The organism is Streptomyces sp. CB02923 (assembly GCF_001905005.1).
Classification (GTDB): Bacteria; Actinomycetota; Actinomycetes; order Streptomycetales; family Streptomycetaceae; genus Streptomyces.
Genome location: NZ_LWKZ01000016.1, coordinates 1 through 45,681, shown reverse-complemented (window position 1 = coordinate 45,681; position 45,681 = coordinate 1). Strand labels below are relative to the sequence as shown.

39 protein-coding genes are annotated in these 45,681 nt (G+C 72.4%); 21 read left to right on the top strand and 18 right to left on the bottom strand.

Going from position 1 to position 45,681, the window contains the following annotated elements; translation table 11 throughout:
* Window positions 1-551 (bottom strand): DeoR family transcriptional regulator (locus tag A6A06_RS18270; protein ID WP_199930968.1); only part of this gene is annotated, 551 nt, incomplete at its 3' end.
* A 222-nt stretch (window positions 552-773) separates the two neighbouring features.
* On the opposite strand from A6A06_RS18270, the gene A6A06_RS18265 reads away from it, so the two are divergent.
* Window positions 774-2,744, top strand: coding sequence for a DUF2264 domain-containing protein (locus A6A06_RS18265; protein ID WP_079194107.1), 1,971 nt, complete (start codon window positions 774-776; stop codon window positions 2,742-2,744).
* A gap of 94 nt (window positions 2,745-2,838) precedes the next feature.
* A complete protein-coding gene (locus tag A6A06_RS18260; protein ID WP_199930966.1) occupies window positions 2,839-4,353 on the top strand; it encodes a right-handed parallel beta-helix repeat-containing protein in 1,515 nt (504 codons plus the stop codon).
* An 82-nt stretch (window positions 4,354-4,435) separates the two neighbouring features.
* Here the strand turns inward: A6A06_RS18260 and A6A06_RS18255 are convergent, their stop codons facing one another.
* Both A6A06_RS18255 and A6A06_RS18250 read right to left on the bottom strand, forming a co-directional pair.
* The gene (locus A6A06_RS18255) at window positions 4,436-5,209 is read right to left on the bottom strand and encodes an SDR family NAD(P)-dependent oxidoreductase (RefSeq protein ID WP_073762364.1); all 774 of its coding nucleotides are present in this window, start codon (window positions 5,207-5,209) and stop codon (window positions 4,436-4,438) included.
* 85 nt (window positions 5,210-5,294) lie between these two features.
* Complete coding sequence (locus tag A6A06_RS18250; RefSeq protein ID WP_073762363.1) at window positions 5,295-5,960, bottom strand: MOSC domain-containing protein; 666 nt, start codon at window positions 5,958-5,960, stop codon at window positions 5,295-5,297.
* An 80-nt stretch (window positions 5,961-6,040) separates the two neighbouring features.
* Between A6A06_RS18250 and A6A06_RS18245 the strand changes: the two genes are divergently transcribed.
* Window positions 6,041-6,952 carry a LysR family transcriptional regulator gene (locus A6A06_RS18245; protein ID WP_073762362.1) on the top strand — a complete coding sequence of 304 codons (912 nt, stop codon included), beginning with the start codon at window positions 6,041-6,043 and terminating at the stop codon, window positions 6,950-6,952.
* Between the two features lie 79 nt (window positions 6,953-7,031).
* On the opposite strand, the gene A6A06_RS18240 is transcribed toward A6A06_RS18245, so the two are convergent.
* Window positions 7,032-7,364 (bottom strand): WhiB family transcriptional regulator, encoded by a 333-nt coding sequence (locus tag A6A06_RS18240; protein ID WP_073762361.1) that lies wholly within the window; start codon window positions 7,362-7,364, stop codon window positions 7,032-7,034.
* A 379-nt stretch (window positions 7,365-7,743) separates the two neighbouring features.
* Here A6A06_RS18240 and A6A06_RS18235 point away from each other — a divergent pair, with 379 nt between their 5' ends.
* From A6A06_RS18235 to A6A06_RS18220, 4 genes are all read left to right on the top strand, one after another.
* A complete protein-coding gene (locus A6A06_RS18235; RefSeq protein WP_003948568.1) occupies window positions 7,744-8,355 on the top strand; it encodes a response regulator transcription factor in 612 nt (203 codons plus the stop codon).
* 281 nt (window positions 8,356-8,636) lie between these two features.
* Window positions 8,637-9,212, top strand: a complete 576-nt coding sequence (locus A6A06_RS18230; RefSeq protein ID WP_003984493.1) for a sigma-70 family RNA polymerase sigma factor — start codon at window positions 8,637-8,639, stop codon at window positions 9,210-9,212.
* A gap of 243 nt (window positions 9,213-9,455) precedes the next feature.
* Window positions 9,456-10,958, top strand: coding sequence for an IMP dehydrogenase (gene guaB / locus A6A06_RS18225; protein WP_073762359.1), 1,503 nt, complete (start codon window positions 9,456-9,458; stop codon window positions 10,956-10,958).
* Between the two features lie 169 nt (window positions 10,959-11,127).
* Entirely contained in the window at window positions 11,128-12,255 is a 1,128-nt protein-coding gene (locus tag A6A06_RS18220; protein WP_030675082.1) for a GuaB3 family IMP dehydrogenase-related protein, read from the top strand.
* A gap of 99 nt (window positions 12,256-12,354) precedes the next feature.
* On the opposite strand, the gene A6A06_RS18215 is transcribed toward A6A06_RS18220, so the two are convergent.
* On the bottom strand, window positions 12,355-12,942 hold the full coding sequence (locus A6A06_RS18215; protein WP_073762358.1) for a hypothetical protein: 588 nt from the start codon (window positions 12,940-12,942) through the stop codon (window positions 12,355-12,357).
* 131 nt (window positions 12,943-13,073) lie between these two features.
* Entirely contained in the window at window positions 13,074-14,384 is a 1,311-nt protein-coding gene (locus tag A6A06_RS18210; protein WP_073762357.1) for a nucleotide sugar dehydrogenase, read from the bottom strand.
* A gap of 209 nt (window positions 14,385-14,593) precedes the next feature.
* Between A6A06_RS18210 and A6A06_RS18205 the strand changes: the two genes are divergently transcribed.
* Entirely contained in the window at window positions 14,594-16,300 is a 1,707-nt protein-coding gene (locus A6A06_RS18205; protein ID WP_073762356.1) for a glycerol-3-phosphate dehydrogenase/oxidase, read from the top strand.
* On the opposite strand, the gene A6A06_RS18200 is transcribed toward A6A06_RS18205, so the two are convergent.
* Window positions 16,198-16,596: a hypothetical protein gene (locus tag A6A06_RS18200; RefSeq protein ID WP_073762355.1), complete on the bottom strand. Its 399-nt coding sequence runs from the start codon at window positions 16,594-16,596 to the stop codon at window positions 16,198-16,200. The genes A6A06_RS18205 and A6A06_RS18200 overlap by 103 nt on opposite strands.
* A gap of 162 nt (window positions 16,597-16,758) precedes the next feature.
* Between A6A06_RS18200 and A6A06_RS18195 the strand changes: the two genes are divergently transcribed.
* Both A6A06_RS18195 and A6A06_RS18190 read left to right on the top strand, forming a co-directional pair.
* The gene (locus A6A06_RS18195; RefSeq protein WP_199930965.1) at window positions 16,759-18,954 is read left to right on the top strand and encodes a serine/threonine-protein kinase; all 2,196 of its coding nucleotides are present in this window, start codon (window positions 16,759-16,761) and stop codon (window positions 18,952-18,954) included.
* A 268-nt stretch (window positions 18,955-19,222) separates the two neighbouring features.
* Window positions 19,223-22,246, top strand: coding sequence for a protein kinase (locus A6A06_RS18190; RefSeq protein ID WP_079194109.1), 3,024 nt, complete (start codon window positions 19,223-19,225; stop codon window positions 22,244-22,246).
* 219 nt (window positions 22,247-22,465) lie between these two features.
* On the opposite strand, the gene A6A06_RS18185 is transcribed toward A6A06_RS18190, so the two are convergent.
* Window positions 22,466-22,840 (bottom strand): hypothetical protein, encoded by a 375-nt coding sequence (locus tag A6A06_RS18185; RefSeq protein WP_242440804.1) that lies wholly within the window; start codon window positions 22,838-22,840, stop codon window positions 22,466-22,468.
* Between the two features lie 148 nt (window positions 22,841-22,988).
* On the opposite strand from A6A06_RS18185, the gene A6A06_RS18180 reads away from it, so the two are divergent.
* The 4 genes from A6A06_RS18180 to A6A06_RS18165 all read left to right on the top strand — a co-directional run bounded on the left by A6A06_RS18180 (window position 22,989) and on the right by A6A06_RS18165 (window position 27,340).
* The gene (locus tag A6A06_RS18180; RefSeq protein WP_073762353.1) at window positions 22,989-24,176 is read left to right on the top strand and encodes an amidohydrolase family protein; all 1,188 of its coding nucleotides are present in this window, start codon (window positions 22,989-22,991) and stop codon (window positions 24,174-24,176) included.
* Window positions 24,177-24,235: 59 nt separating this feature from the next.
* Window positions 24,236-25,372: an acyl-CoA dehydrogenase family protein gene (locus A6A06_RS18175; protein ID WP_073762352.1), complete on the top strand. Its 1,137-nt coding sequence runs from the start codon at window positions 24,236-24,238 to the stop codon at window positions 25,370-25,372.
* Window positions 25,373-25,381: 9 nt separating this feature from the next.
* The gene (locus A6A06_RS18170) at window positions 25,382-26,452 is read left to right on the top strand and encodes an acyl-CoA dehydrogenase family protein (RefSeq protein WP_073762351.1); all 1,071 of its coding nucleotides are present in this window, start codon (window positions 25,382-25,384) and stop codon (window positions 26,450-26,452) included.
* A gap of 414 nt (window positions 26,453-26,866) precedes the next feature.
* Entirely contained in the window at window positions 26,867-27,340 is a 474-nt protein-coding gene (locus tag A6A06_RS18165; RefSeq protein WP_073762350.1) for an ATP-binding protein, read from the top strand.
* Window positions 27,341-27,628: 288 nt separating this feature from the next.
* Here A6A06_RS18165 and A6A06_RS18160 read toward each other — a convergent pair whose 3' ends face one another.
* Window positions 27,629-28,570 (bottom strand): cyclase family protein, encoded by a 942-nt coding sequence (locus tag A6A06_RS18160; protein ID WP_073762349.1) that lies wholly within the window; start codon window positions 28,568-28,570, stop codon window positions 27,629-27,631.
* Between the two features lie 92 nt (window positions 28,571-28,662).
* Here A6A06_RS18160 and A6A06_RS18155 point away from each other — a divergent pair, with 92 nt between their 5' ends.
* The 3 genes from A6A06_RS18155 (at window position 28,663) to A6A06_RS18145 (ending at window position 32,141) form a co-directional block, all read left to right on the top strand.
* The gene (locus tag A6A06_RS18155) at window positions 28,663-29,574 is read left to right on the top strand and encodes an SDR family oxidoreductase (protein ID WP_073762348.1); all 912 of its coding nucleotides are present in this window, start codon (window positions 28,663-28,665) and stop codon (window positions 29,572-29,574) included.
* A gap of 248 nt (window positions 29,575-29,822) precedes the next feature.
* Window positions 29,823-30,998 carry an acyl-CoA dehydrogenase family protein gene (locus A6A06_RS18150; RefSeq protein ID WP_073762372.1) on the top strand — a complete coding sequence of 392 codons (1,176 nt, stop codon included), beginning with the start codon at window positions 29,823-29,825 and terminating at the stop codon, window positions 30,996-30,998.
* 75 nt (window positions 30,999-31,073) lie between these two features.
* Window positions 31,074-32,141: an alcohol dehydrogenase catalytic domain-containing protein gene (locus A6A06_RS18145; protein WP_073762347.1), complete on the top strand. Its 1,068-nt coding sequence runs from the start codon at window positions 31,074-31,076 to the stop codon at window positions 32,139-32,141.
* 13 nt (window positions 32,142-32,154) lie between these two features.
* Here the strand turns inward: A6A06_RS18145 and A6A06_RS18140 are convergent, their stop codons facing one another.
* The 4 genes from A6A06_RS18140 to A6A06_RS18125 all read right to left on the bottom strand — a co-directional run bounded on the left by A6A06_RS18140 (window position 32,155) and on the right by A6A06_RS18125 (window position 37,886).
* Window positions 32,155-32,811, bottom strand: coding sequence for a flavin reductase family protein (locus A6A06_RS18140; protein WP_073762371.1), 657 nt, complete (start codon window positions 32,809-32,811; stop codon window positions 32,155-32,157).
* A 118-nt stretch (window positions 32,812-32,929) separates the two neighbouring features.
* The gene (locus tag A6A06_RS18135) at window positions 32,930-33,886 is read right to left on the bottom strand and encodes an enoyl-CoA hydratase/isomerase family protein (protein WP_073762370.1); all 957 of its coding nucleotides are present in this window, start codon (window positions 33,884-33,886) and stop codon (window positions 32,930-32,932) included.
* Between the two features lie 217 nt (window positions 33,887-34,103).
* Window positions 34,104-36,545, bottom strand: a complete 2,442-nt coding sequence (locus A6A06_RS18130; RefSeq protein WP_443333757.1) for an acetate--CoA ligase family protein — start codon at window positions 36,543-36,545, stop codon at window positions 34,104-34,106.
* Window positions 36,546-36,638: 93 nt separating this feature from the next.
* Entirely contained in the window at window positions 36,639-37,886 is a 1,248-nt protein-coding gene (locus A6A06_RS18125) for a flavin-containing monooxygenase (RefSeq protein ID WP_073762369.1), read from the bottom strand.
* Window positions 37,887-38,192: 306 nt separating this feature from the next.
* Between A6A06_RS18125 and A6A06_RS18120 the strand changes: the two genes are divergently transcribed.
* On the top strand, window positions 38,193-38,654 hold the full coding sequence (locus A6A06_RS18120) for a Zn-ribbon domain-containing OB-fold protein (RefSeq protein WP_079194105.1): 462 nt from the start codon (window positions 38,193-38,195) through the stop codon (window positions 38,652-38,654).
* 53 nt (window positions 38,655-38,707) lie between these two features.
* Here A6A06_RS18120 and A6A06_RS18115 read toward each other — a convergent pair whose 3' ends face one another.
* The gene (locus A6A06_RS18115; protein WP_073762345.1) at window positions 38,708-40,051 is read right to left on the bottom strand and encodes a cation:proton antiporter; all 1,344 of its coding nucleotides are present in this window, start codon (window positions 40,049-40,051) and stop codon (window positions 38,708-38,710) included.
* A 372-nt stretch (window positions 40,052-40,423) separates the two neighbouring features.
* Here A6A06_RS18115 and A6A06_RS18105 point away from each other — a divergent pair, with 372 nt between their 5' ends.
* Window positions 40,424-40,924: a GNAT family N-acetyltransferase gene (locus tag A6A06_RS18105; protein WP_073762344.1), complete on the top strand. Its 501-nt coding sequence runs from the start codon at window positions 40,424-40,426 to the stop codon at window positions 40,922-40,924.
* Between the two features lie 33 nt (window positions 40,925-40,957).
* Here A6A06_RS18105 and A6A06_RS18100 read toward each other — a convergent pair whose 3' ends face one another.
* Window positions 40,958-41,929 (bottom strand): SMP-30/gluconolactonase/LRE family protein, encoded by a 972-nt coding sequence (locus A6A06_RS18100; protein WP_199930964.1) that lies wholly within the window; start codon window positions 41,927-41,929, stop codon window positions 40,958-40,960.
* Window positions 41,930-42,064: 135 nt separating this feature from the next.
* On the opposite strand from A6A06_RS18100, the gene A6A06_RS18095 reads away from it, so the two are divergent.
* Window positions 42,065-42,577, top strand: coding sequence for a PH domain-containing protein (locus A6A06_RS18095; protein ID WP_073762343.1), 513 nt, complete (start codon window positions 42,065-42,067; stop codon window positions 42,575-42,577).
* 14 nt (window positions 42,578-42,591) lie between these two features.
* Here the strand turns inward: A6A06_RS18095 and A6A06_RS18090 are convergent, their stop codons facing one another.
* A complete protein-coding gene (locus A6A06_RS18090) occupies window positions 42,592-43,290 on the bottom strand; it encodes a pyridoxine/pyridoxamine 5'-phosphate oxidase (protein WP_073762342.1) in 699 nt (232 codons plus the stop codon).
* A 133-nt stretch (window positions 43,291-43,423) separates the two neighbouring features.
* On the opposite strand from A6A06_RS18090, the gene A6A06_RS40910 reads away from it, so the two are divergent.
* Window positions 43,424-44,361 (top strand): IS5 family transposase gene (locus A6A06_RS40910; protein WP_242440805.1). Its coding sequence is split into 2 segments (ribosomal slippage): window positions 43,424-43,846 and window positions 43,849-44,361, totalling 936 coding nucleotides; the frame shifts between segments, so codons are not numbered across the junction.
* On the opposite strand, the gene A6A06_RS18075 is transcribed toward A6A06_RS40910, so the two are convergent.
* Together A6A06_RS18075 and A6A06_RS18070 are read right to left on the bottom strand one after the other, a co-directional pair.
* Window positions 44,358-45,089: a S1 family peptidase gene (locus A6A06_RS18075; protein WP_073762340.1), complete on the bottom strand. Its 732-nt coding sequence runs from the start codon at window positions 45,087-45,089 to the stop codon at window positions 44,358-44,360. The two genes, A6A06_RS40910 and A6A06_RS18075, sit on opposite strands and share 4 nt — an antisense overlap.
* 71 nt (window positions 45,090-45,160) lie before the next feature.
* On the bottom strand, window positions 45,161-45,681 hold a 521-nt coding region (locus A6A06_RS18070), incomplete at its 5' end, for an FAD-dependent monooxygenase (protein WP_199930963.1).

Genomic DNA, 45,681 nt, shown 5'->3' with positions numbered 1-45,681 from the left:
TCCGAGCACACCCGGTCCAGCCCCGCCAGCGGGCTGCCCGGCGGCACGCTGCGTTCCAACAGCACGACGGGTACGGGGAGTTCGGCGACCCAGCCGCCGTATTCGGCCGGGTCGCCGGGGCCGCGCCAGCCCGGCGCGACGAGCAGCCCTTCGGCTCCGGCGGTCAGCAGGCCGTGGGCGCGCGCCGGGTCCTCGGCGGGGCGGTAGTCGGATATCCGCAGTACCAGCCGGGCGCCGGCCCGTGCCGCGGCCTCGTGGGCGCCGCGGATCACGTCGGCGAAGTAGTACGTGGCCGAGGGTGCCAGCAGGCCGAGCACCAGTCCGTCGGCGGCGGGCGCGCGGCCGTCGGCGTTCCGGTCGTGCCGCCGGGGCCAGGACACCGCGCCGTGCACCCGGTCGAGCAGGCCCTTGCCGGCCAGCGTTTCGACGTCGCGCCGTACGGTGACGGGCGAGACGCCGAGCTGGCCGGCCAGGTCGGTGACGCGGGCCGAGCCGCGTTGCCGTACCAGGGACAGCAGGCGGTCATGACGTTGCACAGCACGTTCGCGCACGGCGGCAGCCCCCTCGCGGTGTGGCGGACCGGTGGCGGCCGGGACGGCGGCCGGTCCCGGGCCCGCCTCCTGGGCGGACGGGCCCGTCTCCATGGTGAAGACGCACCCTAGTGCAGCGTGATCGAACGGCTCGGTAAACCGGTCAATCGATCAGATCCTCTTGACGTTCGATCGCGCTGAGTTGAGGATTTCTGAGGTCGTCGACCGTAAGGGATTACGCCCATGACCGTGCCTCCGCCCCCGCAGTCCGCCGGCCGGGAGGCCGGATCCCTGCCGCCCGAGGACCGCGAGCGCAGCCCGTACACCGGCTGGACCCGCGCGCACTGGGAAGCCACCGCCGACAGCCTCCTCCAGGCGGTCGTCCCGTACGCCTCACCCCGCAACGGGCTCATCAACCTTCCCGGCGCCCGCCCCAGTTGGTCGGGCCCGCGCTCGGACGGCCTGGAAGGCTACGCCCGTACCTTCCTGGCGGCCGCCTTCCGGGTGGCCGGCAGCGGCGGCCAGGACCCGCACGGCTACCTGGCCCGGTACGGCGAAGGGCTCGCCGCGGGCACCGCACACCCCGTCAGCGAACCGGAGCTCGGCGGCAAGCACCCCGACGCCTGGCCGCTGATGCCCGGCACCCGGCAGGCCATCGTCGAATCCGCCTCCGTCGCCCTCGGCCTGCGCCTGACCCGCCCCTGGCTGTGGGACACCCTGGACGAGGACGTCCGCACGCGCGCCGTCGACTGGCTGCTGCCCGCCCTCGACCCGCCGCCCATCGACAACAACTGGTGGCTGTTCGGCCTCACCGTCGGCGGATTCCTCCTCGACGCGGGCATCGAGACGGACCGCGCGCAGGCGTCCGTCGACCGCGCGCTGGAGCGCATCGACGGCTGGTACCGGGGCGAGGGGTGGTACAGCGACGGCGACAACCAGGCGTTCGACCACTACAACGGCTGGGCGCTGCACTTCTATCCCGTTCTGCACGCCCATCTCTCCGGCGACCGCGCGCTGCTCGACACGTACGGCGAGCGGCTGAGCGCCCACCTCGACGGCTACCGCCGCATGTTCGACGCCAACGGCGCGCCGGTGCCGTTCGGCCGCTCGCTCACCTACCGCTTCGCCACGCTCGCCGCCCCCTGGCTCGGCGCGCTCACCGGCCACACCCCGCTCAGCCCCGGCGCCACCCGCCGCCTGGCCTCCGGCACCCTGCGGCACTTCCTCGACCACGGTGCCGTCACGGACGAGGGCCTCCTGCCGCTCGGCTGGTACGGCCCGTACGCGCCGATGCTCCAGGGCTACTCGGGGCCCGCCTCCCCGTACTGGGCGTCCAAGGGCCTGCTCGGCCTGCTGCTGCCGGACGGCCACCCCGCCTGGACCGAACGCGAGGAACCGCTGCCCGCCGAGACCGCGGACGCCGTCACCACGCTGCGCGCGCCCGGCCTGCTCGTGCAGTCCACGGCGGCCGACGGGCTGGTCAGGCTGCACAACCACGGCAGCTCCTCGGTGTTCGGCCCGGCCGACCCGAACTACGCGCGCTTCGCCTACTCGACGCGTACGGGCCCGTCGGCCGCCGAGGGCGCCGCGACCGCCGGAGCCGTCGTGGACACGTCTGCCAACCCCGGCTCCGACACCACCCCCGTCGCCACGCCCGACAACCACTTCGCCCTGCTCGTGGACGGCACCCCCACCGGCCGCGGTCCCGCCGAGCAGCGCGGCGGCGGCCCCGGCTGGGCCGCCTCGGCGCACACCCCGCTGCGTGCCGACGGCTCCGCACTCGACGGTGTACGGGTCCTGTCCGCGACCCTGGCGCACGGCCGCGTCGAGGTGCGCGCCCACCTCGTCACCGGGGCCGCGCCCGGCACGCCCGTACGGCAGACCGGCTATGCCGTCCCGGACGACGGGCCGACCGCCCAGCTCCACGCCGTACACGGCTTCGCCGAGGGCGCCGGGCAGCCGACGACCGTACCGACCGGCAGTACGCCCTTCGGGGACCACACCCGCACCGCCTGCCTCGACGGCACCGTGCCCGACACCCCGGGCGGCGCCCTCTTCGTCTCGCTCGCCTCGCTGACCGCGGAGCCCGCCCCGGCGCCCCTGCACAAGCTGGCCGAGGTCCGGGTCACCGGCCGCCACACGCTCCAGGTGACCTGGGAGGACGCCACCATCAGCACCCTCTCTCTGGACAAGGACACCGTCACCGCCCCTTAACGGAGGCCCACGGACCATGAGACCAGGACCAGGACCAGGACCAGGACCCGGACGAGGACCGCGCCCGCGCACCGCCGCCCGTGCGACACCCATCGTGCTCGCTCTGTCCGCCGCGCTCACGCTCGTCACGGCCCCCGGCGCGCACGCCGCCGACCGCCCCTCTGCTTCTCCGGGCCGCGCCTTCCACGTCGACTGCGCCGCGCCCGCCGGGGGCGACGGTTCCCGTGCCCGCCCCTGGTCCTCCCTGGCCCAGGCCAACGCCCATCCGTACGGCCCCGGCGACCGCCTGCTGTTCCATCGGGGCAGTACCTGCACCGGCACCCTCGCCCCTAAGGGCGAGGGTGCCGCCGACGCCCCCTTCACCATCGCCGACTACGGAAGCGCCGCAGCCCGTGCCCGTCTGGACGGCGCCGGCGCCCACGACACCGTGCTGCTCGCCGACACGCAGTACGTACGCCTCAGCGCTCTGGAGATCGTCAACGCCGCGCGCCCCGGCAGCGAACGCAACGGCGTACGGCTGCGTCTGACCGACTACGGCACGGCCCGCGGCATCGCGGTCACCGGGCTGTACGTGCACGACGTACGCGGCGGCGACGCCAAGACGCTGACCGGGTCCAGCGGCATCCACGTCGCCGTTGAGGGCACGGCGCGGTCCAGCCGCTACGACGGGCTGGAAATCGCCGGGAACCGTATCGAGGACGTCGACCGGGAGGGCGTGTACTTCAAGTCGACCTGGTCCAGGCGTGCCCTCGTCGGCAACCAGCAGGACCCGCACACCTACCCCGGCGCCTGGACACCGAGCACCCGGGTCCGCGTCCACCACAACACCCTCAGGTCACTGGCGGGCGACGGCATAAAGCTGGACACCACGGCCGGCGCCGTCGTCGAGCACAACCGTGTGGACGGCTTCCAGCTCCGCTCGCCCTCGGCCAACGCGGGAGTGTGGACGTTCAACACCGACGACACCCTCGTCCAGTACAACGAGGTCTCCGGCGGCGGCAACACACACGACGGCATGTCCTTCGACGCGGACGGCGCCTCCCGGAACACGGTGTTCCAGTACAACAACAGCCACGACAACAAGGGCGGCTTCCTGCTGCTGTGCCCGTACAGCGGCGCTAAGACGGTCGGCACCACCGTCCGCTACAACATCAGCCGCAACGACGGCGCCCGGCTGATCCAGAACTGCGCGGGCCCCGTCCTCGACACCCGCATCTACAACAACAGCTTCCTCAACACGGACCGCATCCCCGCCTACCTGGTCCAGGACGACACCGCGTCCCCCACCACCACCGACCACCGGCTGACCGTCCGCAACAACATCTTCGTCAGCCGCGGACAGGGCGGCTACGCACTCAAGAACCCCACACCCGGCCTGCGCTTCGACCACAACGTCTTCCACGGGCTGCCACCGGCCCACCTGCCCGCCAACCCCGGCGGCAGCACGGCGGACCCCGGACTGCGCGACGACTTCCGCCTCACCGCCGGATCACCGGCCCACGCCGCCGGGCGGCACGTGGCGGACAACGGCGGCCGCGACTACTTCGGCACACCGCTGCCCGCCGGAGCCCCCACGATCGGCGCGTACGAGGGCCCCGGCACCGGCTGACGACCTTCCCGGCGGTACGGGCCGCGCGTGGCCTCACCCACGGCCCGTACCGCACCGCTCGAACCGCACCGCCCGTACCGTCCTACTGCGGGCCGTACTTGCGCCCCGTCTTCGACGTGATCCCGCCGAGGAGGTTGCGCGGCGCCAGCTTCGCCACGCCCATCAGCGCCTTGTACCGCGGGTCCGGGACGGACAGCGACTTGCCGCGCGCCAGGTCCTTCATCGCCGCGTCCACCAGCTTGTCGGCGTCCAGCCACATCCAGTCGGGGATGCCGTCCGTGCCCATCCCGGCCCGCTCGTGGAACTCGGTGCGGACAAAACCCGGGCACAGCGCCATCAGCCGTACGTTGCTGCCCGCCAGGTCGCGGGCCGCGCCCTGGGTGAACTGCACGACCCACGCCTTGCTCGCCCCGTACGTGCCGCGCGGGACGAAAGCGGCCACCGAGGCGACGTTGACGACGCCGCCGCGGCGCCGCTCGCGCATCCCCCTGACCGCTTCCGACGTCAGCCGCAGCACCGCCTCGCAGTGCACCTTGAGCATCTTCAGCTCGTCGGCCATCGGCACGTCCAGGAACTCGCCCTTGTTGCCGAAGCCCGCGTTGTTGACCAGCAGGTCCACCGGGTGGGTGCGGTCGCCGAGCCGTTCCTCGACGGCGGCGATGCCGTCCTCCGTCGCCAGGTCGGCGGTCAGGACGGACACCTCGACGCCGTGCCGGTCGTGCAGCTCGGTGGCCTGCTCACGCAGCCGCTTCTCGTTGCGCGCCACGAGCACCAGGTTGTGGCCGTCGCCCGCCAGCCGGCGGGCGAACGCGGCGCCGATGCCCGCCGTCGCTCCCGTAATCAATGCAGTCGTCATACGGGCACGCTATCCGCACGCAGGCACGCCGCTCCCCCCGGCCGGCGGGCACCGGCCGGGGGCCGGGCGTCCCGTTCATCCGGGTTCAAGCCTCTTGTGTACGGATGTACTTGAGCGCCCATTCGCGCAGCTCGGGATGGAGTGCCTCGCCCGCTTCGAGGAGCCGCGGCAGCATCTCGCGCCGCGTGGTCATGCCGCGGAAGGCGAGAGCGATCGTCACGTCGTGGTCCGGGCGGTGCTCGACGGTGATCGGGTCCCCGGCGCGTATCTCGCCCGGCTCGACGACCCGCAGGTACGCGCCGGGCACGCCCGCCTGTGTGAAGCGCTTGATCCAGCCGGGCTCGCCGAGCCGGCCTTGGAAGGTCATGCAGGGGATGCGCGCCGAGGTCACCTCCAGCAGCAGCCGGGAGCCGACGCGCCAGCGTTCGCCGATGCGCGCGTGGGTCACGTCCACGCCCCGGGTGGTGAGGTTCTCCCCGAACATCCCGGCGGGCAGTTCGCGGCCCAGTTCCTTCTCCCAGACGTCCAGGTCCTCGCGCGCGTAGGCGTACACCGCCTGGTCGTCGCCGCCGTGGTGCTGGAGGTTGACCACCGCGTCACCGGCCAGGCCGCTGCCGGCGACGCCCTTGGGACCCGGGGGCGACACCGCCACCGGTCCGTCGACGGGCTGCTTTCCGATGCCCGTACTGCCCGTGGCGCCGCGGTACTCCATGGGCCGCGGCCGCCCCACATTCACAGACAGAAGCTCCATGGCGGCACGCTACTGACATCCAGCCAAAGTCGCGACCCATTATTTCCCGTCCGCCCCAAGGCTCGCTTATGATCAGAGGCATGATCGAGGCCCGTCATCTCCGTGTGCTGCGCGCCGTCTCCCGGACCGGCTCCTTCTCCGCCGCGGCCCGTGAGCTGGGCTGCACCCAGCCCGCCGTCAGCCAGCAGATGAAGGCACTGGAGCAGTCCGCCGGCACCCCGCTGCTGATCCGTACGGGCCGCGAGACCCGGCTGACGCAGGCCGGCGAGGCGCTGGTGCGGCACGCCGTCGGCATCCTGGCCGGGCTCACCGCCGCCGAGGAGGAGGTCGCCGCCATCGCGGGCCTGCGCGCCGGGCGGGTACGGCTGGTGTCCTTCCCCTCCGGCAGCTCGACGCTGGTGCCCACCGCGCTGGCCGCCATGCGCGCCGACCACCCCGGCACCCGGGTCTCCCTGGTCGAGGCCGAGCCGCCGCGCTCGGTCGAGATGCTGCGCAACGGCGACTGCGAGATCACGCTGGCCTTCCGGTACCCGGAGGTGCGCGGCGCGGACCCCGCCGCCGAGGCGGAGTGGGACGACCTGGTCGTGCGGCCGGTCCTGGTCGACCGGCTGGTGGGCCTGGTCCCGGAGTCGCACCGGCTGGCCGGTGCCGGCACCGCGGGCTACGCCGAGCTGGCCGGCGAGCCGTGGATCGCGGGCTGCCCGCGCTGCCGGCGGCACCTCGTGGAGGTCTGCGAGGGCGCGGGCTTCACTCCGCGCATCGACTTCGCGACGGACGACTACCCGGCGGTGATCGGCCTGGTGGGCGCGGGCCTCGGGGTCGCCGTACTGCCGGAGCTGGCGCTGGAGTCGGTACGGCACAAGGGGGTCCGTACGGTCACGATGGAGCCGTGCGTGCAGCGCGAGGTCGTGGCGCTCACCCTGCCGGATCTCGCGCAGGTCCCGGCGGTCGAGGCGATGCTCGGGCGGCTCGCGGGCGCGGTACGCCGCTGAAGGCGCCGGGCGGCGGGGTCCGGCCCCGCTGCGCCGTCCGGGGGGAATTCCCGAAGAAACGTTTCTTCAGTCCGTGCGCTCACGCGCCGCCGAGGCCCGGGTGCCCCGCCGCGGCCGCCGCCGGCACCAGCCGGTGCCGCGCCCGGCCCATCAGCTCTTCCCGCTCGTCCTCCGTCAGTCCGCCCCACACCCCGTAGGGCTCCCGGACCGCGAGGGCGTGCGCCGCGCACTGGGCGCGCACCGGGCAGCGCATGCACACCTCTTTCGCCGACGTCTCCCGCGCGCTGCGGGCGGCGCCGCGCTCGCCTTCCGGATGGAAGAAGAGGGAACTGTCCACGCCACGGCACGCGGCGAGCAGCTGCCAGTCCCAGAGGTCTGCGTTCGGGCCCGGAAGGCGCGAGAAATCTGCCATTGCTGGTCCTCTCGAAGCGGTACCGGTTCGGGCTCGGTGCTCACGACCGTACATCTACTGTCTAAGTAGATGTAAATATGACTCATTGCGAATCTAGCCACAGACACCATGAAAAAGGAGGAAAAGCCACCAAATAGGGCATAGAGCCACGAAGGGGGGCGGGGCTCGGCCATGCATCTTCTGCGTGTCCGGGCCCTCACGTAGAGTGCCGAAGGCGGCTGCCCAACCCGTAACTCTTTCGAGTGACCGTCGTTGAGAGGGCGGAAGCGGTTGACGGAGGTAGTCCTCGGGCAGGTGTCCGAGGCGGTCGATCGCTCAGGTGACGATACGTACCAGCCTGGAGGCTCAAGGTGACGCGCATCAGCTGCGGAGGGCGGTCATGACATCCGTCCTCGTCTGTGACGACTCCCCGCTTGCCCGAGAGGCGCTCCGCCGCGCGGTCGCGACCGTGCCCGGTGTAGAGCGTGTGACGACGGCGGCCAACGGCGAGGAAGTCCTCCGCCGCTGGGGTGCCGATCGCTCGGACCTGATTCTGATGGACGTGCGGATGCCCGGACTGGGAGGGGTCGAGACCGTGCGCCGGCTGCTCTCCGCCGACCCCGGCGCCCGCATCATCATGCTCACGGTCGCCGAGGATCTGGACGGGGTCGCCTTGGCGGTCGCCGCCGGCGCCCGCGGCTATCTGCACAAGGACGCCTCACGCGCCGAGCTGCGCGCGACGGTCACCCAGGCGCTCGCCGATCCCACCTGGCGGCTCGCGCCGCGCAGGCTGCGGTCCGCCGAGATGGGTGCCGCGCCGACGCTCACCGCGCGCGAGATCCAGGTGCTGGAGGGCATGAGCCACGGCCGCTCCAACGCGGAGATCGGACGTGAGCTGTTCCTCTCCGAGGACACGGTCAAGACCCACGCCCGGCGGCTGTTCAAGAAGCTCGGCGCCTCCGACCGGGCCCATGCGGTCGCGCTCGGATTCCGCTGGGGTCTGGTCCGCTAGGACGGCTGTGACGTGCAGCGATGCGGGGGTGTGAGGGGCCCCGCCCGCCGGTCGGCGGGCGGGGTGGCAGGTGGTCCCGCAGGCGCCGGTCCGGGAGCGGCATCCCGGTTCGGCGCGCGGTGCCGCATCCTTGAGGTATGGAGTTCCTCGGGGACGGGCCGATCCGGTGCGAGGGGAGGGCGCGGGAGATGACTGCCGGCGCACCTGCCGCTCATAACGCTTCGGTGCACAAGTACGGACCTGATGCCGCGGATCGCGCCGCGCCAAGGCACCATGGACCGATGCGCGATGACGGGATTCAGGAGATCGGCGATCTCGTCGCACGCGCCGTGGAAGGGGATCGCCGGGCCACCCATGACCTGCTGGCCCATGTGCATCCCCTCGCGCTGCGCTACTGCCGCACCCGGCTGTCCCGGCTGCCGGGTGACGCGCGCCACTTCGTCGAGGATCTGGCGCAGGAGGTCTGCGTCGCGGTGCTCTGTGCGCTGCCGCGCTACCGGGACACCGGAAAGCCCTTCGAGGCGTTCGTCTTCGCCATCGCCGCCCACAAGGTCGCCGACCTCCAGCGGGCCGCGATGCGCGGCCCCGGCAGCACGGCCGTGCCGTCCAACGAGATGCCCGAACAGCCGGACGACTCGCTGGGCCCCGAGGAGCGGGCGCTGCTCAGCAGCGACGCCGAGTGGGCCAAGAAACTGCTGGCCAACCTGCCGGAGAACCAGCGTGAGCTGGTGCTGCTGCGGGTCGCGGTCGGGCTGACGGCCGAGGAGACCGGGCAGATGCTGGGGATGTCGCCGGGTGCGGTGCGCGTGGCGCAGCACCGGGCGCTGAGCCGGCTGCGGGCGCTGGCCGAGCAGTAGCCGTACCGGTTTCCCGGCGTCGGGGAGCGCGGCGTACGGCGCTCTCCGGAGGCCCGGGGGCACGGGCGCCGCGGGGGGCCGTAGAGTCGGAACATCGTGCGGCCGTAGGAACATACGCCCGTGGCGGCGCGATTTCATAGGAACGCACAAGTGATGCGCTCCTCACCCGTTGTGGAATGAGACGCCTGTGGTGGCCGTTAGCATGGGTGTCCGCGCTGAGGCAAGACCATTTGGGAAGGTGTCATGACTGACAACGTCGACGGAATGCCCGCCAAATTCGCGATGCTCGGTCTGACATATGACGACGTGCTGCTGATGCCCGGCGCCTCCGAGGTGCTGCCGAACGCCGTGTCCACGGCGTCCCGGGTCTCGCGCAACGTGTCGGTCAACATTCCGCTGCTCTCCGCCGCCATGGACAAGGTCACCGAGGCGCGGATGGCGATTGCCATGGCGCGCCAGGGCGGCGCGGGCGTACTGCACCGCAACCTGTCCATCGAGGACCAGGCCAACCAGGTCGACCTGGTCAAGCGCTCCGAGTCCGGCATGGTCACCGACCCGATCACGGTCCGCCCGGACGCGACCCTCGTCGAGGCGGACGCGCTCTGCGCGAAGTTCCGCATCAGCGGCGTGCCGGTGACCGACGCGGCGGGCAAGCTGCTCGGCATCGTCACCAACCGCGACATGGCCTTCGAGCTGGACCGCAGCCGTCAGGTGCGCGAGGTCATGACCCCGATGCCGCTGGTCACCGGCAAGGTCGGCATCTCCGGCGACGACGCCATCGAGCTGCTGCGCCGCCACAAGATCGAGAAGCTGCCGCTGGTCGACGACGCGGGCATCCTCAAGGGCCTGATCACGGTCAAGGACTTCGTGAAGGCCGAGAAGTACCCGAACGCGGCCAAGGACGCCGAGGGCCGCCTGGTCGTCGGTGCCGCGGTGGGCGTCGGCGGCGAGGCGTACGACCGGGCCCTGGCGCTCGTCGAGGCCGGCGCCGACTTCCTGGTCGTGGACAGCGCGCACGGCCACAGCCGCGGCATCCTCGACATGATCGCCAAGGTGAAGTCCAACATCCGTGTCGACGTGGTCGGCGGCAACGTCGCCACCCGTGACGGCGCCCAGGCGCTGATCGACGCCGGTGCGGACGGCATTAAGATCGGCGTGGGCCCCGGCTCGATCTGTACCACCCGCGTCGTCGCCGGTGTGGGCGTGCCGCAGGTCACCGCGATCTACGAGGCCGCGCAGGCCGCGAACGCGGCGGGCGTGCCGCTGATCGGTGACGGCGGCCTGCAGTTCTCCGGCGACATCGCCAAGGCCATCGCGGCGGGCGCCGACACGGTCATGCTGGGCTCGCTGCTGGCCGGCTGCGAGGAGTCGCCGGGCGAGATGGTCTTCATCAACGGCAAGCAGTTCAAGTCGTACCGCGGCATGGGCTCGCTCGGCGCGATGCAGTCCCGCGGCCAGGGGCGCTCCTACTCCAAGGACCGCTACTTCCAGGACAACGTCCTCTCCGAGGACAAGCTGGTCCCCGAGGGCATCGAGGGCCAGGTCCCCTACCGCGGCCCGCTCGGCTCGGTGGCCCACCAGCTCATCGGCGGCCTGCGCGCCTCCATGGGCTACGTCGGCTCCGCGAACATCGAGGAGCTGAAGGAGAAGGGCCGCTTCGTCCGCATCACGGCGGCGGGCCTCAAGGAGAGCCACCCGCACGACGTCCAGATGGTGACCGAGGCGCCGAACTACGCGGGGCGGTGAAGCCGGTAGGCCGGGGACGAGCGGATCGTCCCCGTGGCCTCGGCCCCAGCCCTGACCTTGGACACCTCCCAGGTCCTCCTCGAAATCGCGGACTGATCAAGCCCTGATACGTCCCCGGCGTCCCCGGTCGGGGATACTGGGGACGTAATCGTATGGAAGGGCCACACACGTGACTGAGATCGAGATCGGGCGCGGCAAGCGCGGCCGCCGGGCGTACGCCTTCGACGACATCGCCGTCGTACCGAGTCGGCGCACCCGCGACCCGAAGGAGGTCTCGATCGCCTGGCAGATCGATGCCTACCGCTTCGAGCTGCCGTTCCTGGCTGCTCCGATGGACTCGGTCGTCTCCCCGCAGACCGCGATCCGCATCGGTGAGCTGGGCGGCCTGGGCGTACTGAACCTGGAAGGGCTCTGGACGCGCTACGAGGACCCGGAGCCGCTGCTCGCGGAGATCGCGGAGCTGGACGGCGAGGCCGCCACCAAGCGGCTCCAGGAGATCTACGCCGCGCCGATCAAGGAAGAGCTGATCGGGCAGCGCATCAAGGAGGTGCGCGACTCCGGTGTGGTCACCGCCGCCGCGCTCTCGCCGCAGCGTACGGCCGAGTTCTCCAAGGCCGTCGTGGACGCGGGTGTGGACATCTTCGTGATCCGCGGCACCACCGTCTCCGCCGAGCACGTCTCCTCGGCCGCCGAGCCGCTGAACCTGAAGCAGTTCATCTACGAGCTGGACGTCCCGGTGATCGTCGGCGGCTGCGCCACGTACACCGCGGCCCTGCACCTGATGCGCACCGGCGCGGCGGGCGTCCTCGTCGGCTTCGGCGGCGGCGCCGCGCACACCACCCGTAACGTGCTCGGCATCCAGGTGCCGATGGCGACCGCGGTGGCCGACGTCGCCGCGGCCCGCCGTGACTACATGGACGAGTCCGGCGGCCGCTACGTGCACGTGATCGCCGACGGCGGCGTGGGCTGGTCCGGCGACCTGCCCAAGGCCATCGCCTGCGGCGCCGACGCCGTCATGATGGGCTCGCCGCTGGCGCGCGCCACGGACGCGCCGGGCCGCGGCCACCACTGGGGCATGGAGGCCGTCCACCCGGACGTGCCGCGCGGCAAGCGCATGGACCTGGGCGCGGTCGGCACCACCGAGGAGATCCTGTGCGGTCCCTCGAACACGCCGGACGGTTCGATGAACTTCTTCGGCGCGCTGCGCCGGGCGATGGCGACCACCGGCTACTCGGAGCTCAAGGAGTTCCAGCGGGTCGAGGTGACGGTCGCGCCGTCGCAGCACGACAAGCGCTGACCGGCCGCCGGACGGGTTCCGTCCGGCCCGCCGACGCCGAAGGGCCCGGACCGCACGCCTCGTGCGGTCCGGGCCCTTCGCGTCGTACGGCGCGGGGTGTCAGGCGCCCAGCTTCTTGGCGACCTGGAAGCCGCCGGCCGCCGCCAGCAGGTAGAAGGCCACGTCGATCAAGCCGAGGTAGTTCTTCCACACGGTGTGGACGACGTCGAAGTGGTCGAGGACGGTCTCGGCGAGCGGGACGTGCAGGACATCGGACGTCATGAGGGCCATGCCGAAGACCTGGCCGAGGTAGAGCCCGAGCAGGCCGAGCACCGCGCCGACGACGGGCAGCGCGGCGTTGCGGCCGCCCACCTTGCCCAGGACGGCGCCGATCAGCGCGCCGACAGCGAGCGCGGCGTAGCCGATCGAGGCACCGTCGACGGCGTTGAGGACCGCGCCGTAGACACCGGCCGCGACCAGCATGACGACGACGCCGAGCGCGACGGCCAGACCGGCGTTGCCCTGGCGGGCGGGCGACGGGGCCATCGGCGCGGGGTAGCCGCCGGGTGCGGGGGCGGCGGGTGCGGGCACGCCGGGTGCGGGGAAGCCGCCCGGGGCGGGGGCGCCGTACGGAGCCTGCGGCGGCTGGTGGGTACCTTGCTGCGGCTGCTGCGGCTGCTGAGGCGCGGGCGGCCAGGGCTGGCTCATGGAATTCCCCCGGGATGGTGACCGTCGCGGCGCTGGGCGCGGGACCGGTCGGTGTGGACGCGCACATGTTCGATACGCGGACACAAGGTAACAGACCGGTCTGACATGTCCGCTACGGATTTCCCCTGTGCTCAGAGCCGGTGCGCGGCACCCGTCGGCGTGGCGCCGCGCGTGTCCAGCAGCAGCTGGGCCTTCACCGACAGGCCCTGGAGGTCGTACGTGCGGTGGTGCTGGAGCAGCAGCGTGAGGTCGGCCCCGGCCGCCGCGTCGTAGAGGGCGTCGGCGCGCGGGACCGGCCGGTCCCGTACCTGCCACTGGTGGACGTACGGATCGTGGTACGTGATGTGCGCGCCCAACTCCATGAGCCGGGAGGCGACTTCGCGGGCCGGGGAGCCTTCCTCGTCGCCGATGTCCGGCTTGTACGTGACGCCGAGAAGCAGGACGCGTGCGCCGCGTGCGGACTTGCCGTGCTCGTTGAGCAGGGTCGCGCAGCGCTGTACGACGTACCGCGGCATCCGGGTGTTGACCTCCTGTGCCAGTTCGACCATGCGCAGCGGATAGCCCAGTGAACGCCCCTTGTAGGAGTAGTAGTTGGGGTCGATGGGGGCGGTGTGGCCGCCGACTCCGGGGCCGGGGCGGAACGCCTGGAAGCCGAACGGCTTGGTCTCGGCGCAGCGGATGACGTCCCAGAGGTCGACGCCGATGTCGTGGCACAGCACCGCCATCTCGTTCATGAGCGCGATGTTCAGGTGCCGGTAGTTCGTCTCCAGCAGCTTGGTCGTCTCCGCCTCGCGCGGGCCGCGGGCGCGGACGACCTTGTCGGTGAGCCGGGCGTAGAACGCCGCGGCGGCCTCCGTGCAGGCGGGGGTCAGGCCGCCGATGACCTTCGGGACGGTGCGGTAGCGGTGTGCGCGGTTGCCGGGGTCGTGGCGGGCGGGGGAGCAGGCGAGGTGGAAGTCGCGTCCCGCGGTCAGCCCGGAGCCCTCTTCCAGGAGGGGGCGCAGGAATTCCTCGGTGGTGCCCGGGTAGACGGTGGATTCCAGGACGACCGTGGTGTGCGGGCGCAGGTGCGCCGCCAGTACGCGGGCGGCGTCGGCGACCGCGGTCAGGTCGAGGGCGCCGTCCGCGCCGAGTGGGGTGGGGGCGCAGATGACAGCCGTACGGACCCGGCCGAGCGCGGTGGGGTCATCGGTGGTGCGGAAGCCCGCCGACAGCAGCCGCCGGGCCTCGGGCGGGGTGAGTGGACTGTGCGGGGTGTGCGGTGTGGCGGGGGCGGCGGCCGGGCGGCCTTGCGGGGGCGTGGCCGCGGGGGTGTCCGGTGCGGCCGTCGCCGACGGCGGTCCGGGGTCGTAGCCGATGGTGCGGACGCCGGCGAGGGTGGCGGCCTGGGCGAGGGGGAGACCGATATGGCCTAGTCCGATGACGGCGAGGTCTGCGGGCATGGCTGTCTGCCGTCCTTCCCGAGCGGTTCCGGATGAGGCGGTGAAGCATAAGAGCATAAATAGACTAAGCGGACATTTGGCCCAGAATGGGGATTGGTGGATCGGGGCGGCGGGGTGTTGCCGCGTCCGCCGGAGGGTGGATACGGGCCGGTGGCGCGGCCAAAATCGACGGACGGGGAGTGTGACCCCGACCACAGCGGGAGGCAGCGGTGAGGACAGCGACACTCGGACCGGCCCAGCGTGCGGAAGCGCTCGCACGGATGGCGGAACGGGAGCTGGACATTTTGGTGGTCGGCGGCGGAGTCGTCGGCGCCGGCACGGCACTGGACGCGGCGACCCGCGGTCTGGACACCGGACTGGTCGAGGCCCGCGACTGGGCCTCGGGCACGTCGAGCCGGTCGAGCAAGCTCATCCACGGCGGACTGCGATACCTGGAGATGCTGGACTTCGCGCTCGTACGGGAAGCCCTGAAGGAGCGCGGACTGCTGCTCGAACGGCTCGCGCCGCACCTGGTCAAACCGGTTCCGTTCCTCTACCCGCTCACCCACAAGGGCTGGGAGCGCTGGTACGCGGGCTCCGGTGTCGCCCTCTACGACGGCATGTCGATCTCCTCGGGCCACGGCCGCGGCCTGCCCGTGCACCGGCACCTCTCGCACAAGCGCGCCCTGCGGGTCGCACCCTGCCTGAAGAAGGACGCCCTGGTCGGCGCGTTGCAGTACTACGACGCCCAGATGGACGACGCCCGCTTCGTGATGAACCTCGTCCGGACCGCCGCCGCGTACGGGGCGGACGCCGCCAACCGGGCCCGGGTGGTCGGCTTCCTGCGCGAGGGCGAACGCGTTGTCGGTGCCCGGGTGCAGGATGTGGAGGCAGGGGGTGAGTACGAGGTACGGGCCCGCCAGGTGGTGAACGCGACCGGCGTCTGGACCGACGACACCCAGGCCCTGATCGGGGAGCGCGGCCAGTTCCACGTACGGGCCTCGAAGGGCATCCACCTGGTCGTGCCCAAGGACCGCATCCACTCGACGACCGGGCTCATCCTGCGCACGGAGAAGAGCGTGCTCTTCGTGATCCCGTGGGGACGGCACTGGATCGTCGGCACGACCGACACGGACTGGGACCTGGACAAGGCGCACCCGGCGGCGTCCAGCGCCGACATCGACTACCTGCTGGAGCACGTGAACTCGGTGCTCGCCACCCCGCTGACGCGCGACGACGTCGAGGGCGTCTACGCGGGCCTGCGCCCCCTGCTGGCCGGCGAGTCGGACGCGACCAGCAAGCTCTCGCGCGAGCACACGGTCGCGCACCCGGTGCCGGGGGTCGTCGTGGTCGCGGGCGGCAAGTACACGACGTACCGGGTGATGGCCAAGGACGCGGTGGACGAGGCGGTGCACGGGCTCGACCAGAGGGTCGCCGAGTGCGTCACCGAGGACACGCCGCTCGTCGGCGCCGAGGGCTACCGGGCGAGGTGGAACGCGCGGGCCCACACGGCGGCCCGCACCGGTCTGCACGTCGTGCGCGTCGAGCATCTGCTGAACCGTTACGGCTCCCTGGCCGACGAGGTCTTCGAGCTCGTCGTGGCCGATCCGGCCCTCGGCGAGCCGCTCGCCGCCGCCGACGACTACCTGCGCGCCGAAGTCGTCTACGCCTGCACCCACGAGGGCGCGCGGCACCTCGACGACGTCCTCACCCGCCGTACCCGCATCTCCATCGAGACCTTCGACCGCGGCACCCGCAGCGCCCGCGAGTGCGCGGAACTGATGGCGCCGGTGCTGGGCTGGGACGCGGACCAGATCGACCGCGAGGTGCAGCACTACGAGAAGCGGGTGGAGGCCGAGCGCGAGTCGCAGCGGCAGCCGGACGACCTGACGGCCGACGCGGCGCGGCTGGGGGCGCCGGACATCGTGCCGCTGTAGGGGGGCGCGGGAGACGGCGGGGCGGCGGGAGGCGGCGGGCGACGGCGGGAGGGGGCGGGCGGGGGGCGCATCGTGGTTCCGTCCTCGTCCCGGCCGTCGCCCTTGCCGTCGTCCCGGCCGTCGGTCTTGGCGTCGTCCCGGCTGCCGTTCTTGGCGTCGTCCCTGTCGTCCTTCTTGTCGCCGTTCCCGTCGTCGTTCCTGCCGTCGTTCCTGCCGTCGTTTTCCGTCCCGGGGCCCGTCGGCAGCGCGCCGACGATCCCCTCGTCAGCGGGAGCGCCGCCCTCCCGGGCCATCATGGCGGGTGCACAAGAGGCGCGGAGTCGTGGACCCTGGCCTTCCCCACAGGCGCGGATGAGAGAGAATGAAGGCTCCGCCAGGGTGGGTTGTCCGAGTTGGGCCAGTTTGGTGATCGACAAGTGTTCGAGATGCCAACTCGGCTGGATTGCAGAGGGGATTCAGTGGGCGACGAGGTCGAGATGGACGGCAAGGAGGGCAGGCTGCTCGCCGGCCGGTACCGGCTCGCCGAAGTCCTCGGCCGGGGCGGAATGGGTACGGTCTGGCGCGCACGGGACGAAGTGCTCGGCCGTACGGTCGCGGTCAAGGAGCTGCGCTTCCCTGGCGGGGTCGAGGAGGACGAGAAGCGCCGCCTGATCACCCGCACGCTGCGGGAGGCCAAGGCGATTGCCCGAATCCGCAACAACGGCGCGGTCACGGTCTACGACGTGGTCGACGAGGACGACCGCCCGTGGATCGTCATGGAGCTGGTCGAGGGCCGTTCGCTCGCCGAGGTGGTGCGCGACGACGGCCCGCTGACGCCGCGCCGGGCGGCGGAGGTCGGCCTCGCCGTCCTCGACGTGCTGAACGCCGCCCACCGCGAGGGCATCCTGCACCGCGACGTGAAGCCCTCCAACGTCCTGATGTCCGACGACGGCCGGGTCGTGCTCACCGACTTCGGTATCGCCCAGGTCGAGGGCGACCCCTCGGTGACCTCCACCGGAATGCTCGTCGGCGCGCCCTCGTACATATCGCCCGAGCGGGCACGCGGCCAGAAGCCGGGCCCCCCGGCGGACCTGTGGTCGCTGGGCGGCCTGCTGTACGCCTGCGTCGAGGGCGTGCCCCCGTACGACAAGGGGTCGGCCATCGCCACCCTGACGGCGGTGATGACCGAGCCGCTGGAGCCGCCGAAGAGCGCCGGCATGCTGGAAGAGGTCATCTACGGGCTGCTGGTGAAGGACCCGGCGGGGCGGCTCGACGACCGGGCGGCGCGCGCGCTGCTGCTGGACGCGGCCAACGCGCCGGAGGACACCGGACCGGAACCGCCCGCCCCGGACGCGACCCGGGCGATGGCGCTGCCGGTCGTCCCCGAGGAGCTCCCGGCGCAGCCGAAGGAGCGCGGCCGGGACAAGGACCGGGAGCAGGCGCGGGCGAAGCCGTCGGTGCCGCGCCCGCAGTGGAAGCCCAAGCCGCGCACCAAGGAAGCCAGGGAAGCCGGGAGACGCGCACCGGAAACGGGCCGCGGCGCTTCGCGTCCGGGGCCGTCGGCTCCGTCCGCGGGTTCGCGTGCGGCGTCGGCCGCCGGTCCGCTCACGGACACGGGATCGCGTACGGATTCGGGTCCGCGTACAGGCACGGGCGTGGGTGCGGGTGCGGGCGCGGGTACGGGCTCCGGAGGCAAGGCGGCGACCGCCTCGACGACGCGGAACACCACCGGCCAGTCGACACAGACCGGCTCGACGAACGGGCCGAGGAACTGGCCGACGGCGGTCGGCTCGGCCGGGCGGACGGGCTTCGAGTCGGAGGGCGCCAAGGAGAAGGTGCGCACGGCGCTCCAGGCGGTGCGCAAGGCGGCGGCTGCCGCTGCCGCTGCCGCCCGGCCGGAGACGAAGCCGGACGACGGCGCGCGCCGGTCCGGCCCGCCGCGGGCGTCCGTCACCGATGTCGTACCCCGCCGTACGCTCGTCATCGCCGCCGTGGTCGTGGTGCTCGCCGTGATCGGCACGGTGCTGGCCTTCGCGCTCAGCGGGGGCGACGAGGAGAGCGGCGGCCGGGCGGCGGGCGCCGACAAGGCCGCCACCGGCGCGGCGGGCTCTGCCCCGGCCACCGCCGAGGACACCTCCAGCCGGCCGACGGACGCCAAGCCGGACGGTCGGAGCGGCCAGAGCGGCAAGCCGGGCGGTGACGGCAAGGACAAGGCGGTGCCGCAGGGCTACGAGACGGCGGCGCACACCGGGTTCCACTTCGCCGTGGCGCTGCCGTCCGGCTGGAAGCAGACGGGCACGTCCGGGCGGAACTCCGGCGCGATCTACAGCGCCGCGGGCGGTTTCCCGCGCGTCCAGGTCGACTACAACGCCAAGCCCGGCAGCGATGCTGCGGCTGCCTGGCGGGCCCAGGAGCCCGGCGTCCGCGGCAGCGTCCAGGACTACCACCGCATCGATCTCAAGGCGGTCGAGTGGCGGGGGTACCCGACGGTCGCCGACTGGTCGTTCACGCGCAAGCAGGGCGGCCAGGACGTACGCGTGCTCAACCGCGGCTTCCGGGCCGACGACCGGCACGGCTACGCGATCATGATCACCTGCAAGGCGGACGCCTGGGACGCGGCGGAGTGCCGGCAGCTGAGGGACACCGCGTTCGCGACCTTCCAGGTGAAGGACTGACCCACCGCGGCGTGCGTACCGAAGAGGTACGCAGGCCGACGAGGTGTGCGCGCCGACGGCCGCAGGGCGGATGCGAAGTCCTGGGGGAACTGTTGGCCGGAGCGCTCCTCAACCCGCGCCTCCGGCACGTATCGTGAGTCCCCGAAGACCGTACGCAGCCGCAATCGGAAGAAATGCGACCGGTTTTGACCACTGGGGGTAACCAGTGGGGCCGGGAGCTCCCGGACAAAGCCGGGCAGGCGGCGTGAATCGCGCGCTGGGAGGCGTCGTGGACGAGTACGCGGGAAGAGTGCTCGCCGAGCGCTACCGCCTGCCGGTGCCGCCGTCGGACGTGTACGAGTTCGCCGAGACCCGCGCCTTCGACACATACAGCGGGCAGGAGGTCCTCGTACGGCAGGTGCCGCTGCCCGAAATCGTGGACGCGGAACTCCTGGACGCCGGGCACCCGGGCGGGCGGCCCGCGCCGGGCGGCCACGGACACCGGCCGGGCGGCGCCGACCGGATGCCGCACGACCCCGCCGTACGCCGCGCCCTGGAGGCCGCGACCGCCGCGGCCCGGCTGCCGGACCACCCGCAACTCGACCAGGTCTTCGACGTCTTCGCCCAGGACGGCAGCCTGTGGATCGTCAGCGAACGCGTCGCGGCCCGGCCGCTCGCCGCGCTGCTGGCCGAACGCACCCTCACCCCGCACCGGGCGGCGGAGGTCGCCGCCGACGTCCTCACCGCCCTGCGCGCCCTGCACGCCCACGGCTGGACCCACCGCAACATCACCGTCCGCACGGTCCTGATCTGCGAGGACGGGCGGGCGATCCTGACCGGCCTGGCGGCGGGAGCGGCGGAGGAAGCGCTGTGCGGGTACGACCCGGTGCCGGGGGAGGAGAGCGCGGCGGGGCAGGCGGCCGGGGCGGGGCGGGCGGCAGTGCCGGGGCAGACGGCCGGTCCGGGACAGACGGCCGGTCCGGGGCGTACGGCGGAGTCCGTACCGGCGCACGAGTCCATACCGGGGCACGAGCCCATACCGGCGCGAGAGTCCGTACCGGAACAGGCGGCCGTACCGGGGCAAACCCCCTCGCCGGACGGGTCGGCGGCGGAACCTTCCGGCCCGGAAGCGGACGGCGCCGGGGGGCCGGGCACCGCTTCCGAAACGGACGCACGCCGGGCCCGCGCCGGGGCCATCGCCGCCTACCAGGCGGGCGCGCGGGCAGCGGCCGCCCGCACGGCCACCGGCGACGGCACACCCGCACCCGCCGAGCCCGCGCACCCCGCCGACCCGCACTTCAGCCCGTACCGGGACCACATCACCGCGCCGACTCCGACTCCGACGCCGACCCCGCTTCCGGCTCACCCGGTGGCTGCGTCCGGGCCGGGCAGCGCCTCGTACGGCGGCAGCCTGCCCGGTCCGGTGCCGCGCCCCGGCGGCGTCCAGGTGCCGTATCCGCTGCCGGTTCAGCGGCCCGCGCCGGAGGCGGGGCCCTCCCTGGCCAAGGCGCCGCAGGCGGCGGAAGTGCCGCAGGTGCCGGAAGTGCCGGAACATCCGGCCCGGACCGGTTCGTACGGGCGTCCGGGCGCGGCCCTGGCCGCCGAGCGGGCCCGGCAGGTACGGATCAACGTCGTCGGCCCGGTCACCGAGCGCTGGGCGCCGGAGCAGGCCGGACCGGTCCATGCCAACTGGCAGCTCGCGCCCCCGGTCGGCCCCGCCACCGACCTGTGGGCGGTCGGCGCGCTGCTGTTCCGCATCGTGCAGGGGCACTCCGCCTACCCCGAGGGCAGCGCCGCCGAGCTGGTGCAGCTGGTGTGCTCGGAGCCGCCGTCGTACGCCGAGGAGTGCGGCGCGCTGCGGCCGGTCGTCGAGTCGCTGATGCGGCAGGACCCGGCCGACCGCCCGGACTTCGAGGAGCTGCGCGGCTGGCTGCGGTCGCTGATCCGCACCGCGCCGGAGCCGGAGGCGGGCAGCCGGGTCGTGACCGTGCCGTCGCTGGAAGGGCCGGCCGACTCGCGGCGGCTCCCGATCCTGCGGCGCCGGGGCGAACTCGTACACAAGGGGCGGCACAAGAAGGCGCGGCAGTCCCGGCCGCCGCGCCCGGCCAAGCCGCCGCGGCAGCCGAAGGGCAAACGGCAGACCGTGGCACACCGGGAGCCCACCCAGCCCGCTCAGCCCACCCAGCCCGGTCAGCCTGCTCAGCCTGCTCAGCATCCTCAGCCCGCTCAGCCCGCTCAGCCCGCTCAGCCCGGCCTCCCCGCGGACCTCGCCGAGTCCCGCCCCGAGGCCTTCGCCGAGCAGCCGCAGCACCTCACGCGTCCGGCAGCTCAGCCTCAGCCGTCCGCCTACCCGCTCCCGCCCCTCACTCCGTACGACCACCGCTCCGGCGACGATCGCCACGACAACAACCAAGACAACAGCAACCAAGACAACAACAACCACCACCCTCCTCACTCCGCCCACCAGCCCCCTTTCTCCCCTCCGCACACAGCGACCACGGCCCGGCCCCCGCGTCAGCCCAAACCGGCCCGCGCACCCAAGCCGCCCCGGCCCGCCAAGCAGCCCCGCCCCGCCAAGCAGATCCGGCGCATCGAGGGCGCCACGCCCCCGGCGGGACGCAGCCCGCGGCGCCTGGGGCTGCTTCTCGTGGGGCTGGTGCTCCTGCTGGTGGTGGGCACGATCCTGGCCGCGGTCCTGTTCCTGCCGAAGGCCGGCTCCGAGGAGGGCGGCGCGGGCAGCGTCCGGGAGCGCAGGGGCGCGGTGGGCACGCAGACCTCGACGCCTGACGACAGCCCCGGCGGACGGGCCGGCGACCAGGGCTCACGCAAACAGCAGCCGCAGACGACCGAACCCGCCGACCTCGCCGAGGGCTTCGCGGTACGCAAGGACCCGGAAGGCTTCCAGGTCGCCGTCCACCAGGGCTGGCAGCGCCGCGGGGAGAACGAGCGCGGCCAGATCCGCTACCTGGGGAACGACTTCGAGCTGCTGATCGTGCCCGGCCGCGACACCACGTCCCGCTACGGCACCGACCCGATGGCCTACCAGCAGGACAAGGAGGCGGAACTGGCCCCGTACCGGGAGTCCAGCTGGTCCGGCTCCTCCGGCCTGCGCCGGATCGACGTCGGCCGGGCCGCGATGGCGGAGGGCACCTTCACCTGGCAGGACAGCAGCGGCCGGCAGGTCTACGTACGCAACCTCGCGATGATCCACAACGGCCGTTACCACGTCATCCAGGTCATCGGCCCGGACAACGAGCGCCGCGAGGTCGACCGCCTCTACGACCAGGCGACGGGGTCCTACCGCCCCAACTAGTGCCGCCTCAACCAACGTTCGCCCTGTAACGCAGCGCCCTCTGAAGACGTGGCCCCAATGGGGCAGAAAGCCACGCCAACTCCGAAGGCCGGACGCTCCATTGCTGCCGAAACGGTCATGAGGTCAGCGGTTACCGTCCGGGGAGCCGGCGGAGGTGGGGCCGAGGACTGTGGGACTGGCGGTGGTGTGCGTGGTGAGGATTTCGCCGTCCTGGGGCGCTTAGCGGGCTCCCGCAGGGGCACGGAGCTGTTCGGCCAGCCGTTCCAGTTCGGCCGCCGTGGCGGGCGAGCGGTCGCTGAGTCCGCTGTGCACGGCTGTCGGGCTCTTCAGGAAGCGCCGGAGCGCGGCCACAAGGAGCCCTTGCGGCAGAGCCTGCAACGCGGCGAACGCGCGAGGTACCGGCGGCGTCTCCATCGTGGCGAGGTTCTGCCGCATGAGGTGGAGCATGCCGCGGACCGCGTCCGGGTCGTCGGCCAGCGCTACCGGGCCGCCTGCCGCGTGTGCCGCCTGACCGAGCGGGACGTCGCAGATGATCGCGATGCGCGTGTCTGGACCGGCACCGCCCCAACTGACCCTGTCACTTAACGCGTTCAACTCCCGCCCCGTCCACCCCCGGCCCCGCCCGTCGTGCGCCTTGTCGACCCCCGGGCGCCCGGCTAGCCTCGTACCTGACGGGTCATCAGATACTCGGCCGCGGCGGCCCGTCGGGCACCGGCCGGTGGAACCGTGTGAGGGGAATCGGATGGAGCTACCGCGCATCGTCAGCGTCGACGACCACGTCATCGAGCCCGCGCACCTCTTCGAGACCTGGCTGCCGGCGAAGTACCGGGCGCGGGGGCCGCAGCCCCTAACCGCGGGCATCGGCGAGCTGGCGTACACCGGCGGCAAGTACGTGATCACGATGGACCCGGACGGCCCGGCCACGGACTGGTGGATCTACGAGGACCTGAAGTTCCCGTACAAGCGCAACATCGCCGCCGTCGGCTTCGACCGCGACGAGATGACGCTGGAGGGCATCACCCGCGCCGAGATGCGCCCCGGCTGCTGGGACCCGGCCGAGCGGCTCAAGGACATGGACCTCAACCACGTCGAGGCGTCGCTGTGCTTCCCGACCTTCCCCCGCTTCTGCGGCCAGACGTTCGCCGAGGCGCGCGACAAGGAGGTCGCCCTGGCCTGCGTGCGCGCGTACAACGACTGGATGGTGGAGGAGTGGTGCGGCGACAGCGGCGGGCGGCTGATCCCGCTGTGCCTCATTCCGCTGTGGGACATCGGCCTGGCCGTCGCCGAGATACGGCGGAACGCGGCGCGCGGGGTGCGGGCCGTGACGTTCAGCGAGATACCGACCCACCTCGGACTGCCGTCGATCCACTCCGGCTACTGGGACCCCTTCTTCGCGGTCTGCGAGGAGACCGGGACGGTGGTCAACATGCACATCGGCTCCAGCTCGCAGATGCCGGCCGCCTCCCCCGACGCGCCGCCCGCCGTCCAGGCGTCGCTGAGCTTCAACAACGCCATGGCGTCGATGATGGACTTCCTCTTCAGCGGGGTCCTGGTGAAGTTCCCGCTCCTCAAACTCGCTTACAGCGAGGGCCAGATGGGCTGGATACCGTACGCCCTGGAGCGCGCGGACGACGTGTGGGAGGAACACCGCGCCTGGGGCGGGGTGCGCGACCTGATCCCCGAGCCGCCCTCCTCGTACTACTACCGGCAGATCTTCTGCTGCTTCTTCCGCGACAAGCACGGTGTCGCCTCGCTCGACGTGGTCGGCCGGGACAACGCGACCTTCGAGACCGATTACCCGCATGTGGACTCGACGTTCCCGCACACCAAGGAGGTCGCCCTCGACCACGTGAAGGGACTGGACGAGGAGACCGTGTACAAGCTGATGCGCGGCAACGCGATCCGCATGCTGGATCTGGATCTCGCGTGACAGGCCCGGTCCTCGCGTGACAGCGCTGGATTCCTTCTGACGGATCGGGGACTCGGCCGATGGACCTGACGTACTCGCCCGCGGAGGAGGAGTTCCGTGCGCGGCTCCGGGAGTGGCTCGCCAAGACCCTCCCGGACCTGCCGGCGCGGCCCGACCCGCTGGACTGGCCGGGCCGCCGCGCGTACGACCTCGGCTGGCAGCGGCGGCTGTACGACGCCGGGTACGGCGCCCTGCACTGGGACGCCTCACCCACCCAGCGGCTGATCTTCCTGGAGGAGACGGAACGGGCCGGGGCCCCCTACGTCGGCGCCAACTTCGTCGGGCTGCTGCACGCCGGGCCGACCATCGCCGCCGAGGGCACGGACGGGCAGCGCGCCCGCTGGCTTCCGCCCATCGTGCGCGGCGACGAGGTCTGGTGCCAGGGTTTCAGCGAGCCGGAGGCGGGCTCCGACCTCGCCGCCCTGCGTACGCGGGCGGTCCGCGACGGCGACGACTACGTGATCACCGGGCAGAAGATCTGGACCTCGCACGCGGAGATCGCCGACTGGTGCGAGTTGCTGGTGCGTACGGACCCGGAGGCGCCCAGACACCGGGGGATCTCCTGGCTGGCGATGCCGATGGACGCGCCCGGGATCACCGTACGGCCGCTGCGTACCCTCGCGGGCCCGGCCGAGTTCGCCGAGGTCTTCCTCGACGCGGTCCGGGTGCCGGTGGCGAACCGGGTCGGCGCCGAGCACGACGGCTGGCGCGTCACCATGGTCACGCTCTCCTTCGAACGGGGCACCGCCTTCGTCGGCGAGGTCGTCGCCTGCCGCCGTACGCTCGGCGCGCTGGCCCGTACGGCACGGGCGAACGGGCGCTGGGACGACCCGGTGCTGCGCCGTCGGCTGGGCCGGCTGAACGCCGAGTTCACCGCGCTGTGGCGGCTCATCCAGCGCAACGTCGGCGCGGCCAGGGAGGCGGGCGGCGTGCCGGGCGCGGGCGGCTCGGTCTTCAAGCTGCGCTATTCGCAGGCCCGCCAGGAGCTGTACGACGCGGCCGCCGAGGTGCTGGGGGCGGCCGGCGCGCTGGACGCGGACCAGGAGTGGACGGCGGACCGGCTGTCGTCCCTCGCGTACACGATCGCGGCCGGTACGTCGCAGATCCAGCGCGACATCATCGCCGAGCGCATCCTCGGCCTGCCGAAGGGACGGTGAACGGGCACCGTGGACCTCCGACCCACCGCTGATCAACGGGCCTTGCAGTCGGGAACCCGCGAACTGCTGGCACGGCGCTTCGGGAGGGACCGGCTGCGGGCGGCCGTGGAGCACCCCGCGCTCGACCGCGCGCTCTGGCGTGAGCTGGGCGCGGCCGGGTTCTTCGCCCTGCGGCTGCCGGAGGCGGACGGCGGGGTGGGGCTCGGGCTGCCGGAGGCGGTGCTGGTCTTCGAGGAGGCGGGGCGGGCGCTGCTGCCGGGGCCGCTGGTGGCGGGGCAGCTGCTGGCGGGAGTGGTGCCGGGGGTGGCGGAGGGGGAGCGGGTGGTGGGGCTGTGCGAGGTGGGGTCGTACGGAATGGGGCCGTACGAGATGGGGGCGTACGAGGTGGGAGCGGGTGGGGGAGGGCTCTGGGAACACCCGGGGGACTGCGATGAATTGATCTTGATCGAGGGCGGGGTGGCTGGGGGTCCGGGGGCGGACGCGTACGGGGGCGTGTCCGGAGCCGCGTACGGGGACGCGTGCGGGCGTGCGTATTGGAATGATCCGGGCTGGCCCGTTCAGGAGCCCGTGTGCTCGATCGATCCGCTGACGCCGCTCGCGCGCGTGACCTCTTATCCACGCCGCGCGCCGCGCTCTCTGGACGTGCCCCGGCTGCGCCGTGAGGCCGCCCTGCTGACCGCGGCGCTCCAGCTGGGCAGTGCTGCCCGTACGGTCGAGATGGCGGTGGAACACGCCGGGCGGCGTGAGCAGTTCGGCGTACGGATCGGATCGTTCCAAGCAGTGAAACATCTGTGCGCCGAGATGCTGATACGAGTGGAAATAGCGCGAAGTGCCGTATATGCGGCTTCTCTCGTCGATCAGTCACTCGCAGTAGTCGGCGCGAAGTTGCTCGCCGACGAGGCCGCGGTGCGCAACGCCCGGGACTGCCTCCAGGTGCACGGCGGTATGGGCTTCACCTGGGAGGCGGACGTACATCTGCATCTCAAACGAGCATGGTTGCGGGTCGAACAGTGGCAAAGCAGGCCAAATGCGGAAGAAGTTCTCGCTGAGGCTCTGCTGACCGGCAATGTCGGCGTGTAGTGCATCTTGTGCGGAATGTCGGATTCCGTACATGCGAGCGGTCACGGAGGGTCGATATCGGGTTGTGTCCTGGGCGTAACTCGTCACAGGGGGGAGTCGGCGTCCCGCTCGGGTACGCTCCCTTGGGTGCGAGTGGTTCTGAGGCGCAACTGTTCCCGTGGGGTCGTCGTGACCGACCCGGGATGCCGAATGTGCTCCGCTCGCCCTCGAAGGAGGGTTGCTGAGTCCTCTTGTTCGACTCCCGGCAAAGCGCGTCGCACAGTATGCACCACGCATACTCCCTTGCGCTGGAATATGCCCGAAGCGCTTGTTGGGGTGACTGAACGTCAACCATGCTGTGCTTCACCGGGGTCACGGAGTGTGACCCCGCGGAGGCGCGAGGCGATGTGTCCGCCGGTTCGGATGGTGTGAGCGGTGCAGGTGCTTCAAGTGCAGTTGGAAGTCCGGCCTGACCCCGCGGAGGTGGGGCGGGCCCGTAGGTGGGCCAGGTCGCGGCTGGCCGGCTCGGGCATAGAGGCCGACGAGCCACTGGCGGAGACGCTGATCCTGCTGATCTCCGAGTTGGTCACCAATGCCGTCGTGCATACCGGAAACCCCGCCGAGCTGCGGATGTGCTTCTCCGGTTCGGGTGCCGTGGTGGGCACCGTACGAGTCGAGGTCGCGGACCGCAGTGCCCGTGCGCCGCGCCCCCGGCGCGCCGACGGCGACGACATGAACGGCCGCGGCCTGGAGCTGGTCGACGGGCTGGCGGACCGCTGGGGCTGGCGGCCCGAGGGGGCCGGCAAGAGCATCTGGTGCGAGGTGGACCGCGCCCAGTCGATGCTGCTGGCCGCCGGTTCGGACCTGGGTGCGTACGACCCGCACTGCGCCCTCCCGCACCGCGCGTGACCGAGGAAAGTCCAGACCAGGTGTTGACGTGGCGTGTGTGGTTGATGACGCTGGGGTGAAGCGATTCGCCGCGAGGGGACGCCGAGGGTGCGGGGGCAGTGCCTCGGCGAGCGCGGGTCGCGACCTGTAGCCGGGTGGTGGTCCGCGGTGCCGCGCTCGGGGTGCGCACGGGCGTACCGCCATCCGGCTGGGGGCGGAGGAGCGTTTCTCCGCGTACGGCCGCCGCAGGGGTTTCAGGGGCTTCGGCGCAGGGGTTTCAGGCGTTCCGCCGCAGGGTTTTCAGAGGCTTCAGAGAACCGCCACCGGCGCCACCGGTGCCCCCGTGCCGCCCACGAACGGCTCCGCCATCGCGCTGAGGAAGAACGCGTAGCGGCCCGCCTCCGCGCAGGCCCCGGCCAGCTCCTCCAGGTTCCAGTTCTGGCCCTGGAGCATGCCCATCTCCACCAGGTGCAGTGCGTGTACGGGCATCCAGAGGCCGTCGATCTCCGGCGGGAAGATCTCGAAGGTGAGGGTGTCGTTGGCGACGGCCGCGACATCGCGCGCGTGGAACCACGCGGGCGTACGGACCGACAGCCCGGGTGACGGGAAGGCGTACGCGTCCCGGTCGCCGGCCAGGTAGTGCTGGATCTGCCCGGTGCGGACGAGGGCGATGTCGCCGGGCCGTACCCGCGTCCCGGCCAGTTCCTCCGCCGCGTCCAGGTCTTCCGGGGTCACCGCGTGACCGGCGGGCAGCCGCCCGGGGCTCTGCGGGTCCTCGCGGCGGGCGCGGGCCACGTCGAGCAGGATGCCGCGCGAGACGATCGGCGGCGCCTTCTCGATGCCGAGGGCGGTGGCGCCGCCGTGCGCGGTGACGGAGTCCGCGGGGCGGTTGTTGTAGAGCCGGCCGGAGTGCGAGACGTGGGTCAGGCCGTCCCAGTGGGTGGCCGCCTGGAGGCCCATGGTGACGGCGTCGTCGGAGGTGGCGACCGTCCCCGGGCCGAAGATCTCCTGGTTGATCGCGGTCATGGTGTGCAGCGGGTTGATCCGGCCGGGGATCAGTCCGATCTGTACGCCGTCCTGCCGCAGCGGCAGCGCGAGCGGGACGCGGCGCCCGGAGCGGACGGTGGCGGCGGCCTCCCGTACGACGTCGGGTGTCAGCAGGTTGAGCGTGCCGATCTCGTCGTCCGCGCCCCAGCGGCCCCAGTTGTTCACCCGTTCGGCGAGGGCGTGGAACTCGGCGGGCAGCGGCATGGGCCCTCCTCGGGGTGCGCCGGGTCTTGTGCTCGGTGCGGGACTGCTCAAAAATCTAACGGGTCGTCAGAAACTGCGGGAAGGGGCGCGGCATGGGGAACTTCTTGGCGGACAAAGTGATCGCCGTCACCGGTGCGGGCCGCGGCATCGGGCGCGCGGTGGCCCTCGCCTGCGCCGGACAGGGCGCCCGGGTGGTCGTCAACGACTACGGGGTCGCGGTCGACGGCGCCGAGCCGAGCAGCGAGGTCGCCGAGGCGGTGGCCAAGGAGATCGAACAGGCGGGCGGCGAGGCGGTCGCCGTCGCGGACGACGTGTCCACGATGGAGGGCGGCCGGCGCGTCGTGGACACGGCGCTCACGCGCTACGGACGCGTCGACGGCGTGGTGTGCGTGGCCGGCATCCTGCGCGAGCGGATGCTCTTCAACATGACCGAGGAGGAGTGGGACCCGGTCGTCGCCACCCACCTGAAAGGCACGTTCACCGTCTTCCGGGCGGCCTCGGCGGTCATGCGCCGGCAGAAGTCCGGCACCCTCATCGGCTTCACCAGCGGCAACCACCAGGGCAGCGTCTCCCAGGCCAACTACGCGGCGGCCAAGGGCGGCATCATCTCGCTGGTGCGCAGCGCCGCGCTCGGCCTGAGCCGGTACGGCGTGACCGCCAACGCGGTCGCGCCCGTCGCCCGTACGCGGATGTCCGCCGGCGTACCGACGGAACTGACGGAGATCGGCGAGCCCGAGGACGTCGCGGCCCTCGTCGTCTACCTGCTCAGCGACCGCGCCAAGAAGGAACGGATCACCGGGCAGGTCTACACGGTCGCCGGGCCGAAGATCGCGGTGTGGGCCCAGCCGAGGGAGCTGCGCTCCGGGTACGCGGAGGGCGGGTGGACGCCGGAGAAGATCGCGGCCTTCCTGCCGGGGGCGGTGGGGATCGATCCGATGCCGTTGCTGGAGCGGGTGGAGGGGATGGCCGCTGATGCGGCTGGGGGGCGGCGGCCCAACGCGTAGCGGCGCTGGGCCGGTTTGGCGGTTCCGGTTCGCCCTCGGGTGCGGTTTGCCTGCGGCGGGCCTGGCCGGTTTGGCGGTGACGGTTCGCCTTCGGGTGCGGGTTCGTTGCGCCTGCGGCGGGCGGTGGCCGCTGCGCGGGGCTGTCTGGTTCGGGGACGGGCCTGCGCGGCAGGCCGCTCCGGCCCGCCCCCTTCCGTGGGTGGGAGGGAGGAGAGGTGGTCGGGGCTGATCTCGGTGGGAGGCTTGCGGTGGATTTTTCGGTCGGTGTCGAAGACGGGGTGTTTCGGGGGGAGGTGCGTCGCTGGCTGGCGGAGCATCTGAGTGGGGAGTGGCTTTCCGGGCGTGACGATGTTGCTGTACGGCGGGCCTGGGAGCGGGAGTTGGGGCGGGGTGGGTGGGTCGGGATCGGGTGGGACCGTGCGTACGGCTCGTACGGGAACCGGGCGGCCACGCTGACGCAGCAGGTCGTGTGGGCGGAGGAGTACGCCGCGGCGCGTGCGCCGGAGCGGGTGGGGCACATCGGGGAGCAGCTGCTGGCGCCGACGCTGATCGCTTACGGGGACGCCGCGCAGCGGAAACGTTTCCTGCCGCCCGTCGCGCGCGGCGAGGAACTGTGGTGTCAGGGCTACAGCGAGCCCGGCGCGGGCTCGGACCTGGCGGCGGTCCGTACGGCGGCCGTGCGGGACGGGGACACGTACCGCATCAGCGGGCAGAAGATCTGGACCTCGCTCGCGCGGGAGGCCGACTGGTGCTTCGTGCTCGCCAGGACCGATCCGGGCGAGCGGCGGCACCGGGGGCTGTCCTTCCTGCTGGTGCCGATGGACCAGCCGGGGCGTATCGAGGTGCGGCCGATCCGGCAGCTGACGGGGACGGCCGAGTTCAACGAGGTGTACTTCGACGGGGCGGTGGCGCGGGCCGGGGATGTGGTGGGCGGGCCCGGCGCCGGGTGGCGGGTGGCGATGGGGCTGCTGGAGCTGGAGCGGGGGGTTTCCACGCTTACCCAGCAGGTGACTTTCGGCGCCGAGTTGAGCCAGGTCGTCGCCGAGGCGGTGCGTACGGGCGCGGCGCGCGATCCCGTCCTGCGGGACCGGATCGTACGGCAGTGGGCCGAGCTGAGGGTGATGCGGTGGAACGCGCTGCGCACGCTCGGACCGGCGGCCGGTGACGCGGGCGCGCCCAGTGTGGCGAAGCTGCTGTGGTCCGGCTGGCACCAGCGGTTGGGAGAGCTGGCGATGCACGTACGGGGGGCGGGCGCGGCGTGCGGGCCGGGCGCGTGGACGGCGGACGCCGCGTACGAACTCGACGCTGAGCAGCGGCGTTTCCTCTTCAGCCGGGCCGACACGGTCTACGGGGGTTCGGACGAGATCCAGCGCACGATCATTGCCGGGCGCGTGCTCGGCCTCGGAGGGGGGCGGGAGCGGTGATGAGAGAGGTCGTCTTCGGCGGAGGGCGGGAGCGGCGATGAGAGAGGTCATCTTCGACGGCGGGCGGGAGTGGTGATGAGAGGCGTCATTTTCGACGGTGGGCGGCCGCGGATCGTGGACGACCTGGAGGTGCGGGCGCCTGGGCCGGGGGAGGTGCTGGTCGGTATCCGGGCGGCGGGGCTGTGCCACAGCGATGTGTCAGTGGTCGATGGGACGATTCCTTATCCGGTGCCAGTGGTGCTGGGGCATGAGGGCGCGGGTGTGGTCGAGGAGGTGGGGGGCGGGGTCGGTCATGTAGCGGCAGGGGATCATGTCGCGCTGTCCACGCTGGCCAACTGCGGTACGTGCGCGGAGTGCGACCGCGGGCGGCCGACGATGTGCCGTGCGTCGATCGGGATGCCAGGGAAGCCGTTCCGGCACGGTGGCAGGGAGGTGTACAGCTTCGCGTCCAACTCGGCCTTCGCGGAGCGCACCGTCGTCAAAGCCGTACAGGCGGTGCGGATCTCCCCGGAGATACCGCTGACGTCGGCGGCGCTGATCGGGTGCGGCGTGCTGACCGGGGTCGGCGCCGTCCTGAACCGCGCGCGGGTGGAGCAGGGAGACTCGGTGGTGGTCCTCGGCACGGGCGGCATCGGGCTGAACGTGCTGCAGGGCGGCCGGCTGGCCGGTGCCTCGGTGATCGTCGCCGTGGACGTCAACCCGGCGAAGGAGGTGGCGGCACGGCGCTTCGGGGCCACGCACTTCGTCGACGCGTCGGCGGTGCCGGACACCGTCGAGGCCGTCCGCGGCATCCTGCCGTCCGGCGCCGACCACACCTTCGAGTGCGTGGGCCGTACGGAGCTGATCCGGCAGGCCGTGGACCTCCTGGGCCGGCACGGCCAGGCGGTCCTGCTGGGCGTGCCCCCGGCCGCCGCCGAGGCGTCGTTCCTGGTCGCGTCGATGTACCTGGACAAGTCCATCCTGGGCTGCCGTTACGGCTCTTCCCGCCCGCAGCGCGACATCGCGCGGTACGCGAGGCTCTACGAGGAGGGCCGCCTCCTCCTGGACGAGCTGGTGACCAGGACGTACGCGGTGGAGGACTTCGCGAAGGCGGTGGAGGACATGCGGCGGGGGCGGGTGGCGCGCGGGGTGCTGACGTTCTGAGCCGCGGGCCGTCCTACGTGCTGAAGCGGCCGAAGGCGCCCCGGTGGAAGAGGAGCGGGCCGGGCCCGGCGGCTGCCGGGTCCGTGCCGAGGGCGGCGACCCGGCCCACGACGATGAGGTGGTCGCCTCCGGTGTGCACGGCCTGGATCGTGCAGTCGACCCAGGCGGGGGCGCCCGCCAGGCGTGGCGAGCCGGTGACGGGGGCGGGTGTGTGGACGACTCCCGCGAACTTGTCGGCGCCGCTGACCGCGAAGGCGCGGCACAGGTCCTCCTGGTCCGCGCCCAGGATGTTGACGCAGAAGACGCCGGCGCGGGCGATCCGGGGCCAGGTCGTGGACGTACGGGCCACCATGAACGTGACCAGCGGCGGATCGAGGGACAACGACGCGAACGACTGGCAGGCGAAGCCCGCCGGACCGTCCCCGGGGGCACCGGCCGCGCAGGGGGCGGGCGCGGTGACGACCGTGACGCCGCTGGCGAAGTGGCCGAGCACGGCGCGGAAGGCGGCCGGGTCCAGCGGCGCGCGCTCGTCCTCCCGTACGGCTCGGAGGGCGGGGCGCGGCGGCTCGGCGGCGCGGGCGGGGGGCTGTGCCGTGGCGGCGGCTGCGGCGGCTGTGGTGGAGGTCGGCGCGCCGACCGAACGCAGATAGCGCACCGCGGTGGCTGCCATACCGGCGTGTCCCATCATGCCTCCATTGAACCTGATGCTCCGTCAGTTTTGAAGGGTGGGGAGGCGAAGGGGGTAGGGGGAAGGGAGCGGGAGAGCGGGGGGAGTGCGCGGCCGGGCCTCATCGCCCCCTGTACGTGGGGCGTCGGCGCTCGACGAAGGACGCGACGCCCTCCCGTGCGTCCGCCGTCGTCATGTTGATCTCCTGGGCCGCCGCCTCGGCGGCGAACGCCGTGCCGCGGTCGCTGTCCAGCGAGGCGTTGACCAGCTGCTTGGTGAGGGCGAGCGCCCGGGTCGGGCCGGTGGCCAGCCGCTCTGCCCAGTCCCGTGCGGCCTTCTCCAGACCGGCGTCGGGGACCACCCGGTTGATCAGCCCCATCCGTTCGGCGTCGGACGCCGTCACGGCGTCGCCGAAGAACAGCAGCTCCTTCGCGCGCTGCGGGCCGACGAGCCGCGGCAGCAGGTACGCGCCGCCGCCGTCCGGCACGAGGCCGCGGCGCACGAACACCTCGATGAACGTGGCGGACTCGGCCGCCACCACCAGGTCGCAGGCGAGGGCGAGGTGCGCGCCGAGACCGGCTGCGGTGCCGTTGACGGCGGCGAGGACCGGTTTCTCGCAGTCCAGGACAGCGGTGATGAGACGCTGGGCGCCGCGCCGGATCATCCGGGCGACGTCGCCCGCTGTACGTGCCTCGTCGCCTGCTGTACGTGCCTCGTCGCCCGCTGCCCGTGCCTCGTCGCCTGCGGCCCGGGGCACGTTGCCCGCAGCGCGTTCGGGCGTCTGTGTTTTGGCCTCTCCGCCGCTGGTCTCCGGCTTCCCGCCCTCGCCTCCCGGTCCGCCGCGCAGGTCGGCCCCCGCGCAGAAACCTTTGCCCGTGGCGGTGAGGACGACGGCCCGTACGGCCGGGTCGGCGGAGGCGTCGGAGAGCAGCGTGATGACGCGTTCGCGCTGGTCCCAGGTCAAGGCGTTGAGGGCGGCGGGGCGGTTGAGGGTGATCCACAGCACGGCGTTGTCAGTGGTGTGGAGTATCAATGAGTCAGCGGGCCCGGGTTCGGGGGAAACGGGGGTGGACGTCATGACGAAGCGGCTCCAAGCTGCGAGTTCGCGGGCATGGGCGTGGGCGGTGGCGTGGGCGTGGGCGTGTGCGTGGTTGACCGTGCGGTCGGTCGTACGGTCGGCTGTGCGGCCGACGACTTGGCCGACACCTCGACCGACGCCTTGGCCGACGGCCCGGCCGGCCACTCGGCAGGCCCCACGGCTGTCCGCTGGGCCGTCCAATGCACCGTCCGCCCGGTCAGTGGCAGACGGCGAGTGCGTCGAGCGCGACGGCGCCCTGTCCGCGCGGCAGCACCATCAGCGGGTTGATGTCCAGTTCGGCCAGTTCGCCGCTCAGGTCCACCGCCATCCGCTGGACGCGCAGCACGACCTCGACGAGCGCGTCCACATCGGCCGGCGGCCCTCCCCGTACACCGTCCAGCAGGGCGTGCCCGCGCAGCTCGCCGAGCATCGCGCGCGCCCGGTCCTCGCCGAAGGGCGGGACGCCGACGGCGGTGTCCCGCAGGACCTCGACGAGCACCCCGCCCAGCCCGACGGTCACGGTCGGCCCGAAGAGGCTGTCCGGGGTGACGCCCACGACCATCTCCACCCCCCGCTCGACCATCTGGCAGACGAGCACGCCGTCCAGCTCGATGTTCTCGTAGCGGGCGATGTCGGCCAGCTCCCGGTAGGTGTCCCGGACCTGGCTGGCGGAGGTCAGCCCGGTCCTGACGAGCCCCAGCTCCGTCTTGTGCGTGAGCTGCGGCGCGGACGCCTTCATGACGACGGGGTAGCCGACCAGGCTCGCGGCGCGCACGGCCGCCGCCGCGCTGGTGACGAGCTGCTCGCGCGGCACCCTGATGCCGTATGTGCGCAGCAGCTGCTTCGCGGCGTGCTCGCTGAGCTGCTGGCCTGGGCGTATCAGCTCCTGTGCCTTGCGTGCGGACGGGGAGGGGGTGCGCGGGGCGTCGTCGAAGGGGGAGCGGTAGGCGGCGGTGAAGCGGTGGTGGGCGAGGTGGGCGCGGACGGCCGTCACACAGTTGGCGAACGTGCGGAAGGTCGCCACGCGCCGGGAGCCGAGGAGGGTGTGCCGGTAGGCGTCCTCGGTGCCGACCGGCGAGCCCCAGACGACGCACACCAGCTTGTCGGTTCGTTCCGCCGCGTCCACGAGGTCCTGCGCCAGCTTGTCGCTCATCGGCGGGAACGGGCCGGTGATCGGGCAGATCAGTACGCCGATGGACGGGTCGGCGAGCAGAGCGTCGATGATCTTGCGGCCGCGCCGGTCACCGACCGGATGCCCGCCGCTGTCCACCGGGTTGGCGACGCTGAGATAGTCCGGGATCCACTGGTGCAGCTCGTCCTGCTTGGCGCGGTCCAGTGCGGGCAGCCGCAGCCCGGCCGCCGTCGCCAGGTCCGCGAAGTGGGCGCCGGTGCCCCCGGATATCGAATAGACGGCGACGCCGTCGGCCGCCGGTGTGCGGGCGCGGGCGAGCAGGGCCGCGGTGTCCTGGAGCTCGTCCAGCCCGTCCACCCGGATCACCCCGAACTGCCGCATGGCCGCGTCCACCACCGCGTCGGCACCGGTCAGTTTGCCGGTGTGGGAGGCGGCCGTACGGGCCCCGGCCTCGGTGCGGCCGACCTTGACGGCGACGACCGGGACCTTGTTGCGGGCCGCCCGGTCGGCGGCGAGCAGGAAGCTGCGGCCGTCCTTGAACCCTTCGATGTACGCGGCGATGGCCCCGACCTCGGGACGGGAGGCGAAGTAGGAGAGGAAGTCGGCGGTCTCCAGATCGGCTTCGTTGCCGGTCGGGGCCCAGTGCGAGAGCCGGATGCCCAGTTCCTGGAGGGAGAAGACCGGGCGGCCCTGGTGGCCTGACTGTGTGATCAGGGCGATGGCGGGGCCGTCCAGGTCCTCGCGGAACGACGCGAAGGCGTTGAGGTTGGTGTTCGGGCCGAGCAGCCGGATGCCGGTACGGGCCACGGCCTCGGCGAGCCGGTCCTGGGCGGCCGCGCCCGCCGCCCCGGTCTCGGCGAAGCCGGAGGCGAAGGCCACCGCGAACCTGACCTTGGCGTCGGCCAGTTCCTCGATGACCGGTACCGGGTCCGCGACCAGCAGTACGGCGAGATCGACCTGCTCGGGCAGGTCGGAGACGGAGGTGAGACAGGGCAGGCCGAAGACGTGGCTACGGCCCGGGTTGACCGGGTGCAGACGGGCACCGACGCGTTCGGCCCACGCCATGAGCTGCCGGGTGATGCCGGCGTTCGGGCGGCCCTCGCTGTCGGAGGCGCCGACGACCGCCACCGACGCGGGCCGGAAGAAACGGTCCAGGTCGGGGACGGGGGCGTACAGCGGGCGCCCGCTGACGTCCAGGTCGGCCACCGCGCCGCCGGACCCGGACCCGGACCCGGCCCACGAGCCGTCCCCGGCGTAAGGCCCGCCCGCCTGCGACCCGGCTGCCTGCGACCCGCCCGCCTGCGGCCCGCCCGCCTGCGACCCGCCCACCTGCGACCCGCCCGTCTGCGAGCCATCTGCCTGCGACCCGCCTGGCTGCGCGTGGCCTGGCTGTGGCCCGGGGGCGTGTGGCCCGGGGGTGTGCGGTGGGGCCGTGCCGTGGACGGTTCGCGGTGGTGTCTGCCCGCAGGCCACTGCGCGAGCCGGGCCGGAGTGAGTGGTGAGGGTGCCGTGAGTCGATCCAAGCATCGCTGACGCCCGCTCCCGTATGACGGCTGCCGATTCAACTGACGCACTGTCAGGTTAAGCGAACTGACGGCTCGTCAGGAATGCCCGCGACCGTCAAACCTTTCGGGCGGACGGTGTGGATGGTTCGGGTGGGGCGAGCGGGGGTGCGGCGGTGGCGATGGCGCGGGCGATGCGGCGTGCGTCCAGTGCCAGTTCGCGGAACATGCCGCTGATCGGGTTCGTATAGCCCGTGAAGTGCAGCCCCGGTGCGGACGGCAGCGTGCGGGGGCCGTGGACGCGCGGGCGGCCACGGGCGTCGAGGAGGCCGAGGTGTCCGACGAGGCCGTCCAGGCCGCGCCGGTAACCGGTGGCGGCGATGACGGCCTCCGGCTCGATCGCGTCACCGTCCGCGAGCCGCACCACGCCGCCGTCGAAGGAGACCACCGCCGCCACCGGCCGCACCGCTCCGCTCCGTACGGCGTCGATCAGCCCCACGTCCTGGACCGGGATCGCCCCTTCCAGGACCCGGCTGTACAGCCCGGTGTCCGGCATCGGCAGCCCGTGCGCCGCCAGGTCCGGCACGGAGAGGCGGCGCATCACGTGGGCCGCCCGGTCCACCAGGCGCGGCGGCAGACGGCGTACGAGGATGCCCGTCGCCTGGGCGGGCCAGCCCGCCGTCGAGCGGCGCACGATGTGCGGGGCGGTGCGGACCGCCAGCCGTACCCGTGCCGCGCCGCCCGCCGCCAGGTCGGCCGCGATCTCGGCCCCGGTGTTGCCGGTGCCGACGACCAGGACGTCCTTGCCCTGGTAGGGGCGGGCGTTGCGGTAGGCGCCGGCGTGCAGCAGTTCGCCGGGGTAGCTGTCGCGGCCGGGCCAGTCGGGGAGGTACGGGGTGTGGTTGTAGCCGGTGGCGATCACGACCGTGCGGGCGGCCGGTTTGCGCCCGCCGTTCGCGTGCAGGACCCACCCGCCGTCCGCCGCGCGGTCGACGCGCCGCACCTCGACCCCCGTGGCGACCTCAAGGTGGTGGTGCTCGGCGTACTGCTCCAGGTAGCGCACCACGTCGTCACGCCCGACCCACCGCCCGTACGCGCGCGGTATCGCCAGGCCCGGCAGGCCGGAGAGGCGGCGCGTGGTGTGCAGCCGCAGCCGGTCGTAGTGGCCCCGCCAGGAGGCGCCCACCGCGTCGGCCTTTTCGAGGACGACGGCGCGGATGCCGTAGGCGCCCAGTACGGCGGCGGTGGCGAGTCCGCCCGGCCCGCCCCCGACGACGTACACGGGCGGAACGGCAGCGGGCGGTGTGGTGCTGGATGCGGAGGAGCTGGATGCGGAGGAGCTGGCGTGCGCTGCGGCGTCCGGCATGCCGGTGAGGGTAACCGCGGAGCGCACGCATGTCGCCGTACGGTTCTCCGTCCGGGCCCACCCCCTTGCGCATCCCGGCCAACATCCGCTGGACTGACGGCCCGTCAGCGCGAACACCCTCAGCACGCACGCCGTCAGCGGGCACACCCTCAGCACGCAGACCGCCAGCACGCGCACCGTCAGTACGCAGACCGTCAGCACGCGCATCGTCAGTACGCAGACCGTCAGTACGCAATCCCGGCACCGACCTGAAGCGGGTGGTCGTCAGTGGCACCGAAGGTGCAGTCCGAGCGAGGAGAAGCGCCGGTGACGTCACCCGCCGCGCCCCGGTTCGACCTGCCGGAGGCCGACGCGTTCAGCAGCGCCTACTGGGAAGCGGCGGCCCGGGGCCGGCTCCTCCTGCGCCGCTGCCGCGCCGACGGCTGCGGGGCGGCGCACCACTACCCGCGCGAGTTCTGCCCGCGTTGCTGGAGCGAAGACGTGGTGTGGGAGGAGGCGAGCGGCCGGGCCACGCTCTACACGTGGTCGGTGGTGCACCGCAACGACCTCCCGCCGTTCGGCGAGCGCGTGCCGTACGTGGCCGCGGTGGTGGACCTGGCCGAAGGCCCGCGGATGATGACGGAGGTCGTCGACTGCCCGGAGGCGGACCTGCGGATCGGCATGCCACTACAGGTCCGCTTCCGTACGGATACGGATACGGGCGCGGGTACAGGCGTGGGCGCGAGTACAGGTGCGGTCCCGGCCGTCCCCGTCTTCCGTCCCGCTTGAGGGCTGCGGTCCGCAGCTCGGGACGGTCGCGACAGTGCCATCCGCGTGTCCTGTCAGCGCCCGGCCACCGACGATTCCGCCGGGGCGGCCGGCTCGTCCACCGCGTTGCGGCGCTCGCGTTCCTTCTCCTCGTCGGTGTACTCGACGTGCGCCATCGTCATACGGAGCAGGGGCGGGGCCATCAGCGAGGTGACGATGGCGACCAGGACGATGATCGTGTACATCTCCAGGCTGAGCACCCCGAGCCGCAGGCCGACCATGGCGACGATGACCTCGATCACGCCCCGGGCGTTCATCCCGGCACCGATCGCCAGGGACTCCCAGTGGCCGACGCGGCTCAGCCGGGCCCCCAGGTAGGCGCCCGCGAACTTGCCCGCGATAGCCACGGTCAGGACGACCAGGGCGGTCAGGGCGACCGTTCCGTTCGCCAGCGAGGTCAGGTCCATCCGCAGCCCGGCCATCGCGAAGAACAGCGGGGCGAGCACCCACATGACGACCGTACGCAGCGGGGCGAGCCGGGTGGCGTCCAGCACTCCGCAACTGTTGATCAGGAGCCCGCAGACGAACGCGCCGAACACCGCCTCCAGCTTCATCGCCTGCGTCCCCGCGGCGCCCAGCAGGATGAACATGGTGACGAGGGCGATGGCCGCCCCACGCTCACGGGTGCGTACGGCTGCGCGCAGAGAACGCCGTACCAGGGGGCGCGCCAGCAACGCGACGACGATCACTACGGCCAGACCCGCGAGGGAGAACGCGACGTCCCCGGTCCGTACGCCGGTCGTGGCCATGGCCGAGACCACGGAGAGCAGGATCCAGCCGACGATGTCGTCGATCATCGCCGCGCTGAGCGTCAACTGGCCGACGTTGCGGTGGATGAGCTTGAGTTCGATCAGGGTCTTGGCGATGACGGGGATCGCGCTGACCCCCATGGCCACCCCCATGAACAGCCCGAACGTGCTGCGCTCGGTCCCTCCGGGCACCAGCGCCGCAGGCACCAGGAGGCCCGTGCACACGCCGAGGCCCAGTGGGACGAACAGGCCAGCGACGCTGATCCGGGCGGAAGTGCCGCCCTGGCGGCGCACCAGCTTCAGGTCCATGCTGAGCCCGGTCAGGCCGACGAGCAGGATGACGCCGATCTGCCCGACCGCGTCCAGCAGGTGGAACCGGTCGGGGGAGTGCGGGAGCAGCCAGTCGCTCAAGCCCGGTGCTACGTGCGCCAGTACGGACGGGCCCAGCAGCAGCCCCGCACACAGCTCGCCGACGATGGCCGGCATCCCCAGGCGCAGCGCCAGCCTCCCGAGGAGGAAGGCGAGCGAGAGCAGCAGCCCCACCTGGAGCAGGAAGAGGAACAGGTCGTGCCCCCCGAAGGGAACCACTGGAGCAGCCGAAACGGTCATGCGCACCTCCGCGCGTGCCCGAAGAGAGGTAAGGAAGGAGGAAGAAGGAAAAAGAAGAAAATGGGGGCGAGGCCGGTCACTCGCGATCCGTGGAGAGGGGCGTGCCGGCACTCGGCTCCGCCGGCCTCATGCTAGCGGTGGGATTCGGCCACACGTAAGGCTGGACGGAGAAGAAGGGGCGGCGCCTCCGTATGCGGCCCCGACCCCGGTCCCAAGCCCGGCCTCAGTCCCAGCCCCAGCCCCGACCCCAGCCCCAATCCCGGCCCCAATCCCGGCCCCGGCCTCAGTCCCGGCCTCAGTCCCGGACTCGGCCCCAGCCCCCACCCCAGCCTCCCGCGGAAATTCGCTCGCCCGCCGCGCCCGTCGCAAGTCATGCCGGCCCGCGTGCTGATCCGAGAAGCGACCGCGGCCGACTGGCCCGCCATCTGGCCGTTCTTCCGCGACATCGTGGCGGCCGGCGAGACGTACAGCTACGACCGGGACATGGACGAGCCGACCAGCCGCGCGATGTGGATGCTCACCCCGCCCGGCCGCACGGTCGTCGCCGTGGACGACGACGGTACGGTCCTCGGCACGGCCAAGATGAACGCCAACCACATGGGCGGCGCCGCCCACATCGCCAGCGCCTCTTTCATGGTCGACCCGGCCCACGGCGGCCGTGGCGCAGGGCGTGCGCTCGGTGAGTACGCCGTCGACTGGGCCCGTACGTCCGGCTTCCGCGCGATGCAGTTCAATGCGGTGGTCGAAACCAACACGCGTGCCGTCGCCCTCTGGAAGTCCCTCGGCTTCGAGGTCATGACGACGCTCCCGGAAGGCTTCCTGCACCCCACCGAGGGCTACGTCGGCCTGCACATCATGTACCAGCGTTTCTGACGGGCGATCCGGCGACCCGGCGACCCGCCGAAGTCAGCCGTCGACCACGACGACTTCGTACCGCTTCGCCGTAGGCGGTGTGCCCGTGTGGAGCTTGGCGTTGACCACGGCGAGTGTGTCCCCGAAGCGTGCCGCCGTCGATGGGGTCCGGAACAGTCCGGACTTGATCGTTTTCTTGCTTCTGCCCCTGGTCAAGGTGCCGTTGAGCGCAATGCGTTGCACCTGGTTACGGAAGCCCTGGACGGCCCAGAGAGTGCGCCCGTGCAACACGATGCCGTCGACCCGCGGTACGGGAACCCCGGCGATGGCAGCACTGCGTCCGCTGGCCGGATCGACGGTGTAGAGCGCGCCCTTGGTGGAGTGCGCGACCACCAGCGTCCGTCCGTCGGGCGTGGCCTGGATGCCGTTGAGGTTGAACGGGCCCTTGATCTCGGCGGCCGGGCCGCTGACGCGGAGGGTGGTGAAGCGGCCGGGCGCCCCGTGCCGGTCGACGGGTACGAAGTAGAGCTTGGCCTGGAGGGAGTCGGTGAACCAGGCGCCGTCGCGCGTCAGGACCACGTCGTTGACGAACGCCGAGCCCGCGGGGCCGAACCGGTAACTCCGTACCGTTCGCCCGGTCCTGGTGTCGTAGACATACGCCTGGCCGGTCCGGCCGCCGCCGACAAACAGCAGGTCATGGCGGGTGTGGGCCTTCATGCCGAGGGCGTTGCGGCCACGTGGCGCGTCGATGAAACGGGCGGCGGTGCCCGCCTCGATGTCGCCGCGGTAGATGTCTCCGCCGAAGTAGTCGCCCGCGTAGAAGGTGGAACCGTGCCCGGCGGCGATGCCTTCGGCCGAGGTGGCGCCCGGCAGCACGATCGTTTTACCCGGCGTCGCAGCCCGTTCCGGTACCGATGCCGCTGTCGACGCCGGTGCCGGTGCCGCTGTCGACGTCCCGGCCAGAGCGGCCACCACGCACAGGGCCAGGAGCCCGCGCCGCATCGAACTCCCGGTCGTACGGCGCATCGGCAGTCCTCCTTCCCCTTCAGTCGGGACCGCTGCACCTCCCGGAACCGTAACGTCGGGAAGCATGCCGCGCCGCCCCGGTTGACCCGAATGCCGCAGTGCTGAGCGGATATGAGCGGGACGTAGGGTTAAAGGGTGGAAACGATCGAGTACCGTCCCGCGTCCCGCTGGTGGCAGTGGAGTGCCCTGGCCTTCGCCTTCCTCGGCGGGTTCGTCCCGTTGTGCTACGTCACCTTCGGCATGGGGTGGACGGAGTTCGGGCGGCGCTTCTACGGGGAGCTGCGCGGCGATGACCTGCGCGAGTTGACCATCGTGCTCGGGATAGCCGTGCCCCTTTCCCTCGTCCTGTACTACTGCACCGCCAGCCGTACGCGCGTCAGCGCCGAAGGCATACGCGTCAGGACTCCGCTGCGGCGGCGCTCCTTCGCCTGGCACGACATCACGAGCATCGGTGTCGACAAGAGTGAGGGCACGTCCCTCTACCGCAACCGGGGCACACCGCACCACCGGATCCGGCTGGATCTGGCGAGCGGTGAGCGGGTCTTCCTGCCCGCCCCGGTCAAGGAGGAGTTCGACTCGGCCATGGAGGCGGCCAAGGGGGAGATGATCCGCCGCTGGAAGGCGGCGACGGCACCGGCGGGCGTCTGAACACGCCGGTGCGCCTACGGCCAGAGGAGTTCGCGGGTCCAAGGCGCCGACTCGGCGCAAGCCCCGCCCTCCCTGCGGTAGTTGATCCGTACGTGCCGTCGGCGGGCGTCGCCCTGGAAGAACTCGACCTCGTCGGGACGCAGGACGTACAGGGTCCAGCTGGGTACGGGAGCGGCCGGGTCCTCCTGGGCACGGGCCCAGGCCGCTTCCGAGGCGCGTTCCAGTTCCGCGTACGAGGCGAGGACTTCGCTCTGGTGGCCCACGAGGGCGGCGGCCAGCGCGCCCGTCGAACGGCGGTGGAGGTCGGCCGCGCTCTCCTCCGGGCCCGCTTCGGTGACCCGGCCCCGTACGCGGACCTGGCGGCCGAGGCCCGCCCAGTAGAAGCCGAGGGCGGCGCGCGGGCGGGCGGCGAGTTCGCGGCCCTTGCGGCTGCCGCGGTGGGAGGCGAAGTGCCAGCCGCGCTCGTCGGCGTCGTGCAGCATCAGGGTGCGTACGTTCGGGTCGCCGTCCGCGTCCGCCGTCGCGAGCGTCATGGTGTGCGGCTCCGGCACGCCCGCCTCCGCGGCCTCCCGCAGCCACTGCCGGAAGAGGGGCAGCGGGTCGGCCGGGGCGTGCGCGGGGTCGGGGTCGATGGCGGGCAGCTCGCAGTCCCAGACGCGGAGGGAGCGGAGAAGGGCGTGGAAGCGTTCGTTCTCTGCCGGGTGTTCGACCATGGCCGGCAGCCTAGTCCGCCGGTCTGCGGGGCGGCGGACCAGGCAGTGCCTGTCGCGAGTCGGCCTAGGGCGTTTCTGATGGCTCTTGTCGGTGGGGTGGACCAAGCTGTTGGCTGGGCAGGCGTCGGGCATGGTGCGACGACATGAGCTGACCGATGCGCAGTGGCGGAAGATCGCATCGCTGTTGCCGGCCAACGGCCGGCCGGGCGGGCAGTGGGCGGATCACCGCACGGTGGTCAACGGGGTGCTGTTCCGCGCCCGTACCGGAGTGCCCTGGCCGGACCTTCCGGAGCGGTACGGCCCCTGGCAGACCGTCTATGAGCGGCATCGGCGCTGGTCGGCGGACGGCACCTGGCAGCGCATCCTGACCGAGCTGCAGATCGAGGCCGACGCCGCCGACCCCGACGGTGCACTGGCCCGTGACCTGGAGCGGGAGTGGGCGGTGAACATCGATTCCACCTCCTGCCGGGCCCACCAGCACGCCGCCGGGGCCCGGCACCGGCCGCCACGCGACGTCCCGCAAAAAGGGGCGGGACGCGAGTGGAGGCCGGGGGACGGGAGGCGCTGGGACGCTCCCGGGGCGGACTGACCTGCAAGGTCCACCTGCTGGCCGACGACCGGGCTCGCCCGCTGACCTGGCAGATCACCCCCGGACAGCAGGCCGACAGCCCCATGCTCGCCCCCGTCCTGGAAGGCCTGCGGATCCGGCGGCACGGGCCAGGCCGCCCGCGCAGCCGCCCGGACCGTCTGCGCGGCGACAAGGCGTACTCCAGCCGCGCCAACCGCTCCTACCTGCGCCGCCGGAACATCAAGACGACTATCGCCGAACCGGCCGACCAGCAGGCCAACCGCCGACGCCGCGGCCGGGCCGGCGGCCGCCCACCGGGCTTCGACACCACCCAGTACCGGCAGCGCAACGCCGTCGAGCGGTGCGTGAGCAAGTGGAAACAGTTCCGCGCGGTGGCCACCCGCTACGACAAACGCGCCTACATCTTCGACGGCACCCTGACCGCCACCGCAATCGTCATCTGGCTCCACGACACCGTCCAAGAGCCATCAGAAACACCCTAGCCGCGGGTGACCTTGCGGATCCAGGCGAGTTGCTGGGAGACCTCTCCGGCCTGGGCGACCGTCTCCCGGTCCGAGCCGTTGAAGACGCCGAGGAGGGTTTCGGTGCCGTGCGCTCCGATGCTCATCACCGGGCCGCCGGAGTCGCCGCCGGCCGGAATCCCGGTCACCTTCTCCATGCAGAAGTCCGGGCCGCCGGGTGCCGTGTAGCCCTTGCACCGGCGGTCGTCCGGCCGTACGACCCGCAGGTCCGACTGCTTGAGTACGGGGGACTGGCAGGCGTTCTCGTCGTCGGTGCAGGTGGCGCCCCACCCGTACTGCCGCACGGTCTGGCCGACGCGGACGCCGGCCGTGGCCAGGCGCGCCGTGGGGATGTTCATCTTCGGAACCTTGACGAGCATCATGTCGGCGGTGCTGCCCACCCGCTTGCCGGGCAGCGGCCGGACCGTGGTGCCCTTGCGCATGTCGAGGTTGCCGACCCGGAAGGAGATCCGCTTGTCGGCGACCGGCTGCGCCTGCTCGTAGAAGCAGTGCGAGGCGGTGAGTATCCACTGGGGGGCGACCGCCGTCCCCGTACATGTGGGCTGGCCGTCGATGAGCATGCGTACCGCCCACGGGCCGTAGGTGCTCTTCGCCCCGCCGATGACGGCGGAGGCCGGCGCGGACCAGATCACCGAACCCGTCAGCAGCAGTGCGGCAGTCAACAGCAGCACACGAACTCGACGCACCATCCGAACAACCCCTTCACCAGGCCGTGCCCTTACGGGTGGAGAGATGCCCAGCCGGGGCAAAAGGTTCCGGCTTACGCCGATGTGGGAACCGGGGCCGGGCGGCGGGTGCCGTAAGGCTTGAGGGTGATGGCGTGGGCGCAGTGCTGTACGTCCTCGGCGAGTTTCTTCGCGACGTAGTTCTTCCACGGCATGTGGGGCAGCGTTCGCAGCATCACGTGCCGGAAGCGGATGGCGGCCCGGGTGGCGGGTGTCATCTGCGGTACGAACTTCTCCGCCATCCGCTGGTTCGCCGTGACGTACGGGCGCATCTCCGCCTCGTAGCGCGCGAAGGCCGTACGCGGGTCGCCGCCCGCCGCCGCCAGTTCCCCGGCGAGTACGTACGCGCCCACCAGCGCCATGCCCGTGCCCTGCCCCGACGCGGGGGACGCGCAGTGCGCGGCGTCGCCCAGCAGGACCACGCGCCCGCGCGACCAGCGGTCCATCTCGATCAGGTGCAGCCCGTCGAAGTAGAAGTCGTCGGCGGTACGGGAGGCTTCGAGGAGGCGCGGCACCTGCCAGCCGACGCCCTTGAAGGCGTCCGCCAGCAGCGCGC

Coding starts and splice junctions, on each gene's coding strand:
- A6A06_RS18210 (WP_073762357.1), bottom strand. CDS start 14,384: ATGCCCGCAGACCTCGCCGTCATCGGACTAGGCCATATCGGTCTCCCC.
- A6A06_RS18240 (WP_073762361.1), bottom strand. CDS start 7,364: ATGGCAGATTTCTCGCGCCTTCCGGGCCCGAACGCAGACCTCTGGGAC.
- A6A06_RS18115 (WP_073762345.1), bottom strand. CDS start 40,051: ATGACCGTTTCGGCTGCTCCAGTGGTTCCCTTCGGGGGGCACGACCTG.
- A6A06_RS18075 (WP_073762340.1), bottom strand. CDS start 45,089: ATGGTGCGTCGAGTTCGTGTGCTGCTGTTGACTGCCGCACTGCTGCTG.
- A6A06_RS18200 (WP_073762355.1), bottom strand. CDS start 16,596: ATGATGGCCCGGGAGGGCGGCGCTCCCGCTGACGAGGGGATCGTCGGC.
- A6A06_RS18140 (WP_073762371.1), bottom strand. CDS start 32,811: ATGGCAGCCACCGCGGTGCGCTATCTGCGTTCGGTCGGCGCGCCGACC.
- A6A06_RS18255 (WP_073762364.1), bottom strand. CDS start 5,209: ATGACGACTGCATTGATTACGGGAGCGACGGCGGGCATCGGCGCCGCG.
- A6A06_RS18160 (WP_073762349.1), bottom strand. CDS start 28,570: ATGCCGCTGCCCGCCGAGTTCCACGCCCTCGCCGAACGGGTGAACAAC.
- A6A06_RS18155 (WP_073762348.1), top strand. CDS start 28,663: ATGGGGAACTTCTTGGCGGACAAAGTGATCGCCGTCACCGGTGCGGGC.
- A6A06_RS18090 (WP_073762342.1), bottom strand. CDS start 43,290: ATGGTCGAACACCCGGCAGAGAACGAACGCTTCCACGCCCTTCTCCGC.
- A6A06_RS18180 (WP_073762353.1), top strand. CDS start 22,989: ATGGAGCTACCGCGCATCGTCAGCGTCGACGACCACGTCATCGAGCCC.
- A6A06_RS18265 (WP_079194107.1), top strand. CDS start 774: ATGACCGTGCCTCCGCCCCCGCAGTCCGCCGGCCGGGAGGCCGGATCC.
- A6A06_RS18245 (WP_073762362.1), top strand. CDS start 6,041: ATGATCGAGGCCCGTCATCTCCGTGTGCTGCGCGCCGTCTCCCGGACC.
- A6A06_RS18135 (WP_073762370.1), bottom strand. CDS start 33,886: ATGACGTCCACCCCCGTTTCCCCCGAACCCGGGCCCGCTGACTCATTG.
- A6A06_RS18130 (WP_443333757.1), bottom strand. CDS start 36,545: ATGCTTGGATCGACTCACGGCACCCTCACCACTCACTCCGGCCCGGCT.
- A6A06_RS18100 (WP_199930964.1), bottom strand. CDS start 41,929: ATGCGCCGTACGACCGGGAGTTCGATGCGGCGCGGGCTCCTGGCCCTG.
- A6A06_RS18125 (WP_073762369.1), bottom strand. CDS start 37,886: ATGCCGGACGCCGCAGCGCACGCCAGCTCCTCCGCATCCAGCTCCTCC.
- A6A06_RS18250 (WP_073762363.1), bottom strand. CDS start 5,960: ATGGAGCTTCTGTCTGTGAATGTGGGGCGGCCGCGGCCCATGGAGTAC.
- A6A06_RS18105 (WP_073762344.1), top strand. CDS start 40,424: ATGCCGGCCCGCGTGCTGATCCGAGAAGCGACCGCGGCCGACTGGCCC.
- A6A06_RS18145 (WP_073762347.1), top strand. CDS start 31,074: ATGAGAGGCGTCATTTTCGACGGTGGGCGGCCGCGGATCGTGGACGAC.
- A6A06_RS18175 (WP_073762352.1), top strand. CDS start 24,236: ATGGACCTGACGTACTCGCCCGCGGAGGAGGAGTTCCGTGCGCGGCTC.
- A6A06_RS18215 (WP_073762358.1), bottom strand. CDS start 12,942: ATGAGCCAGCCCTGGCCGCCCGCGCCTCAGCAGCCGCAGCAGCCGCAG.
- guaB (WP_073762359.1), top strand. CDS start 9,456: ATGACTGACAACGTCGACGGAATGCCCGCCAAATTCGCGATGCTCGGT.
- A6A06_RS18235 (WP_003948568.1), top strand. CDS start 7,744: ATGACATCCGTCCTCGTCTGTGACGACTCCCCGCTTGCCCGAGAGGCG.
- A6A06_RS18230 (WP_003984493.1), top strand. CDS start 8,637: ATGCGCGATGACGGGATTCAGGAGATCGGCGATCTCGTCGCACGCGCC.